The organism is Prevotella micans F0438, assembly GCF_000243035.1.
GTDB classification, from domain to species: Bacteria; Bacteroidota; Bacteroidia; order Bacteroidales; family Bacteroidaceae; genus Prevotella; species Prevotella micans.
This window is the reverse complement of record NZ_JH594521.1, coordinates 259,328-300,878: the sequence shown is the minus strand read 5'-3', so window position 1 is coordinate 300,878 and position 41,551 is coordinate 259,328. Positions and strand designations below refer to the sequence as shown.

The 41,551-nt window shown below is 47.3% G+C and carries 33 protein-coding genes; 8 read left to right on the top strand and 25 right to left on the bottom strand.

The genetic code is table 11. The features are described from left to right. Positions 1-370: 370 nt before the first annotated feature. The 11 genes from HMPREF9140_RS01145 to rpmH all read right to left on the bottom strand — a co-directional run bounded on the left by HMPREF9140_RS01145 (position 371) and on the right by rpmH (position 11,553). Positions 371-2,185 (bottom strand): DNA topoisomerase 3, encoded by a 1,815-nt coding sequence (locus tag HMPREF9140_RS01145; RefSeq protein ID WP_006951164.1) that lies wholly within the window; start codon positions 2,183-2,185, stop codon positions 371-373. A gap of 85 nt (positions 2,186-2,270) precedes the next feature. After that, entirely contained in the window at positions 2,271-2,651 is a 381-nt protein-coding gene (locus tag HMPREF9140_RS01140) for a DUF1573 domain-containing protein (RefSeq protein ID WP_006951163.1), read from the bottom strand. A 128-nt stretch (positions 2,652-2,779) separates the two neighbouring features. Continuing rightward, positions 2,780-3,511, bottom strand: a complete 732-nt coding sequence (locus tag HMPREF9140_RS01135) for an RsmE family RNA methyltransferase (RefSeq protein ID WP_006951162.1) — start codon at positions 3,509-3,511, stop codon at positions 2,780-2,782. Continuing rightward, entirely contained in the window at positions 3,508-4,056 is a 549-nt protein-coding gene (locus HMPREF9140_RS01130) for a bifunctional nuclease domain-containing protein (RefSeq protein ID WP_006951161.1), read from the bottom strand. Before HMPREF9140_RS01130 ends, HMPREF9140_RS01135 begins: the two co-directional genes overlap by 4 nt. Before the next feature lie 3 nt (positions 4,057-4,059). Further along, entirely contained in the window at positions 4,060-5,322 is a 1,263-nt protein-coding gene (locus HMPREF9140_RS01125; RefSeq protein ID WP_006951160.1) for an MFS transporter, read from the bottom strand. 1,285 nt (positions 5,323-6,607) lie between these two features. Beyond that, positions 6,608-7,264 (bottom strand): NigD1/NigD2 family lipoprotein, encoded by a 657-nt coding sequence (locus tag HMPREF9140_RS01115; RefSeq protein WP_006951157.1) that lies wholly within the window; start codon positions 7,262-7,264, stop codon positions 6,608-6,610. Then, the gene (locus HMPREF9140_RS01110; protein WP_006951156.1) at positions 7,257-8,408 is read right to left on the bottom strand and encodes a 1-acyl-sn-glycerol-3-phosphate acyltransferase; all 1,152 of its coding nucleotides are present in this window, start codon (positions 8,406-8,408) and stop codon (positions 7,257-7,259) included. The genes HMPREF9140_RS01115 and HMPREF9140_RS01110 overlap by 8 nt, the downstream gene beginning before the upstream one ends. Positions 8,409-8,411: 3 nt before the next feature. After that, complete coding sequence (locus HMPREF9140_RS01105; RefSeq protein ID WP_006951155.1) at positions 8,412-9,407, bottom strand: D-alanine--D-alanine ligase; 996 nt, start codon at positions 9,405-9,407, stop codon at positions 8,412-8,414. Between the two features lie 7 nt (positions 9,408-9,414). Continuing rightward, a complete protein-coding gene (locus HMPREF9140_RS01100; RefSeq protein WP_018572076.1) occupies positions 9,415-10,509 on the bottom strand; it encodes an RluA family pseudouridine synthase in 1,095 nt (364 codons plus the stop codon). Further along, positions 10,506-11,288: a PASTA domain-containing protein gene (locus HMPREF9140_RS01095; RefSeq protein WP_006951153.1), complete on the bottom strand. Its 783-nt coding sequence runs from the start codon at positions 11,286-11,288 to the stop codon at positions 10,506-10,508. Before HMPREF9140_RS01095 ends, HMPREF9140_RS01100 begins: the two co-directional genes overlap by 4 nt. A 109-nt stretch (positions 11,289-11,397) precedes the next feature. Further along, positions 11,398-11,553, bottom strand: coding sequence for a 50S ribosomal protein L34 (rpmH, locus tag HMPREF9140_RS10100; protein ID WP_004361653.1), 156 nt, complete (start codon positions 11,551-11,553; stop codon positions 11,398-11,400). A gap of 233 nt (positions 11,554-11,786) precedes the next feature. On the opposite strand from rpmH, the gene efp reads away from it, so the two are divergent. From efp to HMPREF9140_RS01075, 4 genes are all read left to right on the top strand, one after another. Then, positions 11,787-12,353, top strand: a complete 567-nt coding sequence (efp, locus tag HMPREF9140_RS01090; RefSeq protein ID WP_006951152.1) for an elongation factor P — start codon at positions 11,787-11,789, stop codon at positions 12,351-12,353. A gap of 90 nt (positions 12,354-12,443) precedes the next feature. After that, entirely contained in the window at positions 12,444-13,478 is a 1,035-nt protein-coding gene (locus HMPREF9140_RS01085; RefSeq protein ID WP_006951151.1) for a glycosyltransferase, read from the top strand. A 9-nt stretch (positions 13,479-13,487) separates the two neighbouring features. Then, on the top strand, positions 13,488-14,186 hold the full coding sequence (radC, locus tag HMPREF9140_RS01080; protein ID WP_006951150.1) for a RadC family protein: 699 nt from the start codon (positions 13,488-13,490) through the stop codon (positions 14,184-14,186). Positions 14,187-14,806: 620 nt separating this feature from the next. Next, positions 14,807-15,028: a hypothetical protein gene (locus tag HMPREF9140_RS01075; RefSeq protein WP_006951149.1), complete on the top strand. Its 222-nt coding sequence runs from the start codon at positions 14,807-14,809 to the stop codon at positions 15,026-15,028. A 145-nt stretch (positions 15,029-15,173) separates the two neighbouring features. On the opposite strand, the gene HMPREF9140_RS01070 is transcribed toward HMPREF9140_RS01075, so the two are convergent. From HMPREF9140_RS01070 to HMPREF9140_RS01010, 13 genes are all read right to left on the bottom strand, one after another. Continuing rightward, positions 15,174-15,833: a hypothetical protein gene (locus HMPREF9140_RS01070; protein WP_006951148.1), complete on the bottom strand. Its 660-nt coding sequence runs from the start codon at positions 15,831-15,833 to the stop codon at positions 15,174-15,176. Between the two features lie 32 nt (positions 15,834-15,865). Beyond that, the gene (locus HMPREF9140_RS01065) at positions 15,866-16,651 is read right to left on the bottom strand and encodes an Omp28 family outer membrane lipoprotein (RefSeq protein WP_006951147.1); all 786 of its coding nucleotides are present in this window, start codon (positions 16,649-16,651) and stop codon (positions 15,866-15,868) included. Between the two features lie 3 nt (positions 16,652-16,654). After that, complete coding sequence (locus HMPREF9140_RS01060) at positions 16,655-18,322, bottom strand: DUF6029 family protein (protein ID WP_026253256.1); 1,668 nt, start codon at positions 18,320-18,322, stop codon at positions 16,655-16,657. A gap of 18 nt (positions 18,323-18,340) precedes the next feature. Next, complete coding sequence (locus HMPREF9140_RS01055) at positions 18,341-18,832, bottom strand: TlpA family protein disulfide reductase (RefSeq protein ID WP_006951145.1); 492 nt, start codon at positions 18,830-18,832, stop codon at positions 18,341-18,343. A 208-nt stretch (positions 18,833-19,040) separates the two neighbouring features. Then, positions 19,041-19,187 (bottom strand): hypothetical protein, encoded by a 147-nt coding sequence (locus tag HMPREF9140_RS10425; RefSeq protein WP_006951144.1) that lies wholly within the window; start codon positions 19,185-19,187, stop codon positions 19,041-19,043. 13 nt (positions 19,188-19,200) lie between these two features. Next, a complete protein-coding gene (locus HMPREF9140_RS01050; protein WP_006951143.1) occupies positions 19,201-20,094 on the bottom strand; it encodes an RluA family pseudouridine synthase in 894 nt (297 codons plus the stop codon). A 15-nt stretch (positions 20,095-20,109) separates the two neighbouring features. Next, positions 20,110-21,378: a DUF3078 domain-containing protein gene (locus HMPREF9140_RS01045; protein ID WP_006951142.1), complete on the bottom strand. Its 1,269-nt coding sequence runs from the start codon at positions 21,376-21,378 to the stop codon at positions 20,110-20,112. 44 nt (positions 21,379-21,422) lie between these two features. Beyond that, positions 21,423-23,294, bottom strand: a complete 1,872-nt coding sequence (locus HMPREF9140_RS01040; RefSeq protein ID WP_006951141.1) for a glycoside hydrolase family 13 protein — start codon at positions 23,292-23,294, stop codon at positions 21,423-21,425. A 234-nt stretch (positions 23,295-23,528) separates the two neighbouring features. Next, on the bottom strand, positions 23,529-25,442 hold the full coding sequence (gene pulA, locus HMPREF9140_RS01030; protein WP_006951140.1) for a type I pullulanase: 1,914 nt from the start codon (positions 25,440-25,442) through the stop codon (positions 23,529-23,531). Positions 25,443-25,461: 19 nt separating this feature from the next. After that, entirely contained in the window at positions 25,462-27,660 is a 2,199-nt protein-coding gene (locus tag HMPREF9140_RS01025) for a glycoside hydrolase family 97 protein (protein WP_006951139.1), read from the bottom strand. A 73-nt stretch (positions 27,661-27,733) separates the two neighbouring features. Next, positions 27,734-30,427, bottom strand: a complete 2,694-nt coding sequence (locus HMPREF9140_RS01020; RefSeq protein WP_006951138.1) for a 4-alpha-glucanotransferase — start codon at positions 30,425-30,427, stop codon at positions 27,734-27,736. Positions 30,428-30,444: 17 nt separating this feature from the next. Beyond that, the gene (locus HMPREF9140_RS01015; protein WP_006951137.1) at positions 30,445-31,770 is read right to left on the bottom strand and encodes an SLC45 family MFS transporter; all 1,326 of its coding nucleotides are present in this window, start codon (positions 31,768-31,770) and stop codon (positions 30,445-30,447) included. Between the two features lie 38 nt (positions 31,771-31,808). Further along, positions 31,809-32,834: a LacI family DNA-binding transcriptional regulator gene (locus HMPREF9140_RS01010; RefSeq protein ID WP_006951136.1), complete on the bottom strand. Its 1,026-nt coding sequence runs from the start codon at positions 32,832-32,834 to the stop codon at positions 31,809-31,811. Between the two features lie 595 nt (positions 32,835-33,429). Between HMPREF9140_RS01010 and HMPREF9140_RS01005 the strand changes: the two genes are divergently transcribed. From HMPREF9140_RS01005 to HMPREF9140_RS00990, 4 genes are all read left to right on the top strand, one after another. Continuing rightward, entirely contained in the window at positions 33,430-36,483 is a 3,054-nt protein-coding gene (locus HMPREF9140_RS01005) for a SusC/RagA family TonB-linked outer membrane protein (RefSeq protein WP_025073379.1), read from the top strand. Between the two features lie 20 nt (positions 36,484-36,503). Continuing rightward, on the top strand, positions 36,504-38,156 hold the full coding sequence (locus HMPREF9140_RS01000) for a RagB/SusD family nutrient uptake outer membrane protein (RefSeq protein WP_006951133.1): 1,653 nt from the start codon (positions 36,504-36,506) through the stop codon (positions 38,154-38,156). A gap of 74 nt (positions 38,157-38,230) precedes the next feature. Next, positions 38,231-39,424, top strand: coding sequence for a SusF/SusE family outer membrane protein (locus HMPREF9140_RS00995; protein ID WP_006951132.1), 1,194 nt, complete (start codon positions 38,231-38,233; stop codon positions 39,422-39,424). 75 nt (positions 39,425-39,499) lie between these two features. Next, the gene (locus HMPREF9140_RS00990) at positions 39,500-40,531 is read left to right on the top strand and encodes a SusF/SusE family outer membrane protein (protein ID WP_018572069.1); all 1,032 of its coding nucleotides are present in this window, start codon (positions 39,500-39,502) and stop codon (positions 40,529-40,531) included. A gap of 738 nt (positions 40,532-41,269) precedes the next feature. Here HMPREF9140_RS00990 and HMPREF9140_RS10095 read toward each other — a convergent pair. Further along, positions 41,270-41,551, bottom strand: a 282-nt coding sequence (locus HMPREF9140_RS10095) for an IS5/IS1182 family transposase (RefSeq protein ID WP_006951129.1), incomplete at its 5' end; no start/stop codon positions are given.

The window sequence follows — 41,551 nt, the reverse complement described above, 5'->3', positions numbered from 1 at the left end:
GTCGTGTGTGTGTGTGTGTGTGTGTGTGTGTGTGTGTGTGTGTGTGTGTGTGTGTTAGCACTTTCTCCGAACCCACCAAATATTCAGACGAAAAAATCACAGAGAAATCGAAATTTCTCTGCGTCGTGGGGGCGATGGAATATGTAGCTATGTGTCTCACGGCGGCAAAGGTATATTAATCAATTCATTTCAGCAAAATACAAGACTGCTTTCTTGATTTAGAACAAGAGATACGCGAGTTCGGTTTAAGCCTCCGGGGAGCAAATGGGTAATAAACAACGGATGCCAATTTATGCGCTCACATGAGCCTTTTTTGAAAGGGAGTGGTCGGAGTAGTTTCGACCATTTATATGAAAAGGGCGCAAACTGTTTATTCGCCTATCCGACGAATAGAGGTGTCGGCGAGAACATCGTTCACGATGGCGGTTATTTGGGCTTTGAGTTCGTTGATGAACTGGGAGGCGTCGTATTTGCGATGCTCTATATCGCGGAGTTTCTTTTCCCATTGGCCGGTTAGTTCGGCTGAGGTGAGGAGCTTCTCGTGAATGGTGTCGATGAGAGCTATACCCGTGGGAGTGGCTTCGAGGTTTTTCTTCTTGCGGCGGATGTATTGGCGTTTGAAGAGGGTTTCTATTATGCCGGCACGCGACGAGGGTCGACCGATACCGTTTTCTTTCAGGGCGGCGCGAAGGGTTTCGTCGTCGACAAGTTTACCGGCAGTTTCCATGGCGCGTAAAAGGGTGGCTTCGGTGTAGTGTTTTGGCGGGGTGGTTTGTTTTTCGGTTAGAGTGGGCTGGTGAAGACCGCTTTCTCCTTTGGTGAAGGCTGGCATCACGGCAGAGGTCGGGGTAGCATCGGCTTGGGTGTCTACTGGCTCTTGAGCGAAAACTTTGCGCCAACCCGGTTGGAGGATTTCTTTTCCGGTGGCTTTGAATTCTATTTCGCCAGCTTGGCCCAGTACGGTGGTTGTGGAGTATTGACAGTCGGGATGGAAGGCGGCGATGAAGCGTCGGGCAATAAGATCGAATACATGTTGTTCGGCATCGGATAGTGCACGGGGTATCACTCCGGTGGGTATGATGGCGTGATGATCGGTTACCTTTTGGTTGTTGAAGATTCGCTTCGGTTTGGGCAGCGGTTTTCCGCCGATGGCTTTAACATGCTCGGCATATGGGCTCACGCCGGAGAAGGTGGTTTTATAGAGTGCGTTCATTATCTGCGGGCATTTGGGGTGGATGTCGTCGGTGAGGAATTGCGTATCGACACGGGGGTAGGTGGTTATTTTCTTTTCGTAGAGCGATTGAACGAGGTTTAGGGCCATCTCGGCCGAGTAGCCGAATTTCCGGTTGCAGTCTACTTGCAGCGAAGTCAAGTCGTAGAGAGGTTTGGGTTGTTCGGTTGCTTTTTTCTTTGTCACGCTGCTGATTTGAAATGTTTTTCCTTCGATTTGTGTAAATGCCTGCTTACCTTCTTCTTCTGTAGCGAAGCGCCCTTTGGTTGCTGTGAATTGCGTATTGCGATAGATGGTTGCCAGCATCCAATAGGGTTCAGGTTTGAAATTGTCTATCTCTTTCTGTCGTTGAACGATGAGTGCTAATGTAGGCGTTTGCACTCTACCTATGGAGAGCACTTGTTTGTTGGTGGCATATTTTAGAGTATAAAGACGGGTGGCATTCATGCCTAGTAGCCAGTCGCCAATGGCTCGCGAGAGTCCGGCGAGATAGAGTGGTTCGTAGTGTTTTTGCTCTTTGAGCGTGGCGAATCCTTCGCGTATTGCTTCGTCAGTCATCGACGAAATCCAGAGTCGTTTTACGGGACATGTCACTCCGGCCTTTTGCATAACCCATCGTTGGATGAGTTCGCCTTCCTGTCCGGCGTCGCCACAGTTTATTATTTGGTCGGCCTCCTTATATAATTTCTCCACAATGGCGAATTGTCGGCGTATGCCGTCATTGTCAATCAGTTTTATTCCGAATCGTGGCGGAATCATCGGCAATGCGGCCAGGCTCCAGTGTTTCCAATTATCGGAGTAATCGCTGGGTTCTTTGAGTTCGCAAAGATGTCCGAAAGTCCATGTCACCTGGTATCCATTTCCTTCCATATATCCGTCGTGCGATGAGGTTGCACCTATTATTCGTGCTATGTCGCGTGCTACGCTTGGTTTCTCTGCTATGCAAACAATCATTTCTTTTTTCCGTGTAGACATGAAAAACGCGTCATCCCGTTGATGGCGCGTTTTCGTTAATATTTCCGTTGGGGATGATTCTTTTCTATTGCATCACTCCTTCAACGTAGAGCCTTGTCATTTCGGTTACCGCATTGGTCCTCACAGTTATGCTTTTCTTGAAGTGTCCTGGAAATTTTCCGGCTCCGTTATAGCTTATTTCTATAGTTCCTTTTTGTCCGGGCGGGATGGGACGCTTGTCGTAGTTTGCGACTGTGCATCCGCAGCTTGCCACAACTTGATTTATCACTAGGGGAGCCTTGCCGACATTTGTGAAGGTGAATGTTGTTTTCTGTACCCCGTCTTTTTCGGCGAATGTGCCGAAGTTATGATTCGTTTTGTCGAACTTGATTTCAGCTTGGTTCTGTGCCATTACCGATGTCAATCCGAACACGAGCATCATCGTCATCAATAGTAGCTTTTTCATCGTTTTCATTATTGTTTTTTGTTCTAAGTTGCGGTTGCAAATGTAGTTAGATGTTCACAATTAAGCATATACATGTTTGCCTTTTCTTCCGCACAAGCTCGACGCAAGTATTATCAAAAGCTTGTAATTCAATCTAAGATTCGGCGAGCCAGCTGGGAGTAGACTACAGCCGACAAGCCGGCGGTTTCGGTGCGCAAACGACTTTGGCCGAGGGTTGCACTGATGAATCCGCAATCCATAGCTTGGTTTACTTCGTCGATTGAGAAATCGCCTTCAGGTCCGACGAGAATTGTTATGTCGGATTGGCTTTCTTGTGGTTTGGTTATCTCAGCGAATAAATCTGCACGTGGAATTTCATTGTAGCAATGGCAAATGAAACTCAACGAGGGATGAGCTCGGGCAATAAAGTCGTTGAAAGGAATCATCGGATTAACCTGGGGTTTCCATGGTTTGCGACTTTGCTTCATCGCCGAAACAACTATACGCTCGATACGCTCTGTGCGCATGGTGCGGCGTTCGGAGAACCGGCATTCGAGGAAGCTGATTTCATCAATACCGATTTCGACGGCTTTTTCGGCGAGCCATTCCATTCGTCCGGCATCCTTTGTGGGTGCTATTGCCAGATGGATTCTACCGTGCCAGGCGGGTTGTTGCGGAAGGGTTTCTGTGAGCCGATAGAAACAGTGCTTTGATGTTACGCTCTCGACTTCGGCACGATGGAATGAGCCTTGTCCGTCCATGAGAAAGATTTCATCGCCGGGTTTGATTCGCAGAACTCTGATGGCATGTGTAGCCTCTTCGGGCGGCAGTTGATTTTGCGATGCGGCATTGGGAGCGTAGAAAAATCGAGTTTCTTTCATTCTTTTTTTTCGCGTTTATTCATTTCGTCGCGAAGGAGTGAGGCAAGCTCATAGTTTTCCTCGGCAATTGCACGTTTGAGTGCATTACGTAGCATCTCGGCGCTTAGAGTGTTAAGAGGCAGCGGCATTCGCTCTTCATCGGCGATGACAGGAGTGCTTTGTCGGTTGAAAAGTTCTTCTTCCATGAACACATTCAGATGAGCTATGTGTGCAAGGAGAATAGCGTCGGAAGCACGCAGAGATGTTGTCGACAAATCGTATTTACGAACGAGTAGGGCATTGTATTGTCCGTCGAAGACATGGTCTAGCAGAATTTCGTAATACTGTGCAGTCATTTCCGGATTCACGCGGCACAACACCTCTGGCAATAGCTTTTCGGTTATTGGGGTTTGAGTTATTCGCAGGCCAATTTCATATCCAAAATGATGAGTGCTAACGATGGCTATCTGCCGTTTCTTGTCGATATCGGTTAGAACAAGGAGCAGCAATTTTTCACTGCCGACGATTTCGGTCATCCCTTTGAATATGAGTTGGACTTTGTTCATCTTTTAGATTTTCTTTGGGCGGAACACAATTGAGAAACAAACTGCAATCACGAGGGCATAGGCGGCGAAGATGTACCAGCATGCACTCCAGTTGCCGACTGTAAACGTATCGGCTCCGATGGTGAGCGGTTTGGTGTAATTATTGATTACGGTTTGGGCAGCGAGTGTTCCAACCGTTGCGCCAATTCCGTTGGTCATAAGCATGAATAATCCCTGGGCCGATGAGCGCAGCGAAGGGTCGGTGCTTTGGTCGACAAAGAGCGAGCCGGAGATATTGAAGAAATCGAATGCCACACCATAGACAATCATCGACAGGATGAAGAGCAGAACACCCGGGAAACCGGGATTGCCAAGACCGAACAGTCCAAAACGCAGCACCCAGGCGAACATTGCAATGAGCATTACATTCTTGATACCGTAGCGTTTCATAAAAAATGGAATGAGCAGAATGCAGCACGTCTCGCTCACCTGCGACAAACTAATGAGAATGTTGGCGTGCTGAACTCCGAACGCTTCCTTAAATACATCCTGTGCGCCGAAGCTGAACAAAAACGGATTTGCAAAACTGTTTGTAATCTGCAAGCTCACGCCCAGCAACATCGAGAACACAAAGAATATGGCCATCTTCTTTTGCTTGAAAAGCGCAAAGGCCCGTAATCCGAAAGCATCGACGAAGCTCTTCCTGTCGCCTCCGCTCGAAACGGGGCAACCGGGGAGCTTGAAAGTATAGAGAAACAGCAGCAAACTAACAACGCCCGACGTGATGAACTGATTCTGATTGCTCTGAAAACCCATAATGTCAACCAGCCACATGGTTGCTATAAAGCCGATAGTACCGAATACGCGTATCGACGGGAATGTTTTAACCGTGTCCATTCCGGCTTGTGTGAGTGCAGAATAGGCCACCGAGTTAGATAGCGCCAAAGTTGGCATGTAAAAGGCCACCGACATAGAATACAGTGCGAAAAGCGTAGTGAAATCAACCCCATCCGTTGCGTTTGCGCCATAAAAAGCGGTTGCAATCATAAACGCTCCGGCGGCCAGATGGCAAAGTCCAAGCATTCGTTGTGCTTGCACCCATCTGTCGGCCACGATGCCAATCAACGCCGGCATGAAGATAGAGACTACACCTTGCATAGAATAGAACAAGGCAATTTTGTCACCCATACCCAGATTTCCCAGGTATCTTCCCATGGAGGTTAGATAAGCCCCCCAAACTGCGAACTCCAAGAAGTTCATTAAAGCTAGTCTGAATTTCAGATTCATGTTTTTAAATGATTATTTCGCTGCGAAGTTACGGTTTTTTCTCGGCCGGCGCCTCCCAACACTTCCGGATGAGCCATTTTTTTCACTCTGTCGACAGGTTGAAACTCGTCTTTTATTATATACATCCTGATTCCCTGTCTGTCACAATGAACTGGTCTACGAAACATCCACCAATTCTTCGATTTCAGTTTTTTCCGCTTCGTCGAATTCCTGCTCCGACTGCTTTCCGGATATTTTTTCGGTCATTCTCTGCTTCTTTCCCATATCTACAACCTAAATCCGAGCATTGAACTAATACTTAATCAGTATTTCAAGTTCCTAGGAGCCTTCGATGACGAAATGTGCGCTTATCTCTTCAATAGACTCACAATAGATTATTTCGGTATTTTAATTTCATTATAGAAATACGTCAACCGCGATTTCGGCAAATGTAAATCTGTGAAGAAATACATCTGCCGAAACTCCGGCAATTGTATTTCCCAAAATAATTAAATCATCCGAAACTTCGGCAGATGTATTTCTTCACAGATTTACATTTGCCGAAATCGCGGTTAATGTATTTATTTTTGGAATAACAATAGTATAATATACGGCTCTATAGCTTAAATATAGAAATTAATATTCAGTATAAAAATACGGCTTATTTCCTCCGATTAACATACGGATGAACTCTGATTCTTGATTGATTCAAATAGGTATTACGTAAATTCATACTGAATCGACGTACTAGAAAAAGCGAAAATACGGATAGAAAGAAATCACGGGGCAAGTATGAGCCAGAGGAGGTTAGTTGATTGAGTAATCTACCTTTAGAAAAATCTAAAAAAACAGAAATCCTCGTTTCACGACTTGTCTTATAAGTCAAAATAATTTACTTTTGCGTTACTCCGATTCATTAGAGAATTGGAGCAAAACCAAAATACAATCAACAAAGAAAGGAACCTGTAAAATGAAAGAATCTAATCAACACGAGATCTATCAAGATCTAAGCCCAAACAAAAAGGAGAACGAACAATCCGATTCTCGCCAGAACATCATTAGCGGTGAATTTTGGTATAATTAAGTTGTTACACACCAACGGTCAATCCGTTTCCAATTTAGGGGGGAGCAAATGCAAAAAGGAAGAAGCATTTGCTCCCCTTTTTTAACGTGAATTCGGTTTAATAGAGACTCTCGCTCGGGCATTAGCACGCATGTAGGGACAGCCCCAGTGTCTGTCGGCACCCGGACGACAGGACGAAGTATGTTTTGAGAGATGAGATAGAGAGAAACACTTTCCCAATGGTCAGAGAATAGGAAAGCTACGAACAAGAGGTCCAACGGAAGTTGGGATGTTGAGGATAATGGTGTCGCCCGAGTGGTAGTTGCTGAGAGGCAGACTTAAATAGATGCGTGAGGTGTAGTGAGCGGGTATACCGTTACGGTTGTGGAAAAAGCGTAGTTTGTGGGTCGAAATATTGCCGGAATGGTGAATGGTGGTATCAATGGCAATACCAAGGATGTGCTTTTGCTTTTCATTGGCTTTAGCTCCTGTCTTGAGGGCAATGCCGAGATTGAGATATTTTCGATTCTTGCTTATCCATGCGCTTTGTAAGGTCACGGGGTCGGCAAAGCGGGCTAAATCGGTTTTCATGGTGGGGCGAACAACTGGGATATAATTTATAGCCAGCGGCGTAACAGTGCGTAAGGCGGTTTTTCGGTAATAAAGCAGTGCACGATAGGTTGAATCAGCTGTTTGAGCCCAATTGGCTTTAATTGAAGGGTCGAGAAGAAGGGTATCACTATCATCGGTTATGGCTTTAGTGAATATGGTTGGGGCTGCGGTTCGGATTTCTACGAAATCGGTTCGAAGATAAGAAAGAGGTGAGTCACCTGTTTCGTAGAAATCGGTTGTGCAGGCCGAAAGCAAAAGCACAAAAACAATAGCGAGGATTTTATTCATGCGCTTTGAGGTAGTTTATGGCTATGTTGGCATACATGGTGAGGATTCGTTCGCGCAGATAGGGTTCGTCCTTGTTGGAAAGGTCTATTCGTGCGATTTGCCTGTCGATGTATTGCTCAAAGGCTTCGAGCTGTTGTGTGGTGTAGCACGAGGCGTGTTCGGAAGTTCCGTTAAGAAGGTCGAGGGCAGCATAGTTGTTGGGATATAGCCTGTAGCGGGCATGAATCTCACGGTCAATATGGACGGCAATATGCTTGTAGAGCTCGGTTTTGGACATGGTAACTGGCAAACTGGCAAGATAGTTGTCGATGCAGGGGGCTGCTTGATAGTGCACATGCCCTTTACGTCCCATCATTCCGGTTCGCATACTGAGAATGTCGTCCTCGGCGCTCTTTTTGAACTGTGGATTATCGCGTCGCTGCTGAAATTCTTTTGCTTTGAGAAAGTCGCAAGGGTCGTATTCGTATGATATGGCCACAGGCACTAGGTGTAGTTGCATAAGCCGCTGGGTTGGGGTTCCGTCGCCTGCCATAGCCATCATTTTAAGCACGCCTTCGGCAGTCCGGTCGTCGGAATCCTTAGCTCTCCCTTCGCGCTGTGCAATCCATATATTTTCGTTCTTCTGGGCGATGGCGAAATGCATGTATTCCGAAAGTATGCGACTTGCTTCAAGGAGTTGGCGCATGGGGAGTGAACGTTGTACGATGAAACTTTTGTTTAGTCTCACAAGGTCTTTCACCCACGGGCGGGTGAGGAGATTGTCTCCGATTGCAATTTCGCATGTTGTTTGGAATCCGGCATCAATGAGGAGCACGTCCAATAGCCCGGGGTCGAGAACAATATCACGGTGGTTACTAATGAAAGTATATCTTTTTTCAATGTCAAGATGACCGGCGTCAAGAGTAAATCCATCGCTTATTTCAGCCATTATTTTCTTGATGAACTTGTAGGCGAAAGCCTTTTGGAAGTCGAGTAGCGTGGGACATAGGTGCATCTGTTCACGCAGGGTTTCGAGTGGGATACCGGGATAGAGATAGGCCAGCACTTGCTGGAATTGAGGGTCGGCAAGGAGTCTATCGTAAGCCTGCGGAAGTTCTTCTGGGTTGAATGGCCTGATGGCGTTGAATTTTTCAGGAATTGTCATTGGTCAAAATTGATTTTCAACAATATCGGTAAGCACATCTTTTATTTCGAGTCCTGCGGCTCGCACCTGCTGCGGAATGAAACTGGTGAGGGTCATTCCCGGGGTAGTGTTTATTTCAAGCATGTTGATAACATCGTCTCCTTGTCGGTTTTTCGATATGATGTAGTCGATTCGAATTATTCCGTTGGCGTGGAGAATATCGTATATCCTGCTTGTTTCTTCGGCCACGCGGGCTGCAGTTTCCGAGGATATTCTGGCAGGGGTTATTTCTTGAACCTGACCGTTGTACTTGGCGTTATAGTCGAAAAACTCGTTGGATGTAACTACTTCGGTGGCTGGGAAGACAACTGATTTATCCTTTGTTTTATAAACTCCCTGCGATATTTCAACGCCATCGATGAAGCTTTCAATCATCGCCTCGTTGCTTTCCATGAAGGCTACTCGGAGAGCAGGAGCAAGCTGGTCGGCGTTCTTCACCTTCGACACTCCGAAACTACTACCATCGGCCGATGGTTTGACGAAACACGGCATTCCTATGCGTTCAGCTATAGCCTTTTCATCGTAGGTTTCACCGCGTCGCAAAAGAATACTATCAGCCACATTAACGCCGAATCCGCGAAGGTAGTTATTGAGCACATATTTATCGAACGTCATGGCTTCTACAAGCACGCCGCTGGTAGAATATGGTAGATGGATCAGCTCGAAATAGCCTTGAAGGACTCCATTCTCACCGGGCTGTCCGTGAATTGTAATATAGGCGTAGTCGAAAATTACAGCCTTACCGTTTTTCATGAATGAGAAATCTTTCCGGTCTATCGGAGCCGTATCTCCATTATCAAAGTTCACATGCCAATCGGTTCCTTTCACGTCGACAATGTAAACGTCGTAACGTTCTTTGTCGAAGAACGAGTATAGGCCTTGGGCAGAACGTAGAGACACATCGTGCTCTGATGAGTCGCCACCACATACGATGGCAATTGTTCGTTTCATATTTTCCATTTGTTTGTTATTTTTCTTTTTGTGCTGAACCGTAGATGTAGGTACGCCATTTCTGGACTATTGTGGCCAGATCTTCCGGCAGTTCGCTTGTAAAATTCATCTGTTCGCCGGTTCGCGGATGTCTGAAACCCAGGGTTTGAGCGTGTAAAGCCTGGCGGTTACAAATGCTAAAGCAGTTGAAAATGAAAGTTCTATAGGAATTAGACCGTATTCCGCGAAGAATGGCTGTTCCACCATATCGTTCGTCACCAAAGAGAGGATGCCCTATGTGCTTCATGTGAGCTCTGATTTGATGGGTTCGGCCGGTTTCGAGAACGCATTCCAATAGGGTAGTATATCCGAATCGCTCAACGACTCGATAGTGAGTCACAGCTGGTTTACCCTGCTCGTCACCCGCTGGATAAACTTTCATACGAAGTCGGTCTGTTGGGTCGCGAGCTATGTTTCCCTCAATTCGTCCATCGTCTTCTGTGAAATTTCCCCACACGAGTGCCTTATACTTGCGACTGGTAGTTTTATTGAAAAATTGCTTGCCCAAAGAAGTTTTGGCGTCGGGCGTTTTGGCTATAACGAGCAGTCCAGTTGTATTCTTGTCGATGCGGTGCACCAGCCCTACATCCGGGTCGTTGGGGTTAAATGATTCCAGATCTTTCAGATGCCATGCAATCGCGTTGATTAGCGTTCCATGGAAATTCCCGGCACCGGGATGCACTACCATACCAGCGTGCTTATTCACAACGAGCAAATCGGCGTCTTCATATACGATTTCAAGAGGTATTTCTTCGGCTTCAATTGTGCTATCGTACTGTGGACGATTGAGCATGAGGGTTATTATATCGTTCGGCCTGACCTTATAATTGCTCTTAACTGGCACCCCGTTCACGTGAATCGCCCCAGCCTCGGCAGCCTTCTGAATACGGTTGCGACTGGAATGCTGCATCCGCTCGAAAAGATACTTATCTATACGCGTTGCGTCTTGGCCTTTATCAACCAAGACGCGAAAGTGTTCGTAAAGTTTATTGTCTGCGGAATCCTCCTCGAATAAAAAAGAATCGTAAGGAACATTCTCTTCCAGAAGTTCGTCTTCCTCCGGCCTCATCATTCTGTTGGTTTATTACTCGATGGGTCGGGGGGAAGTGCGTTTTGCGACTTCGGAGTTGAAGGACCGTCCTGTGAAGACGGTTTATTAGGCGTTATTTCATTACCGTTTTCATCGACAGGAACTTCCACCATTTCATATTCGTCTTCATAAATGGGTTCTTCTACTTCCTCCTCTTCATATTCTAATCCCTTGGAGGTATTTGTCATAGCCGGGTCGCTTACAGAGCGTGTTCCGTCGCCCACCTGGAGAACAACCACTGCTTCGGTGGAAATCCGGTCACCAGCCTGTACATGTTTACCATTCACGATTATTCCATATATCCAATCTTTCTCGCCTGGAATATATTCGGGTTCACCAACCTTAAAGCCCATAGACGAAAGACGTGCCTGCGCCTCACGGAGCGAGCTATTATCAATCAAATCAGGCATTGGCAGAGTTGGTGGACTGGCAGAGTTTATCGTCACGTAGATGACATGCGTAGATTTCACACGTTTTTCTCCAGCAGGCGATTGTTCAAGAATACAATCGGGTGGTAAATTCTTCACATATCCCGTATCGGTCACTTGAATTGTTAACCCCACTCTATTCATTATTTTCGTTGCTTCACCGAACGACTTATGAATAACATTAGGCACGACAATGGATTCGCCATGATGAGTGTAGATATCAATGCCGTATCTCACTCCGAGCGACAATAAAATAATTAGAATGCTCCCTGCCAGGACATTTCCCCATATGTATGTGCTAAAAAATTTAGGTAAGAATTCTTTTGAGGTCATCTGATTAACAACGCTGTTTCGTGTGCTCGCAAAAGTAGATAAAAAAAACGGAAAGCAGCAAAGTGCAACTCTACCTCTTCCCGTTTATGTTCCTAGCCGATAGGAGTAATTATTTTCCGTGATGCTCGTCGGACACAGTTAACTTTTTACGACCTTTGGCACGACGCGCAGCCAATACTCTGCGACCGTTCTTAGTAGCCATTCTTTCACGAAAACCGTGCTTGTTCACGCGACGACGATTGTGCGGCTGAAATGTTCTTTTCATTTTTATTTAAACGATTATTTTGTTATTATTTTTCTTTCAAGAATTGCGGCGATTAGATGATTAAAGACCCATCTAATCGCCGTTTGCAAAAGTACCCATTCTTTTTAAACCTGCCAAAGGTTCAATGATTTTTGCACCTGTACCAATGCCATCCTTGGAATTTAGTTACCTTTGCCGCACAAAGAGAACTGTGAAACGAACAGAAAATAACAAACCTATTATTATAGCAGAATATGATTAATTCGCAAGAAATCAAGATTGGTACATGCATACGTCTTGACGGAAAGATTTGGACTTGTATAGATTTTCAGCACAGAAAGCCTGGAAAAGGAAACACCGTAATGAATACCAAACTGAAGAACGTTGCAGACGGACGAGTTTTGGAACGTACTTTTCAGGTTGGATTTAAGTTGGAAGATGTTCGCGTTGAGCGCCGTCCCTACCAATATCTATACCAGGACGCAACCGGTTACATCTTCATGAATCAGGAAACATTCGAGCAGATTCCTATTCCCGAACATCAGGTAACAGGGTTCGAATACATGAAAGAAGGCGATGTGGTTGAAGTTGTAACCGACACTTCAGACGGCACGATTCTTTCAGCCGAAATGCCCGTGAAAACAACACTCAAAATAACCCACAGCGAACCAGGCGTGAAAGGCAATACTGCAACAAATGCCACAAAGCCTGCAACCCTCGAGTCGGGTGCAGTTGTTAGAGTCCCGCTGTTCATCAACGAGGGCGAAACAATTCAAATCGACACACGCGACGGTAGCTATCTCGGTCGCGTGAATGCATAATTATCATCAATAAGGTTTCAAGGAAGGGTAAAAAGAGAGCTGTCATGGCTTATTCTTTTTACCCTTCCTCTATTTTCAACTCATTATAAAATGAAATACAGCTTCATCGTTCCGGTATTCAATCGGCCCGACGAGGTCGACGAACTCCTCGAAAGTCTTCTTCACCAAGAGAAGAACGATTTCGAAGTGATAATCGTGGAAGACGGCTCGAAGATTCCCTGCAAAGACGTTTGCGACAAATATGCCGACCGCCTTCCACTCCAATATTTTTTCAAAGAAAACTCCGGACCCGGACAAAGTCGAAACTACGGTGCCGAGCGAGCAAAAGGCGAATATCTCATCGTACTAGACTCCGACGTAGTGCTTCCAAAAGGCTATCTTACAGCTGTCGACGAAGAACTAGCCCGTGAACCGGCCGACGCATTCGGAGGTCCCGACAGCGCCCACGAGTCGTTCACCCCAACCCAGAAAGCCATATCCTACTCCATGACGTCCTTCTTCACCACAGGCGGCATAAGAGGCGGAAAGAAAAAGCTCGACAAATTCTATCCGCGCTCATTCAACATGGGAATCAAGGCCGACCTATACGCACAACTCGGAGGATTCTCAAAAATGCGATTCGGCGAAGACATAGACTTCTCAATACGCATATTCAAAGCCGAGAAACGATGCCGGCTCTTCCCCAAAGCATGGGTTTGGCACAAGCGACGCACTGACTTCCGGAAATTCTGGCGACAAGTCTACAACTCCGGAATTGCCCGTGTGAATCTCTACAAAAAATATCCCGAGAGCCTCAAACTCGTCCACCTCCTCCCCGCCGCATTCACCATCGGCCTATCCATGCTCGCCCTAACCCTTATAGCCGGCTTAATTCAGATACCCCTAAGCCCCTCAACCGGCCTTATCATAACCCTCTCCGCACTATCGCCCGCCCTAATCTACTCCACCCTGATTCTCATTGACTCCACCATCCAAAATCGCAGTCTCCGAATAGGTGCGCTCAGCATTCTGGCCGCTTTCACCCAACTTCTAGGTTACGGATGCGGATTCATAAACGCATGGTGCAAAAGAATTCTTGCCGGAAAAGAAGAATTCGCAGCCTATGAAAAAACATTCTATAAATAGCCTCCACTTATGAACCCGCAAACTAACAAACTAACCATCAACCAATGGGCTGAAGACGACCGCCCGCGTGAAAAGCTACACCGCCTAGGTCCAACAGCCCTAAGCAACGCCGAACTCCTGGCCATACTCATTGGCTCCGGAACAACCGACGAAAGCGCAGTTGCCCTAATGCAACGAGTCTTGAATGACTGCAACAACAACCTCAACACACTCGGTAAACTCACCATTCAGCAACTAACCACCTACAAAGGCATCGGCCCAGCCAAAGCAATAACCATCCTTGCTGCCTGCGAAATTGGCAAGCGGCGCCAAGCAACCCAGCCCCAAGAACGCCCCGAACTCAACTCGGCCACCCGAATATACAACCACATGCACCCCATCATGCAAGACCTCGACGTCGAAGAAGCCTGGGCTCTACTCATGAATCAACGCCACCGCCTCATCGACGCTATCCCCCTATCGCGTGGAGGAATATCTGGCACTGCCGTCGACATCCGCCTCGTAGTGAAAGAAGCCCTATTGAAAAATGCAACCGTCGTGGCAATATGTCACAACCACCCAAGCGGCAATCCTTTTCCGAGCGCGTCCGACGACAAACTAACCCAAGACGTCAAGAAAGCATGCAATTACATGAATCTCCACTTAGCCGACCACGTCATCGTAACCGATGGCGAATACTATTCCTATCTCGAAGAAGGTAGATTATAACCGCCTGCTTCATTCCCATCCCATCTTACACTGACGCTCTCGAATGAATCCCCCAATTCTGTACCAGGATTGGCGTCGGCATCAGTAAAAATCGTTTTAAACTAACGAAACTATCAATGCGCATACTAAAAAAATATTATTACTATAAACATATATCATGCTAATACTTAAAATAAAATTCTAGCATAAGCATTAATAATGCTATAACTAATAATATATTTATATTACTGGCATTGACAATGCCTAAACTATAATTCTATTTTAAGCGTCCGCATTGACAATGCCTTAACTTATATTTTATATTAAACGCCGGCATTAATAATGCCTTAACTATAATTTGATTTTAAGCATCCACATTGACAATGCCTTAACTTATATTTTATATTAAATGCCGGCATTAATAATGCCTTAACTATAATTTGATTTTAAGCGTACGCATTGACAATATCTTAACTATAATTTGATTTTAAGCATCCGCATTGACAATGCCTCAACCTATATTTTATTTTAAGTAATAGTATCGATATAGGCGATTGCACCGTCCCGACATGACATGACAAACACTTGGCTACTAGTTAAACTTGGAGTACTTTTGCAGCAACATCAAAATATTCACATTTATGACAACTCCAATTATCGGATTCATCGCACTTATAGTTATAGCCCTGATTGGATGGGGCGTGGCTGAAATGAAAAACAGAACCATAACCTTTGTTCACTCCGAAGATGAAGCTGAAGGCGAAAAAGAAATGCAAGAAGCTTATGAGGAGAATGGCTCGAAGGAACTCAGCTTACACGACCTTCTGGAAAGAAATTATACAAAAGGCTATAAATCTGTTTAAATGCGGCCGGCCAACCGGTGCAACTAACATAAAAAATCCCTCTCCATTGAGCAGTAATGGAGAGGGATTTTTTATGTATCCATGTGGATACTAAAAAACGGCAGCTTCGTGATGAAGCTGCCGTTCATAATATCAATAACTATTCTTATCTAACAATCTCTTTTATCGTCTTTCCGTTCGAGAGCTTCACAATGTTCAAGCCTCTCACGGGAGCAGTTAATAGCTGTCCGCCTGCTGTGTAACGAGCCACAACTGTTTCGTTACCGGCGTTGATGTCGTTGATGCCGTTGGAGGCTTTACGAATAAAGTGTACATGCACTTTAGGACCGTCAACCATGGCTCCATCTTTCTCTACTCGAATCTGAATCGTAGCTGTCCAGTCGCCGTATGCCTGTTTGAACACTCCCTCATCGTAATCCATATAGCCGGGAATCCATTCTGTCTGTGAACTGGCAACTATTGAACCTTTAAATAATCCGGATTCGGTTGTGAAAGTTTTGGGGCTTTCGGCTATGGAGCAGTTGCTTGGAAAGCAGGCTTTGAATGAGCTGCCTGATGGTAGCGAAGTTACGTCTACATTTAGACAAGCCTTTATAGCGCTTGTTGTGGTGTTTCGTACGAAGAGTCCTGTTGACATCTCTTCTTCTTTGGTATCTTCGTCTACAATTTTCACCTTATCTACTACTATGGTTGTTCCGTCGGCAACGATATTTCCCGAAGCATCTTCAAATCGAAGACGATTGTCTTGTGCGAAAGCTCCTAGTCCTGCGATGAGGGCTAAAGCAATAGTAAATGTTCTCTTCATTGTTGTATTATCCTTTTGTTAATGTTAATGTTTTAAATGATTGACTTGCGAACTACTTGGAGTACGCCGCCACCATCGTTATATATAAATGCCACTATGGCCACTTTGTCTGCGTTCCATTTCTCAGATATATCAGTTGTGAACGACTGCTTAACGGTTTCTCCTTCTTTTACGGAGATGTCTGTTCCCCATGTGCCGTTAACTGCTGCTCGGAGAACATTGTTCTGAACGTAGTCTGGTTTGACGGTTCCGTCGGGCATGTCTTGGCGACATTTGATTCCATCTTCAACAATCCAAAGTTGAAGCTTTCCTGCTACATTTTCCACGCCTGAAGCATCTACGTCGACAGTTGCTTTGCGAGTAGTGTTGTCATAACTGATGGAGAGCTTTATTCCGACCGGGGCCGTACGCTGGAGTTCGGTATTAACAGCTCCTGCCCATGAGGGATAGTTGAGGATTCCACCGCGACGGTCGACCATACCGGTTGGTTCGACAGATACGCCGAATGCTTTGTAATACTCGTCGCCCAACTTGGTTCGCAGACCTATAATGTTGCGTATCGGGAATATTGCAAGCGGTCCTGAATGTATGGCAACGGCAATTACGTTATTGGCTCCGTATTGTGCTTGTAGCTTTTCGATTTCTTCGTGTGCCTTAGGACAGTTGGGACACTTCTGTCCGGTGAAGTCTTCGATAAGTACGGCGCGTCCAATGGGTTTCGGTTTAACGTAGATGTATCTGTTGTCCTCGTTCACCATATCGCACGAAGCGAACACAATAGCGACAAGGACTAATATTAAGGGAAATATTTTTTTCATCGTCTAGAAATTATAGTTGTAAGACAGTGTGAAGCCTTTGCTTGCCGGCACATAGCGGCAAACTCCGCCTGAGCAGTTGAATCCGGCGCGTGTACGACCATAGCCCAACTGAAGGCGATGAGCTCCGGCGTTGAATGTAACGAAGCCTTGGTAGTAGTGCAACTTGGTATCGCCCGAGTTGTATTCATCAGAGACGGTAAACATCCAATGTGGAACTATCGAAAGCTCAAGCAAACCGAACATCCAGTTACCCTGGTCGCCTTTTGTTGCAAGATATTGAGCTTCTCCGCGTAGGGTCATCTTCGGTGAGATAGTGTAGCGTCCGTCGGCTATGAATATGTCGGAATGCACCATTCCTCCATGTCCTTCGACAATGGTTTTATTATAGAACTGATTCATATACATCAGGGATAGCTTGAAGCTTTTGGTGAGGCGGCGCTCCAGCTGAATGTTTATATCCTGATAGTAGGTTTGGTCGCCCCATTTAAAGAAAGCCGAGCCGTAGCCCTTTGTTCCGAGGGCGGTTGTACCATTTACGGAACCGGTAAGATTCGGTGTGCGGTCGATTGCGTGCACATGCGAGAAGTTCACTTTGAGATTCATTCCGTAGCGTCCACCTATGGCTGTACGACGTTTGAAGTTGTAGCCAAACTGTGCCTGATAGGCCCACTCGCCATCTGGATGTGTTGCGTAGGGATAGAGGGCTGCAAGTGCATAGGTTTGGTCTTCTGTAAACGCGGGCAGATGGTTGATGAACGAAGAAGTACCGGTCATTGTGCGGCGACTGCGGAACGAGAAATTGTCAGAGCGCTTGGCTTGCACAAGGAAACTTAGCCCCTTCTTTGAATAGGAGGCTGAAAGCATTGCTACGTTTCCGTTACGATATATGTAGCCGTTGTCGAATGACGGGTCTTGCGTTTTATGTGCATATTCGGCTAAGACGTTGAACCCACCTTTTTGAATCTGCAAACGTGCGTCGAAAGCATTCACGTTCTGGGGCAAGTTGAGCTTATGAGTTGCATCGGCGAATATTTGGTCGTTTTCATCGTCTTCGTATTTATTTACGAACGAGCCACCTAGCATTATTCGTGTGTCAGATTCTTGGAGACGTTTAAACCATTCGTCCAGATTCAGTTCCAGGTCGGTTCCCGAAATCCACGACGGACTGTGTCCCCAATAGCGTCGTTGTTCACCGGTGAGGGCTTTGAATCGGATACCCTTGTAGGGTTTATAGACAAAGCGAACTCCGAGGAGCGAGTTATCTATTCCGAGGCTACGTTCTTCGTAGTTGCGGAGGATAAATCCGGAGCCGAACTGATCGTAGAAGTTACCGGCCGTGATTTCCAATTTTTCGAACTTTCCTTTTATGTAGAAATAGGGTACTCCCCATCCTTTGAAATCTTTTTCAAATCCGGGGAGTGGATGTTTCAGGAATTCGAATCGCAATCCGGCGTCGATATTCTTGCTCATCAGGTTCAGGTCGGCGTAAGTATTGGTTAGTGCCCAGTCGTCGTATTTGGGCGACCCAATCTTTGTGTCTTCCTGGGGAATGAGCACGTCGCTTTGAATGCTTCCGCTTAGGGTGACTTTATTGTTGTCGGTTTCTTCTTGTGCATAGATGGCGGTACTTAACGTGAGCACCGCCATCAAACTAAAAAGTTTTTTATTCATAGAAGGTTCAAGCTTGGTTTACTTCTTCACGAGTTCCCGAACCTTTTCAATCAGTTCGTTCTCCGCTCCCTCTGTGTAGCCGTTGTGTTTATAGACGATATTTCCAGAGCCGTCCACAATGATTACATAGGGAATCATCTGAATTCCGAGTGCACGTTTGAAGTCGCTATTCGGGTCGAGTAGCACATCGTATGTCCATCCGTATTCGTCGACCATCGGCTTAACTTTGTTGATGTTTTGTGCCTGGTCGATGGACACGGCATAGATTTTTACGCCTGTTTCTTCCTGCCAGTCGGCGTAGACTTCGTTTATGGCTTTGAGTTCGCGATTACAAGGCTTGCACCAAGTTGCAAAGAAGTCGATGATGAATGGTTTTCCGTTATTCGAGAGTGTGTCTGTACGCACGGTTTTACCGTTCATGTCTTTCAACGTAACTGATGGCAGCTGAGCGTTCGCAGTCAGCACAACTCCGAAGAGCATAACCATGAGGCTTAAAAATGTTTTTCTCATAATCTTGGTTTGGTTTGTTAGATAGGTCGCAAAGGTAAATTCTTTTTTCTTCCCTTGCAAAATTCTCAGTTTCATACATAAGTTCAGGATAAAAGGCTTAGTACGGCTGTGTTCCGGCGTTTAAAATAAGGCTGGAGTTCCCGGAACGCAGCGTTTCGACCATTACATACAGAATGTTATTCGGCTTTTGTCTCAGGTTCGCCTAGTTTCATATTACATGAAGGGCATACAGCGACCAGATGAACAGAGCAACGATGACTATCGACACAATTATGCGAACAATGCAGCTCGTTACTTTCTTCATAATGACTATGCCGGTGAGGACGACAATGATGAGGGGAATGATGTATTCCATAATACTGTTTTTTCTACTTGAATAATCTTCTGAACTGTGCCGGAATGGGAGTCTCGAACTCCATTCGACTATGGTTTATAGGATGATTGAAACAGAGCACATAAGCGTGCAAACAGAGCCTACCGATAGGGTCGTGACCGTTGCCATATTTCATGTCGCCGCAAACAGGATGTCCCATGTCGGCTGCGTGGACTCTTATTTGGTTCTTACGACCGGTTTCAAGACAGAACTCTACAAGCGACTGGTCGATGGTGCGGTTGAGCACACGATAATGCGTGACGGCGTATTTACCTCCATTATCAACAGGCGAGCTGAAGGTGAAATATGATTTAGTGTCTTTGAGCCAATTGGCTATCGTTCCGTCCGAGGTTTCCATTTCGCCACTCAACACGGCAATATATCTACGATCGTAGACAATGTTGTGCCAATCATGCTCTAGGATTTGTTCGGTTTGAATATCCTTTGCATAAATCATGAGCCCGGAGGTATCGCGATCGAGGCGGTGCACCACGTGAGCCGTGCAGCGCTGGCGGGTTCGTCGGAAGTAGTCGTCGAGCACGCTTTTCACGTTGAGCGACGAATGTCCGGCGGCCATCGAAAGCACTCCTGACTGTTTTTCAATAACCACCAGGAAGCTGTCCTCATAGACCAATCTGATGTACCGACTTCTGAACTGATCGTTTTGCTTGCTTTTGCTAATCGAAACTTTGTCGCCCACATTGAGTTGGTAATCAAACTGTGTCACCACTCGTTTGTTCACCTTAATGCCTCGGTTTCTTAGGATTGATTTAATCTTGTTACGGCTTTCTTGCGAGTTACGGATGAGCCATTCGAGCAACGGAGCGTTCTCGGTCACCTCGAGATGTTTATATCTGTCGCTGTCTGATGGATATAGATTTTTTCTCATTGCAAGGCCGTTCAATTAGAAACTGTATTGAAAACCGATTGACGATAGTTCCTTGAACTGCCAATAGGCGTGATGCAGGTCGCGAGCTACACCGTCGTCGAATCGTGGATAGATGAAAAGCTGTGCGCTGATGTATTTATTAAAGGTGAGAACAAAGGTATTCTCCCACTCCAGTTCGGAGCGACGGAAAGTGGTGTAACCGTATAGACGGGTTTTCCATTTTACGGCGTCGCTGAATTTCCATTCAAGGTCGACGGTAAACTCCGAACCGAAATCGTGCTTGAAATGGCCTTCGCTGATTCCGATTCGCTTGGCGATGTCGCGAAATTGACTGTATTTCATGTTATAGGCCAACGGGGCTATGTGGAAATTCCCTTTGAGCTTGTGTGATATCCAGTCGACGGCATAGTCCATACCGAGCGAAACGTTTATGTTTAGCGGGGCCAGGAAGTGGGCGTATAGCGTCGGGTCGTTCGATTTATAAGAATGTGTGAATTGCGTGTAGCCAATGAATTGCACCGTGTAGTACCATTTCTTATCGGCCTGCAAACCAAATTTCGAGGTTAGTCGCAGCAGGTCTTCCGTGCTTTTATAGCTGTGCAGCGAGTCTGAACGGCTGCTTTGGAGACCGTATTTCATTTCCAGCCTGTTCTCCCACTTGAGTTTCTGCTTGTTGTTGTAGTTGGCTTCCATGAGGAGCGCGGCCAGGGCCGAATAATTACTTTCACCGCCTTTATACCAGTTGCCCGACACGTAGTTTTGGAATATCTGCAATGAATAGTCGCCTCGATAGCTCCAGAAATTGGGCTTCATAATCATCACAGCTATGGGGGCGACCTCGGATTCCAACGGGACTGGGGCTAAACGGTCGACCAATTCAACTTCGTGACGTATGGGGCGCCGAACATCGACCCTATTCGACTGCTGTTTACGCAAGTCGGCCTCCGTGGTTTCAACCCATTCTGGATGCCGCAGATACATATGCAGAAGAGTTTTTCCAATCGTGTTCGTCGTATCGAGTTGAAACGCTCCGCTTATCACATCGTTGTAATAAGTTAGCGGCATGAACAGTCGTTTTATTCTCAAATCACTTTCCGCACTGACGGTTCTTTGGGTTTTCAGGCTATCGCGAACTGTCTCGAGCGAGTCAATGTAGTTTCTTACAAGCGATTCGTTCTCCCGAACGTATTCCTTAGAGCGCATGCCCTGTCGCACTGTTTGTTGGGCGATGGCACCGACGGAAAGAAGCGCCAGGACTGCCGTAAACAATAGTTTCTTATTCATTCCTTACCTTGAAATTTGACGGCTGCAAACTTAAAACTTAAATTCTAGAACTCGAGTATCAGGGCGGCGCGGGGAGCGAGCGTAAGATTGTCTGCAAGACTAACAGAGTCGCCGGTAATTACGTTTCGGGCGATGGTGTGATGACCGATAACTTCGGCATAACGCTGCACGCTGAAGACGGCTGATGAACGTTTGCCGTTGAGAATCGTAAGCACCGTGCGACCGTCGAGCTGACGGGCCAGGACATAGATGCCGTTATGGGGAATGAAGTGGATTTGTTTGCCACGGATTATGGTTTGGTTGTTCTGTCGCCAGTGAAGCAGCTTGCTCGTCCAGTCGAAGAAGGTGTTCTCGGCTGGCGTGCGCCCCTTGCGAGTGAATTTATCGACGCCGTCGCCCGGGAATCCGCCGGGGAAGTCGCGCCTCACATTACCGTCGGTTATTTCTTTAGTTCCGTTCATGAGAATCTCGGTGCCATAGTAGAGTTGTGGCGTACGATTCATTGTGAGCAGCAGTGCATAGGCTTGTTTCAGGGCGGCCGTATCGCTACCGTTTTCAAGGAAGCGGTCGGTGTCGTGGTTTTCGATGAAGGCCATAACACTTGATGGGTCGGTGTATAGATAGTCGTAGCACAATACGTTGTAGATTCTATTGAGTCCTTTCCACCAGAGGTCGGTATCCTCGTTCTTGGCCTGCGAGAGGCGGTCGAAGGTAGCGAAATCCATCACGCTTTTGAGGTGACTGTTTCGGTTTGAGAGTCGGCTTCCTCTTTGCCATGCGGCGGTATAGGCGGGTTCGGTCACCCAGGTTTCGCCCACGGTGTTGAAGTTAGGGTATTCTTTTTCGAGTGTTTCCATCCACTGTGCCATTGCTTCGCGGTCGGCATAGGGGTATGTATCCATGCGAATACCGTCTATGCCAACGGTTTCAATCCACCACTGGGAGTTCTGGATGAGATATTTCATTACGTGCGGATTGCGTTGGTTGAGGTCGGGCATCGACGACACGAACCATCCGTCGACTGTTTCCGAGAGGTCTATCTTACTGGCATACGGGTCGGTTACCGGCGTGAGTTTATAGCTTGTTTGTAGACCGTAGCCCGGATTGTTGAACCAGTTGGCCGACGGTACGTCCTTGTTCCATGGATGCTGCTCGCCGCAGTGGTTGAAAATCATGTCCATCACCACCTTCAAACCGCGTTTATGACAGGATTCTACGAGTGTTTTATATTCTTCGTTTGTTCCTAATCTGGGGTCAACTCTGTAGTAGTCGGTTGTGGCATATCCATGGTATGTGCTATGCTTTGCGTTTTCGGCCGGACTATTGTTTTCGAGCACGGGTGTTAGCCAAAGGGCGGTTACGCCGAGGTTATCGAAGTAGTCAAGGTGTTGCATTATGCCGGCCAGGTCGCCTCCGTGCCTGAGGCTCGGTTCGTTTCGGTTGCAGAGCTGGTCGTTCATTCCTTTGACAACATCGTTTGCCGGATTGCCATTTGCAAACCTGTCGGGCATCAGCATATAAAGCACGTCGGCGTTGGTGAATCCCATCCTCTCGGAGCCGGGCATATCGCGCTCGCGCAGTTGATATTTCATGCTGAACTTCCGGCCTCGGTTGTTGAAATTGAGGGTTACGTAGCCTGCCCGAGCACCTCCGAGGTCGAGATAAACGAGCAGGTAGTTGGGCGAATCGAGCCGCACGATGGAGTCTATCTTCACGCCGGGATAATCGGTGGTTACGTCGGCGGTTTTTATCCCCGGGCCATAAACCATAAGCTGTAACGACGGGTTCTTCATACCGGCATACCAATATGTCGGGTCTATCCTTTTTACAGGATTCGCGCTCGGCTTTCCGCCTTTGGCCATGCCGGCAAGCGATGTTGCGAGCAGCACGATGGCGATGAGGTGTTTTGCTTTCATTGTTGTTGTTATTTTATAGTTATCGATACGATGAACGTTTCGCCAAAGGGCGAAGAGCTAAATCCAACGGCAGGAGCGTTTCGCCAAAGGGCGACGAGCTGAATCCAACGGCAGGAACGTTTCGCCAAAGGGCGAAGAGCAGAATCCAACGGCGGGAGCGCTTCGCCAAAGGGCGACGAGCTAAATCCAACGGCGGCAGCGTTTCGCCAAAAGGCGACGAGACAAATCCAACGATTAATCGTGAAGAATAAGGGCTGATTGCGAATCGACCATCACATCGCCACCCTCCATTTCTCCGAGGCCCGATTCGTTTACCTCTCCGTTGGCGCAAACGATGGTGTACTTGCCGCGGGGAATTGTGACGGTGCGAAGCTCGGTGCTGCCATTAAGAATAACATAAATATTTTTCCATTTGTCGCCCCCGGCGTTGTCCTTTAATCGGAAGGCAACGAGCGCCTCTTGAACGGGCAGGAATTCGAGATGCTTGCGAACAAGGTCGGCCCGTCCGAGACGGAACGCCGGATGGAGCTTACGGAGCTTGATGAGACCACTATAGTAGCTCAACACCTGTGGATATTCCTTGAGGTTCTGCCAGTTTATTTCATTGATGGAGTCGGGCGAATTGTACGAATTGTGCACGCCTTTTTTGTTGCGCAACATCTCCTCACCGGAGAGCATGAATGGCACGCCCTGCGAGGTAAACACGGCGGTTTGGGCGAGCAGGTCGAGCCGGATGAGCGTTTCCTCGTCGTACTGCGTTTCGGGAATCGACGCCCGCAACCTGTCTACAAGGCACATATCGTCGTGGCAACTCACGTAGGCAATCATCTGCGTGGGCTCGTCGGCCCATGGTTTCTTGGTGTAGTTAACCTTCGAGTAATCTATTTGCGGATGGGCAATCATGCCTGCAATTCCGGCTTTCACGCTTTCTTCCATTCCCGGAAGGCCGGCCAGGAATGCGGGCTTCGTGTCGTCAGAGAAGGGACCGCGGATGGCGTCGCGCAGCTCATCGCTGAAGGCGGCTATTCCGGGTATCTGGGCGGTGTTGGCTTTCATGGCCAGCTTGTCTTCGGGATAGGCGCATTTGCCGGCGCTCCAGCCCTCGCCGTAAACGAATATTCCGGGGTCGATGGCATTGAGTTCGCTGCGAATAAGGTTCATGGTTTCTATGTCGTGTATTCCCATCAGGTCGAAACGGAAGCCGTCGATGTGATACTCTTCTACCCAGTATTTAATCGACTCGAGCATGAACTGGCGCATAAGCGTGCGTTCTGAAGCTGTCTCGTTGCCGCATCCGGAGCCATTGGATGGTTTGCCCGAAGAGGTGTAGCGATAGTATTCTTTCGGGAATGTACGTTGAAAATTGCTGCCGTCGATGTCGAAGGTATGATTGTACACTACATCTAAGATGACGCGAATGCCGGCCTTATGGAGTGCTTGTACCATTTGCTTGAACTCGGTTATGCGGCGTGTGGGCAGGGCGGCGTCGTAACTGTAGCTGCCCTCGGGCACGTTGTAGTTCTGCGGGTCGTAGCCCCAGTTGTATTGGGGCTTATCGGGGCGAAGTTCGTCGATGGAGGCGAAGTCGAACGACGGCAGAATGTGCACGGCATTAATGCCGAGCGCGCGCAGATGGTCTATGGCTTTCTGCTCGGTTAGAGCAAGGTATTTGCCTTTGTGCACGAGGCCAGAGGTTGGCGACATGGAGAAATCGCGGTGGTGCAGCTCGTATATTACTAAGTCGGCCGCGCTTCGGGTGGGCACTCGCTTGTCGGAATCCCATCCGGCGGGGTTGGTTTCGGCAAGGTCGATTATTGCTCCTCTTTTGCCGTTCACGCCTACGGCTTTGGCGAACGTGCCGGGTGTTTCGCCGCGGCCGATGTCGAAGGTGTAGAATTTGCCTTTCAAGTCGCCCTTTACGGTTGTCGTCCACACGTTGGGCGCTGTCTGAGAGAGCTTCACCTTTTTGTAGGCCTTGCCGCCCAGTCCGGCATCGTATAACCGAAGCGTGGGTTTCTCGGGCGCGTTTAGCTTAAAGGTTGTCGACTTGGGCGAATACGAAACCTCGTTGAACGTTTCTTGCGCCATGGCGTTGTGCGCTATGATTAGCGCGAGTGTGGCAGTTGCCATCAGTTGTTTTATGTTCATGTTGCTTGGAATTTGTGTTCTATCGGTCTCTGGCTTCTACGCCTACTGCTTTCACGTTGGGGTCTTCATGTCCTTCGAGTGAGATGGCGAATCCTCCACCAGGAGCCATCTTAAGGTTAAGTACGTCGCCGCGCTTAACTTTTTTCTTGCTGATGGTGTAGGCCTTGGGATTGGTTTTGTAATGTGCCTTTTTGCCATCGGCGTATATTGTGCATGTGTAGATGTATCCTTGAAAGAGGAAATCGAGTTTGATGTTAGATGTGTGCCCATCCTCGTTGCACTTGCCGCCGATGAACCAGTTCATTCCTCCCTTCTCGCGTCGGGCTACGGTTACATATCGAGCGGGCTCGGCTTCGATATAAATCGACTCGCTCCAATCTACGGGCACATCGCGAATGAACTGGAAGGCGTCGGCGTATTTGGCGTAGTTTTCGGGAAGGTCGGCCACCATTTGCAGCGGACTGTACATGGTTACGTAGAGCGCGAGCTGACCGACGAGCGTTGTGTTTACCTGATTCTTGTTGTCGCTCCACGTGTTGAGCTGCGTTTCGAGTATGCCGGGCGTGTAGTCCATCGGGCCGCCTTGCAATCGGGTAAAGGGAAGGATAACGGTGTGGTCGGGACGATTGCCGCCGAAGGCTTCGTACTCGGTTCCGCGCGCGGATTCGTTGCCTATAAGGTTGGGATAGGTGCGGCACAGGCCGGTGGGGCGAACGGTTTCGTGGCCGTTAACCATTATGTGATACTTGGCAGCCTCTTTCACCACGTGCATATAGTGGCGGTTCATTGATTGCGAGTAGTGGTGGTCGCCACGGGGAATGATGTCGCCCACATAACCGGTTTTCACAGCGTTGTAACCCCAGGCTTTCATATATATGAAGGCATTATCGAGGCGCCGCTCGTAGTTGGCTACGCTCGATGATGTTTCGTGGTGCATCATGAGCCGGACGCCTTTTTCCTTGGCGTATTTGAGAAGTCCAAAGAGGTCGAAGTCGGGATAGGGTGTAACGAAGTCGAACACATTCTCTTTCCAATGGCCGAACCAATCTTCCCAGCCGATGTTCCAGCCCTCAACAAGCACTTGGTCGAGCCCGTTAGCGGCTGCAAAGTCTATGTAGCGCTTCACGTTCTCGGTGTTGGCTCCGTGTCGGCCGTTGGGTTTGGCGGTGCGATAACGGGGACGGTCGATGTCTACTGACTGGAAATCGTCGGTGTAGTTCCAGGTGCTTTTGCCGACAATCATTTCCCACCAAACGCCGCAGTATTTAATGGGTTTAATCCACGATACGTTGCTGATTTCACATGGTTCGTTGAGGTTGAGAATGAGGTTCGAGGCGAGTATCTGCCGCGCGTCGTCGCTCACCATTACCGTGCGCCAGGGCGACTTACACGGCGTTTGCATAAAACCCTTCAGGCCCGTTGCGTCGGGTGTGAGCCACGATTCAAACACCATGTTTTTATCATCGAGGTTGAGGTGCATGGTGGCGTAGTCTATGCAGGCGGCCTCGTGGATGTTGATGTAAAGACTGTCGGCCGATTTCATTTGCAGCGATGTTTGCACACCGGTTTCAGAGAATACGCTTACCGACGAGTTGCTCCAATTCACTGCATCGTGGAATCGCGATCGAATCTCGGAGAGCTTCGACTCCTGGGTTTCCTGCTCCTGCGTGTCGTAATCGCCGGGAATCCACCACGCGGTATGGTCGCCAGCCATAGCAAACTGCGTGCGCTCCTCCTTTATAATGAAATAATTGAGATCGGGTTGCTGTGGAAATTCGTAGCGAAAGCCCACGCCGTCGTCATAGACACGGAAGCGGAGAATCATGATACGGTTCGTCTCACGCTGTTTCAGCGTAACTGCCAACTCGTTATAGTGGTTGCGTATCTCATGCGTCTCTCCCCATACAGGTTGCCATGTCTCGTCGAAAGTCGATTTCTTGGTATCTACAAGCTGGAAGCCCTCCATAAGGTCGGTTTCCTCCAACCCCTTACTGGCGTGCTTATCTTTGGCGAGCTCCAATCCTAAATATGACTTTTTCACCACAGGCTGCTGCTTGTAGGACACGCTATAGCAAGGACGTCCTCCGTCGATACTAAACCATAAGAAAACACTTTCATTGGGAGAATATAACATCTTCGTACCCTCATCTACCATCACTTGAGCCATCGAAGTGATAGAGAAGAGCCATGTGAGTGTCAGTAATTTTATTCTGTTCATGTCCGTTTTTGTTTATCCTTAATATATACGAGCAGTGGGACACAATCCTCTGTGTCCCATTACCTATTTGTTTTTATCTTCCAGACTGTGCAATCAAGTCTGTAATATCATAGTTGAAATCATTCCTCTTCATCAAGTCTTCCAGCGATACGTGCATCCGGTATCTCCAATAGTGTTTAGGATTAGCTGGAATATTGATTCGTTCGGCATCCGGTTGGGCGAGGCGAAGGGTTTCGTCGATACTCATCCAATCCTGGATGCTGAGAACGCATAGCATGCTGGGCGAAGAGAGGTGCCTGCTAACAATATCGCGAGCCAACCATCCGGGCAGCGGATGCGGGGCGGGGCCTTCGCGGTGCAACACGTTGTTGAAATAATCTTGCGTGCGGGGCCAATCTTCGTCCCACCAAAGGCGTAGGGTGGGCATATCGTGCGTGGATATGGTGCTTACGCTAGAATACGGATTAGTACCGAGATGACCGAAACGCAGGTGCGGGTCTTTGGGCATGCTCTGAATTTCAAGACTAAGAATACGCAGCTCGTTCATTACCCAAGCCACGCAATCGGGTACCATACCAAGGTCTTCAGCACAAACAAGCATCCGAGTTGCATTAACCAGCTTGGGTAGCTTTTTCATTGCTTCCTGATACCAGAACTGGTTATTGCGGCGATAATAATAATCGTTGTAGAGCTTGTTGAATATGGCCTTGTCGCTGTCGTATAGACTTTCGTATATAAAGTCAAATTGGACGCTGATGCGTGGGTGGAATAGGTTCGGGTCACGATGGTCGCGCACGAAAAGCACGTCACTTACAAGTGAATAGAGTCCGTCGCGAATCCATATATCTTTTTCGGAGAGTTCACCCGTGAAAGCTTCCTCAATCTTGCGTTGTGTACAGTATTCGGAGCGCATTCTATAGCGGTCTCCCCAGGTGTGCTCAAGATATTTTCCTCGTACTTCGTCGGCATGCTCGCGGAATATTCTGTCAACAACCCAGTCGGCAATGAATGGTTCGGTGAACAGCTCCTCCTGCCAATGCAATCCGTAGCCCTCGATTTCTTCGCGACTCATACCGAGCGATGGGGCAAACTGGCCGAGCAAGCCGTGTACCGAGTTTACGGGAATCTCCCAAATGCGGAAGAAGCCCAACACGTGGTCTATTCGATAGGCGTCGAAATATTTGGCCATGTTACGGAATCGGTTAACCCACCAGGTGCAATTATCCTTAATCATCTCATCCCAGTTGTAAGTTGGGAATCCCCAGTTCTGTCCGTTTACAGAAAAATCGTCGGGCGGTGCGCCGGCCTGCCCGTTGAGGTTGAAATATCGCGGTTCACTCCACACATCGCATCCGTAGCGGTTCACTCCAATTGGGATATCACCCTTTAGGATAACTTTCTTAGATTGCGCATAACTATGGGCTGCCTTGAGTTGAGTAGCAAGCACAAACTGCACGTAGTAGTAGTAAGCCACATCCTTATATGCCTTGTTTCGTGGCGACGACAGGGCCTTGCGGTCGGCCTCGTTCCATCGGTTGTGGTCTGGCCATTTGGAGAAGTCGGCCGTTCCGTTCTTGTCGCGCAGATGGCAATACTGCGCATAGGGCACAAGCCAATGTTCGGTTTCTACGAAGAATGTTTTAAACTCCGGGCTCTCTATAGAGGCCTTGCCCTCTTGCTCGAACAGTAGATGGAGATATTCATTCTTCGCATTGTTCACCTGCTCGTAGTCTATTTGCGGTAACACATTAAGTTCTTTACGCAGCTTTTCAAAAGCGTCGCGCTGCTTCTTATCGTTAAGTTTGGGCAACGCACTAAGGTCTACATATTGCGGATGCAGGGCAAAAATGGAGATGCAGCTGTAAGGATATGAATCCGTCCAGGTGTGTGTTGTGGTAGTGTCGTTAATTGGGAGAATTTGCAACAGACGCTGCTTAGTGAGACTCACCCAATCGATCATTTTACGGAGGTCACCGAAATCACCGATTCCGAAGCTACTCTCCGAACGCAACGAGAACACCGGAACGAGTGAACCTGCAATGCGCACGGGTGGAATGGGAAAGAAGGCCTCGTCAAGTTCATAGACAACCACATCGCCTTCGTCCATTTGTGGAAGTTCCACGATACGATTATCGCTATATTCCCAAACAGGAGAAGCGCTATTCTCGTCATTTTTTATAAAGAACTTCAGTTCCACTCGGTTATTTGTCAGTTGAGCAGCATCCAGATCTATAGACCATTCATTCGTGCCATAATGTTTCATTGGTAGACCTTTCTCGGGGTTCCATGCTCCGAGCATAGTCTCAGTACCAAGAACAAAAAGTCTCTTACTACTTCCGAGTTGCGGAGCGCGCACCTTTATGCAAACGCCTTTCCGGAAACTGTTCGGCGATGGCTTGTCGAGCGAGCGTCCTGTGATACAATCTGTCACGGCCGAGCTGTAGAGGTAGGCATCCCTGGGGATGTCGTTCCAATGATCGAAGACGCGATAGGTTTGCGCTCGTTCGGCATTGAACACCACATGATGAACAACGGTTTCCCATTCGCGCCGTTCCTCTTCGTCGCCTCGCCAAATACTGTAGAAATAGTTGAGCTGTATTCCTGGAAGGACTTCGCGATTGATTTCAACTTGCCAATGATAGCCATCAGCTGTATGCATTCTGTATGCCGAGTACTTATGCTCTCCGCCATTCAAACCGGTTACGATGTTCAGGAGTAAGTCCTGTCCATAGTAAGTTTGATAGTTTATATTGAATTGTAATTTCATTGTCTTTTACTATTTGTTTATTTCTGCTTTGTATCTTTTATTATGCTCACGGCGATTGCTCCGACAATGAGCGATATGCCAGCCACAATCATCATGTGGTATTGAACGGAGCCAACAAATACGAGAATCACTCCTCCTACAGATGCAGCGATGATTTGCGGTATACATATCGTGCCGTTAAACAAACCTAAATATGCGCCCATGTGTCCGTAACCTTCGAGAGCATTAGTTACGAAAGTAAACGGCATAGCCAGCATTGCAGCCCACGCACAACCAATGAGTATGAACGGAACGAACATCAAGTATTGGTCGTGAACAAAGGCTGCCATAACGAATCCGATTCCGCCCAAAATAAGCGAAAGACTATAGGCTAGCTTCCTGCTCTTGAACTGTGGTAGAACCATTGCCCAAATCACCGACCCGATGGCCTGGATGGCGAACAAGATTCCAACCCAGTTACCAGCCTCCTGATAGGCTGCTGTGGATGTTGCATTAGGATCGAGCATATCGACATTCCAACAGTTAGCAGCCACGGTCCCGTTGGTGTAGGTCCACATATACATGAATGCAAACCAACAGAAGAATTGTACCAATCCAACCTTCCAGAATGTCGAAGGCGCATTACGCAGAAGTTTTATCCAATTGGCTTTTGACTCATTGGCGGTTTCCTTCAGATTATGATATTCGGCATATTCCTTCGGCGGCATCTCCTTCACCTTGGCAGTTGTATATAACACGCAAAGAATAAGTATAGCCGCACCTATATAGAAGGAATATATCACCGAATCGGGCACAACCCCCGATGGTGCTTCGTTGGCTATACCTAGAAATGTGAAGAAAAACGGAAAGAAATAGCCCACCAGCGACCCGGCATTACACAAGAAGCTCTGGATAGAATAGGCCAAACCTTTTTGCTTTTCGTTTACTTCATCGCCCACGAGCATCTTGAACGGCTGCATAGCCATGTTTATGCTTGTGTCGAGAAACATGAGTGAAACGAGTCCAAACACCATAGCCGTAGATGTCACCATACCGAACGATCCGGAGTTTGGAAGCAAACACATCACAAGTACAGCCACGGTTGCACCTATGAAGAGATAGGGAATTCGCCTTCCGAAACGCGTCCATGTTTTATCGGATAGGGTTCCAACTACCGGCTGAACAAGAATTCCCATCAGGGGGGGGAGAATCCAGAAGTAGCTCAAATTATGCGGATCAGCACCAAGAGTGGCGAAGATGCGCGAGATATTAGCGCTTTGTAAGGCATACGCAATTTGCACACCAAAGAATCCGAAGCTTAGATTCCAAAGCTGCCAGAAACTTTTATCAGGTCTTTCTTTCATTTGTATAGTTGTTTTGTTTGTTATCCTGGATATTGTGTCTATCGGGTGGTTCCTCTAATGATGAGCCTTGTGCGCACCACTCGTTTCTCGACTTTGTCGATGGGAATTGTTCCCTCCACCTTTTCTATTAGTATGTTAGCGGCTTCCTCACCCACTCTTGTTCCGAGTTGTTCAACGGTGGTGAGCATAGGATCACACGAAACGGCTCGTTCGCCATTAGTGAATCCGCATATCGAGATATCTTCGGGAACTCTGAATCCCATTCGTTTGCACGAGTATAATATTCCGATTGCGGTTTCGTCGTTAACGGCGAAGAAGGCATCGGGCGGGTTGGACATGTTCATCAGGTCGGGTGTGATGAGTTCGGCGTCGGCTCTGTTGTCGCAAATGAACGTCAGATCGTCATCCGGTTTTAGTCCGTGTTTGAGAAGGGCATCTTTATATCCGTTATATCTATTCTTGCCGATTTCAAGATTCATTGGCATTCCGAAGTAGGCTATACGTTTACATCCTGTGCCAACAAGGTGCGACACGGCCGTGAAAGTGCCCATATAGTCGTCAACCACTACTCGACTTGCATTGACTCCAGTGCTTATGCGATCATAGAAAACCAGCGGCAGCCCATAGTCCATCAGCCTTTGGAAATGGTCGTGCTTGATTGAGTTCTTTGCTTGCGAAACGATTATACCACAAACCTTGTTTTCGTGAAACGACTTGCAGATTTTCACCTCACGTTCATATTTCTCGTTGCTTTGTGCAATCATCAAACTATATCCACGGGCCGATGCTTCTTCTTCTATGCCGGCCAGAATAGATGAGAAATAGAAATGGGTGAATTCGGGAACAATAACTCCTATGATTTTAGGTGGCTGAATTTTACTTCTGCGCAAAGTTTTTGCAATCATGTTGGGCAAGAATTTGTGTTCGCGAGCATATTTCTTTATTTCCTCGCGTTTCTCGGCCGATATACGCGGACTATCTTTCAATGCCCTCGACACCGTTGCTATCGAAACTCCAAGCTCACGAGCAATATCTTTCATTGTCAAGTTGGGGGTCTCATTCATAAGCTCTGCTCATTGTTGTTGATACACATTATTACAAGTGTCGCAAAAATACAGAATTTAACCGGTGACATTGACCTACGTCAATCTTTTTAGGCCGGCTTAATAGGTGCAAACGTTTGCACCTATTAAATAGCACTTTTACTCTCAAAAAAGTATTAAACCTTTAATGCGCGTCTATCTTTGCGGAAGATTGAACGGAGAATTGATATTAATCAATAGATGATTTAAGTTTCCGGTTAGTGATTCGACCACCGAATCTCAAGTAAGAAGGACTATTGAATGTGTAATTCTGTTATGACAAAGGATAACCCAGGATCTTTAATTATACAAAAGTGCAATAAGGTTGGAACACCCAACTATGTTTTGCATGCCGTTGAGGCGTTCACAAGTGCATCCAAAAATCTTGAACGCAGTTTTGTAAACAGTATAAATGCAATCAAAGACCTAGAATGCTGTTTTGTAAATTGCACCGGTCCAAACAACCTCTTTCACTCTCCTCCTTGCTTGATTATATAATGCTCCCTAAAAGGAGAAGATCATAAAGTAAATTCTATAATAACTTTAATCAACGATAACAATTTTAATAACAGAAATGATGAAGCAGGTAAAAAGCAAGTTTTCCGGCAGAATTCTAATCCTATTCCTAGGCATGATTCTGTCGATTGGAGCCTTTGCACAATCAAATGTCAAAGGTCAGGTGAAAGATGCTTCTGGCGAACCCATTATCGGCGCATCCGTATTAGTTAACGGAACGTCGAACGGCACGATGACCGACCTTGACGGTAATTTCGTTGTCAACGTTCGACCGGGAACAATGTTAACAATTTCCTACATCGGATATCTCAGGCAACAAGTTGCAGCCGTCGACGGTATGGTGGTTATTCTCAAAGAAGACCAGGCACAACAAATGAATGAAGTGGTGGTCATCGGTTACGGTGTAGCCAAAAAGAGCGACCTCACAGGTTCGGTTCTAGCAATGAAACCCGATGCAAAAAACAAAGGCGTCGTAGTAAATGCACAGGACATGATGCAAGGTAAAATGGCCGGTGTGAACATAGTGTCGAAAGACGGAACACCAGGAGGAGGAGCAACCATCCGAATACGCGGAGGCTCATCGCTTAACGCATCGAACGACCCATTAATCGTGATAGATGGTGTTGCAATCGACAACAATGGCGTGAAAGGATTGTCGAACCTACTCTCAATTGTGAATCCGCAGGACATCGAGAGTTTCAACATCCTCAAAGACGCATCCGCAACAGCCATCTATGGTTCACGCGGATCGAACGGAGTAATCATCATAACCACAAAGAAAGGTCGTAAAGGACTCCAAATTTCCTATAACGGAAGTACAACCATCAGCACAAAGAAAAAACTCATTGATGTGCTTTCAGCCGACCAATATCGCGAGTTCATAACAAAGCTCTATGGCGTAGGAAGCGATGCCTATAAAGCACTCGGAACGGCTAACACCAACTGGCAAGAAGAGATTTACAGAACAGCAGTGAGTCATGATCATAACCTAACCATTGGCGGACAAGTGGGCGACTGGCTGCCCTATAGAATAAGTGGAGGCTATACAGGTCAGCAGGGTATACTGAAGACCTCGAGTTTCGACCGATTCACAACTGCACTCAACTTGAGTCCGTCGCTACTCAACAAGCACCTCAACATCAACCTTAATCTCAAAGGTCTCTACGCTAAGAGCCGATATGCCGATGCAGCCGCCGTAGGTGCAGCTGTATATATGGACCCAACACAGAGCGTTTACGACAACACATCGCCCAATGCATTCGGAGGATATTTCCAGTGGAAAACATCCAGCAATTACAACAATCCGACATGGGGTCCATATGAATTCAACAATATCGCAACCCGCAATCCAGTGTCTATTCTAGACCTCAAGAACGATATTGCACACAGTCGTGAGTTCATCGGTAGTGCCGACCTCGACTATCAGGTTCACGGATTCGAAGACCTTCGTCTGCACGCAACCCTAGGTTCCGACATAGCTTTCGGTCAGCAAGACACCCAAATATCGCCCTATTCGCCACAGGCTGTGTACTATGGCAGCTACGGATGGGAAACTATCCTAAAACGTAATTTCCAGTTCAGCTCCTACGCACAATATTTTCACGACTTCAAAGACCGCAATAAGAATCACTTCGACATTATGGCCGGATATGAGTGGCAACACTACTGGCGCACACAGAAGAACTCCTATTGGGGCATTTATCCAGACGGCGACCCTACACTTGATTCGAACGGACAATCAATGGTTGGCCAACTACGCAATGTAACAAACTATAGATATGCAACCGAGAATTATCTTGTTTCGTTTTTCGGCCGTGCAAACTGGTCAATGAAAGACGGTCGATATCTTCTCACCGCAACTGTACGAAACGATGGCTCATCGCGCTTCCGCGAACACTGGGCACTATTCCCGTCACTAGCTTTCGGATGGCGATTAAAAGATGAGAAGATGCTGAGCAAAGTAGACTGGTTATCTGATTTGAAACTCCGTCTCGGATGGGGTAAAACCGGTCAGCAAGATGGAATCGGCGACTACAACTATTTCGCCATCTACAAGAACTCACGAGGTATCGGCTCCTACTATCCGCTCACAGGCGACGGTTCTGTGGTCCGCCCTGTGGCCTACGATCCCAACCTCAAATGGGAAACAACAACAACAACCAACATCGGCCTCGACTGGGGAATAATACGCCAACGACTTACCGGTAGCTTCGATTGGTACTATCGCAAAACAACCGATCTGCTGAACACCGCCTACGTTCCGGCCGGCTCGAACTTCGCAAACAAAGTGACAAGCAATATCGGCTCGATGAAAAACATCGGTTTCGAAGCCCAGATTCACTGGCTTGCCGTAAGTGCAAAGGATTGGAACTGGACTCTAGACTACAACTTTACATATAATCACAATGAAATAACCGATCTCAGCGGCGGAAGTGACCCAGATTACTATGTTCCAACAGGTGACGGAGCCGGAGGAGGAACCGGAAATAAAGTACAAGCTCACACCGTTGGACACGCCGCCAGCTCGTTCTACGTTTACCAGCAAGTATACGACGCTAACGGCCGACCAATTGACGGTGCAGTTGTCGACCGCAACGGCGACGGACAAATAACACCGGCCGATAAATACTTCTACAAGAGCCCCGCAGCCCCTGTTCGTATGGGGTTAGCATCCCGCGTCGAATATAAAAATTGGGACTTTGGTGCATCTTTACGTGCCAGCTTCGGTAACTATGTATACAACAATGTTGAAGCAGGCATGAGCAACGTTAGTCGTGCTGCCGTATGGCTCTCGTCTGGTTTTATGTCTAACCGCACCCCACTAGCAATTGCCGACAACTGGCAAACCGATGAATTGCCTGCCAAGCTCTCAGACCGCTGGGTGCACAACGCCAGCTATCTCAAGTGCGATAACATCACACTCGGCTATAGCTTCTCCGACCTGTTCAGATGCAGTTCATGGAACGGAATCAGCGGACGCATCTACGGAACTGCATCCAACATATTCACAATAACAAAGTATAAGGGACTCGACCCCGAGGTAGAGAACGGAATTGATAATAACGCCTTCCCACGTGCCTTCTCATTCATTCTGGGATTGAGCTTGAACTTCTAACATCGAAAGGAAACAAGGATATGAATAAGATAAGAAAATCCATATTTGCCATTGCGGCAACCGTGCTCACAATGGGAATGTCGTCGTGCGTGGGCGATTTGGACGTCACTCCGATCGACCCAAACATGAACGACGCTTCCAAAATCAAACCAGAGCAATTGTTCAACAAATGTTATGCTTTCATGGCATTTGCCGGAAATGAAAATGGAGACAGTGACCCTGATATCTCCGATATAGACGGCGGAACACAAGGATTCCTCCGACAGATATTCAACGCAAACGAGCTCACAACCGATGAAGCTATCTGCGGATGGGGCGACGAAGGAATAGCGCCTTTCATATACAACTCCTACGATGCATCGCACCCGATGCTCAACGGACTCTACTATCGTCTCTATTTCGGCGTAACTTGTTGCAACCAATACCTACAGGAATTCGGAAACTACGACGCAACAATGACAGCAGAAGTTCGATTCGTTCGTGCTCTGACCTATTATGAACTAATGGACATCTGGGGGAACGTTCCTTTCAGAACAGAGATTACATCTGGCAGTCCGCAGCAAATTAAGCGCGCCGACCTTTGGAAATGGCTCGAGAAAGAACTCCTCGAAATAGAACCCCTCATGAGCGCACCCGAAGCCAAGACATCAACCAACAAGAACTACGGACGCGCCGATAAGGCTGCCGTATGGATGCTCCTGGCTCGTCTCTACCTCAACTCGCAGGTATACACCGGCACTCCGCACTATACCGAGGCCGCAACCTATGCTAAGAAAGTCATCGACTCGCCCTATAGGCTCTACACAACCCCCACCGGTAATTATCCCGCCTATCAGAAACTCTTTATGGGCGACAATGGTGAAAGCGGAGCATCTGTCGAAGCCATTCTGCCAATCCTTCAGGGAACATCCTCGCAATATAAAACCGGAACCTTCACATGGTCGTTCGGTTGCACGCTTTATTTAATAGCCGCAACAAGTGGCGACAAGATGTTCAACGACCCCAACAACCCATCAGCCATCAACGGTACAAACGGTCACTGGGCCGGAGTCAGAGCACGCTCACAACTCCTTGCAAAATTCTTCCCGAACAACGATGCACCAAACGTCCGGGCATACAACATGATTTCTGCAGCCGGCGACGACCGTGCTCTATTCGATGGGGTTGACCGTACACTCAAAATCATTACCAAGGATGATGTAGCCGACTTCAATAAAGGATTCGGTGTTTACAAGTTCACTAACATAAAGAGCGACGGAACCGGCGGAAGCCACGACGCATACCCCGACACCGACTTCTTCCTACTGCGCGCCGCTGAGGCCTATCTCATCTATGCCGAAGCAACAGCACGTACTAACGGAGGCTCAACAACAACCGAAGGTACGGCCTACATCAATCAACTACGCACACGAGCACACGCTGCGACGTATAGAGGCTATTCGCTAAACGACATCTGCGACGAGTGGAGCCGCGAGTTCTTCTTCGAAGGATTACGTCGTCCAACACTCATCAGATTTGGCAAGTTCGGCGGAGCATCAGACTATGTTTGGGATTGGAAAGGCGGAATAGCCAATGGCCGCAACTTCGACGCCTATAGGAACCTGTTCGCCCTCCCAACTTCCGACATGAACGTGAACAAAAACCTCGTTCAAAACGCCGGCTACGCTAACTAAAAGAGAGAACATACAAAAGGCGGTAGAACACCCCCTCCCGCCGAATCAAAACAATTCAAGAAACAGAAAACATCATGAACAAAATAAATGTCCTTGCCGGATTAATGATTGGCTTCACAGCACTCTTCGCTACCTCGTGCAGCGACGACCTGGACCACAATCCAACGCTGAAGAAACCAACAACATTCGTGCTCAACACACCCGGCTACTCGTCAACCACAGTTAATCTCGCAGTGACCGACAGCTTAGGACTCTCATGGTCGCAACCCGATTACGGATTCCCAGCTGCAGCACACTATGAGATGCAAGTTTCAACCGCCGACAACTGGACTATCTCAGAAGCCAAAGCTGCGACCGACGAATCAGGAGCAACTAAACCTACTTTCGTCAGCGTGGGAATGATTTCAACTACATGTAAGGCTAAAATGGCAGCAGGCGACCTGGCAAAAGGCCTACAGAAGATTGAAAGATGGGCACAAAACGCAGTACCCTCAATACAGAAAGTATATGCTCGAGTTGCAGCCATCTATTCGGGTGACACAATATACTCTAACGCTGTAAACTTCGATGTCGTTCCATATTATGTCGAACTCCGCGACGCAGCTCCAATCAACTGGTATCTTGTTGGAAGTTGCATCGGCGACGGCTCATGGGGCAACTCGGAAGCCAATGTCGGCGTGTCACTAGTCTCACTTTACATGATTGAAGGCGAAACCTACGACAAAGTAACCGGCGAAGGCAAAATATCCTACACCGACTACTTCCCGGCAGGCGGACAATTCAAGCTTATTCTCACTCCTGGTTCGTGGGACACCCAAATAGCCTATAACGACTTCACCGACATCGCATCCAACTCCGCATTCGCAACCAATTCCGACGGTAACGTAGTTGTAAACACAGCAGGATTCTACACAATCACCGTAGACACCAAAACCAGAAAGGCAAAAATCGAAGCCTACACCGGGACTCCAACCGTCTACGCTAACATTTTCTTAGCTGGCGACTACAACTCATGGAATACCGCTGCCGACCCAATGACAGCAATCTCAACCTATGCCGGAGCACAAAATCACAACTGGAAGAAGAACGTTACCTTCCCAGCCGACGGAGGATTCAAATTCACCGATGCCTCAACATGGTGGGGAGCAAAATCTTTCCCATACGGAACCGCAAACACAACAGCCGGAAACGGAGCATGTAAAGCCGGTAAATACGATGTATTCTTCAACGACATAACCGGACAATTCTGCTTCGTCGCAAAAGAATAATCAAACGAAAAGCCGAGCGGAAATCATCCCCTATTTCCGCCGGCCTTTCCACAACAACAGCAAAACAACAACAACATGAAAAAGATATTTATGATTCTCAGCGCAAGCCTGCTGCTTGTAAGCTGCGGAAGCGAAAACTATAAAGACTGGGTAACACCCCAACACAACGGCGAAGAAAAAAATATCAGCGCAAACTTCACCGCAGAAGCCGCACCGGCAATCGACTTCAACACTGTCACCACCGACTCAGTGCAACTTTTCGTGCCGACAACAACTACAACCGACACAATAGTGTCGCAAAAACTAACGGCACAACTGGCAAACGGAACAGCAACACGCACAATCGATGCCGACAAACAAGGACGAGTGAAAGCCGACGAACTGAAGGCAGCAATAGAATCGCTCTACGGAAAATCGGGCGAAACACGCCAAGTACCCGTAAAAGTAACCAACGCATACAAACTAGGAAACGGGCTCGGCTATAGCCAAAACGCCGAATTCACAGCACAGATAACACTCGTAGCACCCGCCTTCGCGACCATGTTCTATGAAGTAGGAGCAGAATCCGGATGGAATACACCACACCCACTCTACGGACCAGAAGGCGACGGCAAATACGAAGGATGGTACTATCTAAACGGAGAATTCAAATTCCGACCCAACGCCGACAACTGGGATAACGCATACGGATACGACGGCCCAGGAAAAATATCTGCCGACCAAGGCGCAAACTGCCCAGCACCAGCCTCAGCCGGATTATACAGAATCAACCTCAACCTAGCCGACGGAACATACAGCCTCACGGCAATAAACACCCTCAGCCTGATAGGAACCATACAAGGAAACTGGGATACCGACCTCGACCTGACATACAACAGCGCCGATAACACATGGAATTACACCGGCGCCCTGAACGCAGGCGAGTTCAAGATTCGAGCCAACCACGCATGGGATATCGCATGGGGCGGTCGCAGTAGCGGAACCGATTACACCGATATAACCTACAAAGACGGTAAAAACCTCACCATAGCCGCGGCCGGAAACTACACCATCCGCTTCCACCTCAGCTACGAAACAAACAACAAGGTAGAAATCATCAAGAATTAAATCCGCCCCAAACCCCGCTATGATTTCCGATAAATCAAGGAATTACAGAACGTAATGAACACCTGTTTTTTCATGTCTATGCGGTAAAGGCCGCAAACGACTCCCGGTAAGAACCTCCCTCTCACAAAGCGTTCTTACCGGTTTTATTTTTCCACCTCTCCCTAATTCCAAACCCCTTTTCAATAGACAATTCACAAAATAAACTCATTTTATTACCGTTTTATAATTTATTTCTATAGCCACACAACTATTTTGCGAGAGATAAAATTTTTCTCTACAGCCGCACAACTGTTTTGCGAGAAATAAAACTTTTCTCTATAGCTGCACAACTGTTTTGCGAGAAATAAAATTTTTCTCTATAGCCGCACAACTGTTTTACGAGAAATAAAACTTTTCTCTACAGCCGCATAACTGTTTTGCCAGAGAGAAAACTTTTCTCTATAGTCGCACAACTGTTTTGCCAGATAAAAAATTTAAATATAAAATAAACCACATATTATTCTCCTTTTTATATTTAAATCTCAAAATACACGCATGCAATTCTCATATAATTCTATCGTACACCAATTTGAGAGAATAAAAGGTCGCCCCAAACTGCCATATCGAGACCTCTGCAAAACCTACCATCCTCTCAACTCTCACCCATACACTCTTAGAAGAATAAATATTTTTGATCAAAAGATACCGTTGGAGGTTATTTTTGAGTAGATAACAATCTTTTATCAGTGTTTTTTCATATTATCTGATAGAATTTGACACAATAATCCCAGGTGTTCGGTATAAGTTGTAGGCAATGGATTCCATAATATGCTGCGCATGTGTTTTTGAAAGTCCAACATATCTTGCTATTCCTGCACCAAACCATCTATGCATAGAACCAAAGGTACGTTCTACTTTGTAGCGTGTCTTACTTATCGCAACGTTGATACGCTGCTGCCTTTTGGTAATTTCATGTCCTCTTGTTCTCTTATGCATGATACGACTTTTGAGTTTCATACGTTTGTAGGGTTTCTTTGTTCT

Excerpts from the sequence above, each read along its gene's own strand:
- HMPREF9140_RS01040 (WP_006951141.1), bottom strand. The coding sequence starts at position 23,294 with ATGAAAGCAAAACACCTCATCGCCATCGTGCTGCTCGCAACATCGCTT.
- HMPREF9140_RS01110 (WP_006951156.1), bottom strand. The coding sequence starts at position 8,408 with ATGACAATTCCTGAAAAATTCAACGCCATCAGGCCATTCAACCCAGAA.
- efp (WP_006951152.1), top strand. The coding sequence starts at position 11,787 with ATGATTAATTCGCAAGAAATCAAGATTGGTACATGCATACGTCTTGAC.
- HMPREF9140_RS01135 (WP_006951162.1), bottom strand. The coding sequence starts at position 3,511 with ATGAAAGAAACTCGATTTTTCTACGCTCCCAATGCCGCATCGCAAAAT.
- HMPREF9140_RS01015 (WP_006951137.1), bottom strand. The coding sequence starts at position 31,770 with ATGAAAGAAAGACCTGATAAAAGTTTCTGGCAGCTTTGGAATCTAAGC.
- HMPREF9140_RS01075 (WP_006951149.1), top strand. The coding sequence starts at position 14,807 with ATGACAACTCCAATTATCGGATTCATCGCACTTATAGTTATAGCCCTG.
- pulA (WP_006951140.1), bottom strand. The coding sequence starts at position 25,442 with ATGAACATAAAACAACTGATGGCAACTGCCACACTCGCGCTAATCATA.
- HMPREF9140_RS10425 (WP_006951144.1), bottom strand. The coding sequence starts at position 19,187 with ATGGAATACATCATTCCCCTCATCATTGTCGTCCTCACCGGCATAGTC.
- HMPREF9140_RS01010 (WP_006951136.1), bottom strand. The coding sequence starts at position 32,834 with ATGAATGAGACCCCCAACTTGACAATGAAAGATATTGCTCGTGAGCTT.
- HMPREF9140_RS01060 (WP_026253256.1), bottom strand. The coding sequence starts at position 18,322 with ATGAATAAAAAACTTTTTAGTTTGATGGCGGTGCTCACGTTAAGTACC.
- rpmH (WP_004361653.1), bottom strand. The coding sequence starts at position 11,553 with ATGAAAAGAACATTTCAGCCGCACAATCGTCGTCGCGTGAACAAGCAC.
- radC (WP_006951150.1), top strand. The coding sequence starts at position 13,488 with ATGAACCCGCAAACTAACAAACTAACCATCAACCAATGGGCTGAAGAC.
- HMPREF9140_RS01130 (WP_006951161.1), bottom strand. The coding sequence starts at position 4,056 with ATGAACAAAGTCCAACTCATATTCAAAGGGATGACCGAAATCGTCGGC.
- HMPREF9140_RS01100 (WP_018572076.1), bottom strand. The coding sequence starts at position 10,509 with ATGATGAGGCCGGAGGAAGACGAACTTCTGGAAGAGAATGTTCCTTAC.
- HMPREF9140_RS01115 (WP_006951157.1), bottom strand. The coding sequence starts at position 7,264 with ATGAATAAAATCCTCGCTATTGTTTTTGTGCTTTTGCTTTCGGCCTGC.
- HMPREF9140_RS01140 (WP_006951163.1), bottom strand. The coding sequence starts at position 2,651 with ATGAAAAAGCTACTATTGATGACGATGATGCTCGTGTTCGGATTGACA.
- HMPREF9140_RS01070 (WP_006951148.1), bottom strand. The coding sequence starts at position 15,833 with ATGAAGAGAACATTTACTATTGCTTTAGCCCTCATCGCAGGACTAGGA.
- HMPREF9140_RS01065 (WP_006951147.1), bottom strand. The coding sequence starts at position 16,651 with ATGAAAAAAATATTTCCCTTAATATTAGTCCTTGTCGCTATTGTGTTC.
- HMPREF9140_RS01025 (WP_006951139.1), bottom strand. The coding sequence starts at position 27,660 with ATGAACAGAATAAAATTACTGACACTCACATGGCTCTTCTCTATCACT.
- HMPREF9140_RS01145 (WP_006951164.1), bottom strand. The coding sequence starts at position 2,185 with ATGATTGTTTGCATAGCAGAGAAACCAAGCGTAGCACGCGACATAGCA.
- HMPREF9140_RS01105 (WP_006951155.1), bottom strand. The coding sequence starts at position 9,407 with ATGGAAAATATGAAACGAACAATTGCCATCGTATGTGGTGGCGACTCA.
- HMPREF9140_RS01085 (WP_006951151.1), top strand. The coding sequence starts at position 12,444 with ATGAAATACAGCTTCATCGTTCCGGTATTCAATCGGCCCGACGAGGTC.
- HMPREF9140_RS00995 (WP_006951132.1), top strand. The coding sequence starts at position 38,231 with ATGAACAAAATAAATGTCCTTGCCGGATTAATGATTGGCTTCACAGCA.
- HMPREF9140_RS01125 (WP_006951160.1), bottom strand. The coding sequence starts at position 5,322 with ATGAATCTGAAATTCAGACTAGCTTTAATGAACTTCTTGGAGTTCGCA.
- HMPREF9140_RS01095 (WP_006951153.1), bottom strand. The coding sequence starts at position 11,288 with ATGACCTCAAAAGAATTCTTACCTAAATTTTTTAGCACATACATATGG.
- HMPREF9140_RS01045 (WP_006951142.1), bottom strand. The coding sequence starts at position 21,378 with ATGAATAAGAAACTATTGTTTACGGCAGTCCTGGCGCTTCTTTCCGTC.
- HMPREF9140_RS01055 (WP_006951145.1), bottom strand. The coding sequence starts at position 18,832 with ATGAGAAAAACATTTTTAAGCCTCATGGTTATGCTCTTCGGAGTTGTG.
- HMPREF9140_RS01050 (WP_006951143.1), bottom strand. The coding sequence starts at position 20,094 with ATGAGAAAAAATCTATATCCATCAGACAGCGACAGATATAAACATCTC.
- HMPREF9140_RS01005 (WP_025073379.1), top strand. The coding sequence starts at position 33,430 with ATGAAGCAGGTAAAAAGCAAGTTTTCCGGCAGAATTCTAATCCTATTC.
- HMPREF9140_RS01000 (WP_006951133.1), top strand. The coding sequence starts at position 36,504 with ATGAATAAGATAAGAAAATCCATATTTGCCATTGCGGCAACCGTGCTC.
- HMPREF9140_RS00990 (WP_018572069.1), top strand. The coding sequence starts at position 39,500 with ATGAAAAAGATATTTATGATTCTCAGCGCAAGCCTGCTGCTTGTAAGC.
- HMPREF9140_RS01020 (WP_006951138.1), bottom strand. The coding sequence starts at position 30,427 with ATGAAATTACAATTCAATATAAACTATCAAACTTACTATGGACAGGAC.